Source organism: Kitasatospora sp. NPDC022785, from assembly GCF_055561295.1.
On record NZ_JBVHHB010000033.1, the window covers coordinates 55,914 to 106,521 of the forward strand.

At 74.5% G+C, this 50,608-nt stretch carries 43 protein-coding genes (1 of these 43 running past the window's edge); 21 read left to right on the forward strand and 22 right to left on the reverse strand.

Going from position 1 to position 50,608, the window contains the following annotated elements; all coding sequences use genetic code 11:
- The 3 genes from ACZ3YO_RS35335 to ACZ3YO_RS35345 form a co-directional block, all read left to right on the forward strand.
- Positions 1-401, forward strand: the 3' portion of a protein-coding gene (locus ACZ3YO_RS35335) for a NeuD/PglB/VioB family sugar acetyltransferase (protein WP_465577752.1). Its footprint begins 250 nt before the window's first position; the window shows 401 of its 651 coding nt (coding positions 251-651); the start codon falls outside the window, past its left edge; its stop codon occupies positions 399-401.
- Positions 402-574: 173 nt separating this feature from the next.
- Positions 575-1,063, forward strand: coding sequence for an NUDIX hydrolase (locus ACZ3YO_RS35340; protein WP_465577754.1), 489 nt, complete (start codon positions 575-577; stop codon positions 1,061-1,063).
- Positions 1,060-2,259, forward strand: a complete 1,200-nt coding sequence (locus ACZ3YO_RS35345) for a GDSL-type esterase/lipase family protein (RefSeq protein WP_465577756.1) — start codon at positions 1,060-1,062, stop codon at positions 2,257-2,259. Before ACZ3YO_RS35340 ends, ACZ3YO_RS35345 begins: the two co-directional genes overlap by 4 nt.
- Before the next feature lie 48 nt (positions 2,260-2,307).
- On the opposite strand, the gene ACZ3YO_RS35350 is transcribed toward ACZ3YO_RS35345, so the two are convergent.
- Both ACZ3YO_RS35350 and ACZ3YO_RS35355 read right to left on the reverse strand, forming a co-directional pair.
- Positions 2,308-3,237, reverse strand: coding sequence for an NAD-dependent epimerase/dehydratase family protein (locus ACZ3YO_RS35350; protein WP_465577758.1), 930 nt, complete (start codon positions 3,235-3,237; stop codon positions 2,308-2,310).
- Positions 3,238-3,365: 128 nt separating this feature from the next.
- On the reverse strand, positions 3,366-3,905 hold the full coding sequence (locus ACZ3YO_RS35355) for a PTS-dependent dihydroxyacetone kinase phosphotransferase subunit DhaM (protein WP_465577760.1): 540 nt from the start codon (positions 3,903-3,905) through the stop codon (positions 3,366-3,368).
- A 393-nt stretch (positions 3,906-4,298) separates the two neighbouring features.
- On the opposite strand from ACZ3YO_RS35355, the gene ACZ3YO_RS35360 reads away from it, so the two are divergent.
- From ACZ3YO_RS35360 to ACZ3YO_RS35370, 3 genes are all read left to right on the forward strand, one after another.
- On the forward strand, positions 4,299-4,598 hold the full coding sequence (locus tag ACZ3YO_RS35360; RefSeq protein ID WP_465577762.1) for a DUF397 domain-containing protein: 300 nt from the start codon (positions 4,299-4,301) through the stop codon (positions 4,596-4,598).
- A 742-nt stretch (positions 4,599-5,340) separates the two neighbouring features.
- Positions 5,341-5,835 carry a hypothetical protein gene (locus ACZ3YO_RS35365; protein ID WP_396324859.1) on the forward strand — a complete coding sequence of 165 codons (495 nt, stop codon included), beginning with the start codon at positions 5,341-5,343 and terminating at the stop codon, positions 5,833-5,835.
- A 401-nt stretch (positions 5,836-6,236) separates the two neighbouring features.
- A complete protein-coding gene (locus ACZ3YO_RS35370; RefSeq protein ID WP_465577764.1) occupies positions 6,237-7,589 on the forward strand; it encodes an acyl-CoA dehydrogenase family protein in 1,353 nt (450 codons plus the stop codon).
- A 53-nt stretch (positions 7,590-7,642) separates the two neighbouring features.
- Here ACZ3YO_RS35370 and ACZ3YO_RS35375 read toward each other — a convergent pair whose 3' ends face one another.
- On the reverse strand, positions 7,643-8,857 hold the full coding sequence (locus tag ACZ3YO_RS35375) for an aminoglycoside phosphotransferase family protein (protein WP_396324861.1): 1,215 nt from the start codon (positions 8,855-8,857) through the stop codon (positions 7,643-7,645).
- A 470-nt stretch (positions 8,858-9,327) separates the two neighbouring features.
- On the opposite strand from ACZ3YO_RS35375, the gene ACZ3YO_RS35380 reads away from it, so the two are divergent.
- Positions 9,328-10,812, forward strand: a complete 1,485-nt coding sequence (locus ACZ3YO_RS35380) for a DNA-binding protein NsdB (RefSeq protein ID WP_465577767.1) — start codon at positions 9,328-9,330, stop codon at positions 10,810-10,812.
- A gap of 178 nt (positions 10,813-10,990) precedes the next feature.
- On the opposite strand, the gene ACZ3YO_RS35385 is transcribed toward ACZ3YO_RS35380, so the two are convergent.
- On the reverse strand, positions 10,991-11,527 hold the full coding sequence (locus tag ACZ3YO_RS35385; RefSeq protein ID WP_465577769.1) for a PAS domain-containing protein: 537 nt from the start codon (positions 11,525-11,527) through the stop codon (positions 10,991-10,993).
- Between the two features lie 287 nt (positions 11,528-11,814).
- Between ACZ3YO_RS35385 and ACZ3YO_RS35390 the strand changes: the two genes are divergently transcribed.
- Positions 11,815-13,329 (forward strand): HEAT repeat domain-containing protein, encoded by a 1,515-nt coding sequence (locus ACZ3YO_RS35390; protein WP_465551205.1) that lies wholly within the window; start codon positions 11,815-11,817, stop codon positions 13,327-13,329.
- A 258-nt stretch (positions 13,330-13,587) separates the two neighbouring features.
- On the opposite strand, the gene ACZ3YO_RS35395 is transcribed toward ACZ3YO_RS35390, so the two are convergent.
- Together ACZ3YO_RS35395 and ACZ3YO_RS35400 are read right to left on the reverse strand one after the other, a co-directional pair.
- Positions 13,588-14,430, reverse strand: coding sequence for an undecaprenyl-diphosphate phosphatase (locus ACZ3YO_RS35395; protein ID WP_396324897.1), 843 nt, complete (start codon positions 14,428-14,430; stop codon positions 13,588-13,590).
- A 250-nt stretch (positions 14,431-14,680) separates the two neighbouring features.
- Entirely contained in the window at positions 14,681-15,376 is a 696-nt protein-coding gene (locus ACZ3YO_RS35400) for a class I SAM-dependent methyltransferase (protein WP_465551207.1), read from the reverse strand.
- 226 nt (positions 15,377-15,602) lie between these two features.
- Here ACZ3YO_RS35400 and ACZ3YO_RS35405 point away from each other — a divergent pair, with 226 nt between their 5' ends.
- Positions 15,603-16,175: a DUF4396 domain-containing protein gene (locus tag ACZ3YO_RS35405; RefSeq protein ID WP_465577821.1), complete on the forward strand. Its 573-nt coding sequence runs from the start codon at positions 15,603-15,605 to the stop codon at positions 16,173-16,175.
- 97 nt (positions 16,176-16,272) lie between these two features.
- Here the strand turns inward: ACZ3YO_RS35405 and ACZ3YO_RS35410 are convergent, their stop codons facing one another.
- Positions 16,273-16,830, reverse strand: coding sequence for a PadR family transcriptional regulator (locus ACZ3YO_RS35410; RefSeq protein WP_465577771.1), 558 nt, complete (start codon positions 16,828-16,830; stop codon positions 16,273-16,275).
- 222 nt (positions 16,831-17,052) lie between these two features.
- On the opposite strand from ACZ3YO_RS35410, the gene ACZ3YO_RS35415 reads away from it, so the two are divergent.
- On the forward strand, positions 17,053-17,832 hold the full coding sequence (locus ACZ3YO_RS35415; protein ID WP_465577773.1) for an alpha/beta fold hydrolase: 780 nt from the start codon (positions 17,053-17,055) through the stop codon (positions 17,830-17,832).
- Positions 17,833-17,996: 164 nt separating this feature from the next.
- Positions 17,997-18,944 (forward strand): aminoglycoside phosphotransferase family protein, encoded by a 948-nt coding sequence (locus ACZ3YO_RS35420; protein ID WP_465577775.1) that lies wholly within the window; start codon positions 17,997-17,999, stop codon positions 18,942-18,944.
- A 182-nt stretch (positions 18,945-19,126) separates the two neighbouring features.
- Here ACZ3YO_RS35420 and ACZ3YO_RS35425 read toward each other — a convergent pair whose 3' ends face one another.
- From ACZ3YO_RS35425 to ACZ3YO_RS35445, 5 genes are all read right to left on the reverse strand, one after another.
- Entirely contained in the window at positions 19,127-20,020 is an 894-nt protein-coding gene (locus ACZ3YO_RS35425; RefSeq protein WP_465577777.1) for a 5-oxoprolinase subunit C family protein, read from the reverse strand.
- Complete coding sequence (gene pxpB / locus ACZ3YO_RS35430) at positions 20,013-20,669, reverse strand: 5-oxoprolinase subunit PxpB (protein ID WP_465577823.1); 657 nt, start codon at positions 20,667-20,669, stop codon at positions 20,013-20,015. Before pxpB ends, ACZ3YO_RS35425 begins: the two co-directional genes overlap by 8 nt.
- Positions 20,670-20,815: 146 nt before the next feature.
- Positions 20,816-21,592 (reverse strand): LamB/YcsF family protein, encoded by a 777-nt coding sequence (locus ACZ3YO_RS35435; RefSeq protein ID WP_396324872.1) that lies wholly within the window; start codon positions 21,590-21,592, stop codon positions 20,816-20,818.
- Between the two features lie 124 nt (positions 21,593-21,716).
- Positions 21,717-22,253 (reverse strand): hypothetical protein, encoded by a 537-nt coding sequence (locus tag ACZ3YO_RS35440; RefSeq protein ID WP_465577779.1) that lies wholly within the window; start codon positions 22,251-22,253, stop codon positions 21,717-21,719.
- 263 nt (positions 22,254-22,516) lie between these two features.
- Positions 22,517-23,551: an IPT/TIG domain-containing protein gene (locus ACZ3YO_RS35445; protein ID WP_465577781.1), complete on the reverse strand. Its 1,035-nt coding sequence runs from the start codon at positions 23,549-23,551 to the stop codon at positions 22,517-22,519.
- 163 nt (positions 23,552-23,714) lie between these two features.
- On the opposite strand from ACZ3YO_RS35445, the gene ACZ3YO_RS35450 reads away from it, so the two are divergent.
- The 4 genes from ACZ3YO_RS35450 to ACZ3YO_RS35465 all read left to right on the forward strand — a co-directional run bounded on the left by ACZ3YO_RS35450 (position 23,715) and on the right by ACZ3YO_RS35465 (position 31,688).
- The gene (locus ACZ3YO_RS35450; RefSeq protein WP_465577825.1) at positions 23,715-25,265 is read left to right on the forward strand and encodes a hypothetical protein; all 1,551 of its coding nucleotides are present in this window, start codon (positions 23,715-23,717) and stop codon (positions 25,263-25,265) included.
- Between the two features lie 106 nt (positions 25,266-25,371).
- Positions 25,372-26,247, forward strand: coding sequence for a hypothetical protein (locus ACZ3YO_RS35455; RefSeq protein WP_465551227.1), 876 nt, complete (start codon positions 25,372-25,374; stop codon positions 26,245-26,247).
- 58 nt (positions 26,248-26,305) lie between these two features.
- Positions 26,306-30,880 carry a hypothetical protein gene (locus tag ACZ3YO_RS35460; RefSeq protein ID WP_465577783.1) on the forward strand — a complete coding sequence of 1,525 codons (4,575 nt, stop codon included), beginning with the start codon at positions 26,306-26,308 and terminating at the stop codon, positions 30,878-30,880.
- A gap of 46 nt (positions 30,881-30,926) precedes the next feature.
- Positions 30,927-31,688: a metallophosphoesterase gene (locus ACZ3YO_RS35465; protein WP_465577785.1), complete on the forward strand. Its 762-nt coding sequence runs from the start codon at positions 30,927-30,929 to the stop codon at positions 31,686-31,688.
- Between the two features lie 142 nt (positions 31,689-31,830).
- Here the strand turns inward: ACZ3YO_RS35465 and ACZ3YO_RS35470 are convergent, their stop codons facing one another.
- Both ACZ3YO_RS35470 and ACZ3YO_RS35475 read right to left on the reverse strand, forming a co-directional pair.
- Positions 31,831-32,268: a hypothetical protein gene (locus tag ACZ3YO_RS35470; RefSeq protein WP_465577787.1), complete on the reverse strand. Its 438-nt coding sequence runs from the start codon at positions 32,266-32,268 to the stop codon at positions 31,831-31,833.
- A gap of 122 nt (positions 32,269-32,390) precedes the next feature.
- Complete coding sequence (locus ACZ3YO_RS35475) at positions 32,391-33,131, reverse strand: FadR/GntR family transcriptional regulator (protein ID WP_465577789.1); 741 nt, start codon at positions 33,129-33,131, stop codon at positions 32,391-32,393.
- A 209-nt stretch (positions 33,132-33,340) separates the two neighbouring features.
- On the opposite strand from ACZ3YO_RS35475, the gene ACZ3YO_RS35480 reads away from it, so the two are divergent.
- Positions 33,341-33,907, forward strand: coding sequence for a gluconokinase (locus tag ACZ3YO_RS35480; RefSeq protein WP_465577791.1), 567 nt, complete (start codon positions 33,341-33,343; stop codon positions 33,905-33,907).
- Entirely contained in the window at positions 33,904-35,295 is a 1,392-nt protein-coding gene (locus ACZ3YO_RS35485) for a GntT/GntP/DsdX family permease (protein ID WP_465577793.1), read from the forward strand. Before ACZ3YO_RS35480 ends, ACZ3YO_RS35485 begins: the two co-directional genes overlap by 4 nt.
- A 171-nt stretch (positions 35,296-35,466) precedes the next feature.
- Here ACZ3YO_RS35485 and ACZ3YO_RS35490 read toward each other — a convergent pair whose 3' ends face one another.
- Complete coding sequence (locus tag ACZ3YO_RS35490; RefSeq protein WP_405362597.1) at positions 35,467-36,087, reverse strand: TetR/AcrR family transcriptional regulator; 621 nt, start codon at positions 36,085-36,087, stop codon at positions 35,467-35,469.
- Positions 36,088-36,169: 82 nt separating this feature from the next.
- On the opposite strand from ACZ3YO_RS35490, the gene ACZ3YO_RS35495 reads away from it, so the two are divergent.
- Positions 36,170-37,390 carry a metal-dependent hydrolase family protein gene (locus tag ACZ3YO_RS35495; protein WP_465577795.1) on the forward strand — a complete coding sequence of 407 codons (1,221 nt, stop codon included), beginning with the start codon at positions 36,170-36,172 and terminating at the stop codon, positions 37,388-37,390.
- A 186-nt stretch (positions 37,391-37,576) separates the two neighbouring features.
- Here the strand turns inward: ACZ3YO_RS35495 and ACZ3YO_RS35500 are convergent, their stop codons facing one another.
- The 5 genes from ACZ3YO_RS35500 to mmuM form a co-directional block, all read right to left on the reverse strand.
- Positions 37,577-39,172: a glycerol-3-phosphate dehydrogenase/oxidase gene (locus tag ACZ3YO_RS35500; protein WP_465577797.1), complete on the reverse strand. Its 1,596-nt coding sequence runs from the start codon at positions 39,170-39,172 to the stop codon at positions 37,577-37,579.
- A 152-nt stretch (positions 39,173-39,324) separates the two neighbouring features.
- Complete coding sequence (gene glpK / locus ACZ3YO_RS35505; protein ID WP_465577799.1) at positions 39,325-40,851, reverse strand: glycerol kinase GlpK; 1,527 nt, start codon at positions 40,849-40,851, stop codon at positions 39,325-39,327.
- Positions 40,852-40,959: 108 nt separating this feature from the next.
- Positions 40,960-41,679: an MIP/aquaporin family protein gene (locus tag ACZ3YO_RS35510; RefSeq protein WP_465577801.1), complete on the reverse strand. Its 720-nt coding sequence runs from the start codon at positions 41,677-41,679 to the stop codon at positions 40,960-40,962.
- 318 nt (positions 41,680-41,997) lie between these two features.
- A complete protein-coding gene (locus ACZ3YO_RS35515) occupies positions 41,998-42,762 on the reverse strand; it encodes an IclR family transcriptional regulator (RefSeq protein WP_396324888.1) in 765 nt (254 codons plus the stop codon).
- A gap of 104 nt (positions 42,763-42,866) precedes the next feature.
- Entirely contained in the window at positions 42,867-43,805 is a 939-nt protein-coding gene (gene mmuM / locus ACZ3YO_RS35520; RefSeq protein WP_465577804.1) for a homocysteine S-methyltransferase, read from the reverse strand.
- A 169-nt stretch (positions 43,806-43,974) separates the two neighbouring features.
- On the opposite strand from mmuM, the gene ACZ3YO_RS35525 reads away from it, so the two are divergent.
- The 3 genes from ACZ3YO_RS35525 (at position 43,975) to ACZ3YO_RS35535 (ending at position 47,789) form a co-directional block, all read left to right on the forward strand.
- A complete protein-coding gene (locus tag ACZ3YO_RS35525; protein ID WP_465577806.1) occupies positions 43,975-44,931 on the forward strand; it encodes an NUDIX hydrolase in 957 nt (318 codons plus the stop codon).
- Positions 44,932-45,067: 136 nt separating this feature from the next.
- Positions 45,068-45,616 (forward strand): NUDIX domain-containing protein, encoded by a 549-nt coding sequence (locus ACZ3YO_RS35530; protein WP_465577808.1) that lies wholly within the window; start codon positions 45,068-45,070, stop codon positions 45,614-45,616.
- Between the two features lie 154 nt (positions 45,617-45,770).
- Positions 45,771-47,789: an acetoacetate--CoA ligase gene (locus ACZ3YO_RS35535; protein WP_465577809.1), complete on the forward strand. Its 2,019-nt coding sequence runs from the start codon at positions 45,771-45,773 to the stop codon at positions 47,787-47,789.
- Between the two features lie 92 nt (positions 47,790-47,881).
- Here the strand turns inward: ACZ3YO_RS35535 and ptsP are convergent, their stop codons facing one another.
- Together ptsP and ACZ3YO_RS35545 are read right to left on the reverse strand one after the other, a co-directional pair.
- Positions 47,882-49,552: a phosphoenolpyruvate--protein phosphotransferase gene (gene ptsP, locus ACZ3YO_RS35540; protein WP_465577811.1), complete on the reverse strand. Its 1,671-nt coding sequence runs from the start codon at positions 49,550-49,552 to the stop codon at positions 47,882-47,884.
- 100 nt (positions 49,553-49,652) lie between these two features.
- Positions 49,653-50,102: a PTS sugar transporter subunit IIA gene (locus ACZ3YO_RS35545; RefSeq protein ID WP_465551266.1), complete on the reverse strand. Its 450-nt coding sequence runs from the start codon at positions 50,100-50,102 to the stop codon at positions 49,653-49,655.
- Between the last annotated feature and the right edge of the window lie 506 nt (positions 50,103-50,608).

The window sequence follows — 50,608 nt, forward strand, 5'->3', positions numbered from 1 at the left end:
CCCTGCTGGACGGCCGGGGCGCGGTGCCCGCCACCCTCGTCCACCCCCGGGCGCTGATCGCGCCGGACACCGTGCTCGGGCCGGGCTGCCTGGTGATGGGCGGCGCGTACGTGTCCAGCAGCGTGCGCCTCGGTGCGCACAGCCAGGTGCACTACAACGCGACCGTCGGCCATGACACCGTGTTCGGCGAGCGGGTGACGGTCTACCCGGGCGGCAACGTGTCCGGCGCGGTGCTGCTGGCCGACGGCGCCACCGTCGGCAGCAACGCCGTCGTCCTGCAGGGCCGCAAGATCGGCGCGGCTGCCTTCGTCGGCGCGGCCGCCGTGGTGACCAGGGACGTCCAGCCCGGTGAGGTGGTGGTCGGCTCGCCCGCCCGGCCGCTGCGGGCGTCCGGTTCCTGACCGCCGCAGACTCCCGACGACATCCTCCACCGGGGTTCCCGACACCGGGGTCCCCGACCGCGGCTTCCCGGCCACCGGTTCCGACCACCGCTTCCCGGCCGCTTCCCGACCCGTCGTTTCCGACGCGTCGTTCCCCGACCCGTCGTTCCCGGCCGCCGGATAGGGTGCGGGACATGGCCATTCCCGCGTTCCTCGCCGACCTCCGCGCCGTCGTCGGCATCCGCAAGCTCTGGCTCAGCGCCGCCATCGCCGTCGTCCTGGACGACCACGGCCGGGTGCTGCTCATCCAGCGGGCCGACGACGGCCGCTGGGCGCTGCCCGGCGGCATCCTCGACCCGGGCGAGCAGCCCGCCGACGGCGTGGTGCGCGAGTGCCTGGAGGAGACCGGCGTCGTCGCCGTCCCCGAGGTGCTCGCCGGCGTGCGCGTCACGGACGACATCACCTACCCCAACGGCGACGTGTCGCAGTACCTGGTGCTCGTCTTCCGCTGCCGGCCGGTCGGCGGCGAGGCCCGGGTGAACGACGACGAGGCGCTCGCCGTCGGCTGGTTCGACCTGGACGACCTGCCGCCGATGATCGACGAGGAGCACCAGTGCCTGCGCCAGGCCAGGGAGTCCCGGGGCGGGACCTTCTTCGAGTGGGAGGGCAAGGAGCGCCCGTGACCGGATCCCCGGCAGAGCTGACCGAAGTCCCGCTCCCGGCCGGGCCGGTGGAGTTCCGCGGTGCGCTGCACCTGGAGCGCACCGCGGCCGGTCTGCGGCCCTGGCGGCTGCCCGCCTGGACGGCCGCTCAGTTCCCGGGCGACGCGGTGCGCCGGGTGGCCATGATGCCGTCCGGCGTGCGGCTGGCCTTCCGGACGGCGGCGACGGTGCTCGAACTCGTCCTGCACGCGGCGCCGGAGCCGCCGCACCCGGGCGCGGTCGAGCTGGTGCTGGACGGCGTGCGGGCCGACCGGGCGCCACTGCCGTCGGCCGGCGGTCCGGCCGTCCTGCGCTTCCACCCCGGCGCCCCGGACGCCGAGCGCGAGGTGGAGCTGTGGCTGCCGCAGTGGACCTCCGTCGAGCTGGTCGCCCTGCGCGCCGACGCGGCGGTCCACCCGCCCCGGCCGACCGCGCGGCGGCGCTGGCTGCACCACGGCAGTTCGATCAGCCAGGCCCCGGAGGCCGACTCGGCCGCCGACGTCTGGCCGTGGATCGCCGCGGAGCGGGCCGGCGTCGACCTGCTCAACCTCTCGCTGGCCGGCAACGCCCATCTGGACCCGTTCACCGCCCGCACCATCCGCGACCAGCCGGCCGATCTGATCAGCCTCAAGATCGGCATCAACGTCATCACCGCGGCATCGTTCCGCCGGCGCGCCTTCGTCCCGGCCGTGCACGGCTTCCTGGACACCGTCCGCGAGGGGCACCCGGACACCCCGCTCCTGGTGGTCTCCCCGCTGCTCAGCCCACCGTTCGAACGGACCCCGGGTCCGGCGGCGTACGAGCAGACGGCGGACGGGCCCCGGTTCGCGGCGCTCGGCGACCCGGCCGACATCGCGGCCGGTGCGCTCACCCTGGAGGCGGTCCGCGCCGAGCTGGCCGAGATCACCGCGGCCCGGGCGGCCCGCGACCCGCACCTGCACCACCTGGACGGGCTCGCGCTGCTGGGCCCGGAGGACGCCGAGGGTCTGGCCGACCTGCTGCACCCGAACCCGGCCGGGCACCGGCTGATCGGCGAACGGTTCGCCGCGCTGGTCTTCGGGCCGGGCGGACCGTTCGGCGACGAGGCCCGGGACGGGGACGACAAGGGTGACGAGGGCCGGGACGGCGAGGGTCAGGGCGGGGACGTCCGGGACGGCGACGGCCAACGCTCGCCGTGACGCGGCGCGCGGGCCGCCACCCTCACGGCATGCCCTCCCGGCAGGCCCTCAGAGCGTCCGGAACCACTCCGTCGTACGCTCCAGCCCCTCGCGCAGCGGCACCGGGCGGACGTCCGGGAAGAGCCCGCGCAGCCGGGAGTTGTCGGCCTGGGAGTCCCGGACGTCGCCGGGCCGCGGGTCGGTGTGGGTGACCTCGACGGGGTGGCCGAGCACCGACTCCAGCTCGCCGACCAGCTCCAGCAGTGACGTGCGGGTGCCGAAGGCCAGGTTGACCGGGTCGGCGTGCACCACCCGGCGGACCACCGCCTCGCTGATCACCTGGGTCACCGTGCCGACGTAGGTGAAGTCCCGGCTCTGGCCGCCGTCCCCGTGCACGGTCAGCGGCCGCCCGGCCAGCGCGGCGTCCAGGAAGGCGGGCACCACCGCGGCGTACGCGTGCCCGGCCGGCTGGAGCGGGCCGAACACGTTGAAGAAGCGCAGCGGGAGCACCCCCAGCCCGTAGCAGTGGTAGTAGGCCGCCAGGTACGACTCGGTGGCCAGCTTGCTCACCGCGTAGGGGCTCATCGGCGCGGTGCGCATGGTCTCGCGCTTGGGCAGCTCGCGGTTGGCGCCGTAGACCGAGGACGAGGAGGCGGCGGCCACGTACAGTCCGCCGGCCCGCCGCGCAGCCTCCAGGACCTCCAGGGTGCCGGTGGCGTTGGCGTGGTGGCTGGCCAGCGGGTCCTTGACCGAGCGCGGGACGGAGGGCAGCGCGGCCAGGTGCACCACCGCGTCGGCGCCCGTGAACGCCTCGTCCAGCAGCGCCGGTTCGAGGATGCTGCCCTCGTGGAGCACGGCGCCGGTGCCGGCCAGGTTGGCCTTGCTGCCGGTGGACAGGTCGTCCACGACCCGGACCTGGTCCACCTCGGGGCGGGCCAGCAGGGCCCGGACCAGGTTGGCTCCGATGAATCCGGCCCCGCCGGTGACGACCACGCGCATGGCTGAGGTTCCCCCCTCCGACCGACCGGCCCGCCCGGCAGGTCCTGCGCCGATGGTAGCCGCGCGGTCACCCGCCGCGGGGTGGAACGCCGAGAAGCGCTCCCGGGAACCGAGGCGGTGACGGCGGCTCAGTCCTTGTGCTGGCGGTACGCCTCCTCGGCGGCGTCCAGCACCGCGGAGAGGTCGCCCCCCGCGGTGGCGGTGGCGACGGCCGCCACCGCGCCCTCCACGAACGGGGCATTGGCGAAGCGGACCGGGAACGGCAGGCCGTGCTCGTCCGCGGCGGCGAGCAGCGCGCGGACGGTGGAGACCGCGCCGCCCAGGTCGGCCAGGATCACCACGCCGTGGCCCTGGTCGACCCGGCGGGTGGCGGCGGCGACCAGGACGGCGCTGATGCCGGGGCCGGAGACCAGGTCGCCGCCGGTCGCGGCGACCGGGGCGGGGGAGTCGGAGCCGGCGAGCGCGAGCGTCAGGGCGCGGACCGCGGCGGCCAGCTCCTGGCTGTGCGAGACCAGGACGACCCCGACCCGGCCGTGCGTGGGGGGCCGGCCCGGGGTCGGCCGGGGCAGCGGGGTGCGCGAGGGCGGGGTGCGGGGCGCCGGGGGGTGGGCCGAGGGGGCGTCGGAGATGGGGATGACATCGGCGCGGGTGCCGTCCCGGCGGCTCATCGGCTGCTCCTGGGGGCGCGGGGTGGGGTGCTCGGTGAGGGGTGCTCGGTGATGCTCGGTGAGGGGTGCTCGGTGGGGGCTTCCCACACTCTGGCAGCCGCCCGCCGCCCGCCCGGGCGGGACACGCTCAGCGCTTCCGGCGCACCGGCTCCGGTCCGGGGCTCCGGTCCGGGGCTCCGGTCCGGGGCTCCGGTCCACGGGTGAGGGCGGAGGGGCGAGCGGCGAGAGGGGGGCTCCGGTCCACCGGCGGGCGGCGAGGGGCGGGCGGGGCCGCTCGCCGGAGTACGGCCCGGGCGAGGAGTCCCACCGTCGGGGGAGTCCTCGGCAACCCCCTGACCGGGGCGGTGGCGATGGCTAGGCTGGCCCCGGAAGACCGTCGGGAGGAGAGCAGCAGTGGCAGCCAACATCGGGACTGACGTGGAATCGGCCGCCGGGGCGGCCGGAGGGTCCGCCGTCGAGGGGGCCGGAGGCGTCCGGGAGCTCGCGCCGAACGGGAAACCGAAGGTCGACTTCACCGGGGCCACCTGGCTGTGCAGCAGTCAGGGCGTCGGGGATGTCCAGATCGCGTTCGTGGACGGCTACATCGGCATGCGGGACGGGCGCCAGGACGACGGCCCGGTTCTGGTCTTCACCCCGGGCGAGTGGCGGGCCTTCGTGCTCGGCGCCCGGGACGGCGAGTTCGACCTCACCTGAGGCGCCGGCCGGGCCTCGCCCCGGACCCCCGAACGGGCCCCGACCAGGGGCCCGTTCCGCTGTGCACTCCCTGGGCATCGGGGTTGCATCGGTCCGATCTCATTTGAGCGTACCCGGTCATAATTTCTGTTGACTGTTAGACAAACGCAGCTCAGAGTATGAGCACAGGCAGACGCCGTGCCCACCGCCCCCACGCGGCCAGACACGGCGCCTGCTGTGTAGCCCGGCAGTACTGCCAGGCCTGCCTCCCAGTCGTCCCCTGCGCACCGGGGGTGCGTCGGCCGGTCCCGGCCCCACGAGGGGGCCGGCAGTCGCCGGGAGGCTGGCACCGGAACCGAGAGCGACTCGGAGCCGGTACCGGGTGCTCGGGACCCGCACGCCCCCACGCGGCGGCGTCCCGAGCAGATCCGCGGGAGCGACGGGCCGGGGCCCCGCGGACCTTGCTTGTGTGGCATGGAACTGTTGGCTTCTGTGTTGTGCTCGCTGTGCAGTGCTGTGTGCGACGACGAAGCTGGGTGCTCGACGGTTCGGCACGACAAATGTGCACAGTGAGGGATACGCGTGTAGGGCCGCGTTGCGACATGCCGTCCCCCCGGAGGGTGAAACCCAGAACGGCTGTCGTGCTGAACCGAACGTAGCCCGGACGGTTGCTCAGAGTCAACATTGGTCTCTGAGCGTGGATCTCCGTCCGGCGCCCCACCCACCCCGTGAGCGCGGTGTGCCGGGCACGTACGATGTTCCCATGTCTTTTCTCCGCCGTCGCTCCGGACAGCCCACCGGCCCGGACTTCGACGTGCTCGCGATGGACCCGGGCGACTGGCCCGGCGACTTCGGTGCGGCCATGATGACCGGTCCGGACGGCTCCTGCCAGGGGATTTTCCTGCGCTATGACCTGTTCGGCGGCAGAGGCCCGGCGATGTTCATCGGCAACCTCCCCGAGGGTTCGCCGGCCCGCGACACCGGGGACGACGTGCCCTTCGAGGTCCGGCAGCTGCTCGCCGCCCTGGAGAACGAGGAACCGGTCGAGTTCGTCTCGGCCGAGGACTTCCCGGTGATGCTCGGGGACGACCTGCTGATCGTGAAGAAGGTCAAGGTCAGCGAGGGTCGGCTGTTCTGCTCCCAGTTCGGGCGCAGCGACGGCGTGCAGGTCACCATCGCCTCCTGGGACCGACCGATTTCGGACGACCTCTACCAGCTGCTCAAGCCGCTCCCGGCGGACATGTTCCAGCAGGGCTGACCGGTACCCGCCCCGTACCCGGTCGGATTCCGGCCAGGAGAACGGTAGGCGGACGGCCAGGAGGACGGTCGGGGCAGGCCGGGAGCGAAGGGGCCGTCCCGCGGCCCGGTCGCTGCTTGACGGTTTCGATCACCGGTTCGTACAGTCGCGAACATGTCGTGCCGTCTCCCGCTGCTGACCCGCCGCAGCTATCTGGACCTGCGGCGCACCGCCAGCGCGGCGTGTCCGGGCCACTGAGGGGGATTCGTCCCCGAGGCGGCGTGCGGCCGGCCGGAGGGCCGGCGCCGATCCGGGGGCGGGCGATCCGCTGACTTCCGGGGCCGCCGAACCGGTACCGCGCGCCCGTCGGCGTGCCGCCCGCAGTTGCCGAGCCCACGCTGCCGCCCGGAGGCACCAGTACCATGACCAGCACCGCGACCACCTTCGCCGCCGACCAGTCGCCCGTCGCCACCGCCCTCGCGGGACTGCCCCGGGTCGTCGACCTGCTGGCCGCCCGGGCCGAGGAGCACGACCGCGACGCCACCTTCCCGTACCAGGGCATCGAGGCGGTGCACGAGGCCGGACTGCTCACCCTCACCGTCGACCGGCGGTACGGCGGGCCGGGCGGGACGCTCGCCGACACCGTCCGGGTGCTCGCCCAACTCGGGCGCGGAGACGCCTCGGTGGCCGTGGTCACCGCGTTCACCCTGCTCCGGCACGCCGAGCAGGCCCGGGTGGCGAGCTGGCCCGCGGCCGGCTACCGGCGGCTGCTCACCGAGTCCCGGCGCGGGCCGGCGCTGGTCAACACCCTGCACGCGGAGCCCGGCGGCCAGAGCGGCGGGCCGGGAGGTGCGATTCCGGCCACGACGGCCCGCCGGGACGGCGACGGATGGCTGCTCACCGGCCGGAAGACGTACTGCGCCGGCGCCGAGGCGCTCGCCTGGATGGCGGTCACCGCGCGGACCGACGAGCCGGTGCCGCGGGTCGGGACGTTCCTGGTCCGCGGCGAGAGCGAGGGCCTCGAGGTCGACCCGACCTGGGACCAGCTCGGCCTGCGGGCCAGTGCCGGCCATGACGTACTGCTGGACGCCGTCCGGGTGCCGGCCGAACTGGCCCTCGGGCTCGCCGTGCCGAGGACCGTGGCCGGAACCGTTCCCTCGGGATCCGCCGCCCCTTCGGGAGCCGCCCCCGCCGGAACCGTCCTGTCGGGAGCGGCGCGTTCGGGAAGCGGATCCTCCCCTTCGGGAAGCGCGCCGGCAGGAACCGGAACCGCCCCTTCGGGAACCGGAGTCGGGGAGTCCGCCGTGCCGGCCGCCGAACTCACCCGGGCCTGGCACGACCTGGCCCTCTCCGCGGTCGCCCTCGGGGTGGCCCGCTCCGCCGAGGACTGGCTGGTGCGCTTCCTGCACCAGCGCACCCCGGCCAACCTGACCGAGCCGCTCGGCCGCCTGCCCCGGTACCGCTGCGCGCTGGGCGAGATCGAGGCGCAGCTGATCGGCGCCGAGGAGCTGGTCAACGGCCTTGCCCGGCGCGTCGACCGGGGTGATCCGGACGCCGTCGCCCGGACCGGGCCCGCCCACCTGCTGGTCACCCGCGCCGCGACGACGGCCGTCCAGCAGGCCGTCTCGCTCACCGGCAATCCCGGCCTGAGCCGGCGTCACCCGCTCGAACGCTACCTGCGCGACGTGCTCAGCAGCCGGGTGTACTTCGCCCCGGACGAGGCCGTCCTGGACGCCGCCGGCCGTGCCGCCCTGGACCGCGGGGCCCGGTCCTGAGGACCGGGCCCCGCGGTCGGGCCTGACGCGCAGCCGGCTTCCGCCGACCCTGCTCAGCGTGTGCCGACGGCGGCGCGGACGGCACGGCGGGCCAGTGCGGCGTCGTCGTACAGCCGGCGGATCATGATCCGCTGCTCCTCGCCGGCGCCCGGCACGTCGTACAGCCGGATCTCGCGCATCAGTACCAGCACCAGGTTGACCAGGAACGCGTCCCGGGCCAGTGTGCCGCCGCTCTGGGCGAGTTGGCTGATCTGGCGGCGGGCCGCGGTGTCCCCGGAGAGGACGCTCCAGAGCACCGCCAGGTCGTAGCCGGGCAGGTACCAGCCGGCCTGCTCCCAGTCGACCAGCACCGGCCCGGACGGCGCCAGCAGCATGTTGCTGAGCAGGGCGTCGCCGTGGCAGAGCTGGAGCGGGGTGTGGCTCAGCCCGTGCAGCAGTCCGCGCAGGTCGCCGGCGTCCCGGTCGGTGAGCTGGCCCACCGAGTGGTAGCGGGCGATCTCCAACTGGTAGTCCAGCCGCGGCTGGAACACGTCGGTCGGCGGCCGCCACAGGTTGAGCGTGCGGACGGCGCCGAGCAGCGCCCGCACCTCGCCCGGGGTGGGCGCGTTGACCGGGTGGCGTTCCCGGGCGGCCGGCCGCCCGGGAACGCGCTCCATGACGAGCACGCAGCGGTCGTGGTCGGCCGCGACCAGCCGGGGCAGCCGCACCGGCGGACGGTGCCGGACGAAGGCCCGGTAGACCGCGACCTCGTGGTGGAAGTCGGCCACCAGCTGCTCGAAGTACTCACTCCGCACCGCCTGCGGCGCCAGGCACTTAGCGACCACCGGCGCCCGCCCGATGGTGCCCGCCACCAGGATGTGGCGGCTCCCCTCGCGCAGCACCTGGCGCGGGGTGAAGGCGGGACATATCCGCGCGACTCCGGCCAGCGCGGCCCGGACCGCGGGTGTCTGCAGCGCCGACGGGTCGATCCGCTCGGCGGTGCCGGGCTGGCCCGGCCGCATCGGCGGGCGCAGCATCCGGCCGTCGCCCGGGCGGGCGGCCGGGACGCGGGCGCCGCCCGGCAGGACGGAGTCGGGGGCGCGCAGCCCCAGTGCCGTGCGCGCGGCCTGGCCCCGGGCGTCCGCGGACCGGCCGTCGGTGCCGCGCGGTGCCGCGGGGCGGCTCGGCGGCGGGACCTGCTTGGGGCCGGGACGGCCGGTGGCTGCGGTGGGGGGGCGCAGCGCGGTGCGGGTCGCGGTCGGCGAGGGGGAGGTCGCTGAGGAGTACATGGGGTGAGGGTGGTCCCTTCCTGTCCGTCGGCGGGTACGCCCCGCGGTGCGGGGAGGGCCGGTGCCGCGTGCTTCCTGGCGTGACGGCGGCCCTGGTGCGGTGGGTGGAGCGCGGGCGCCGGGCACGGACGCGGGGGCCGAAGCCCCTTGCTGCGGCGGTGTTCCGGCCGCCCGCACCCTGGGGAATGCGGTCGGCCGGTACTGCCGTGGCCGTGCCCGGCGCCCCCGCGCCACCCGGCCGCGCCACCCCCTCGGGTGAGGACCGGGGACGCCCCCTGACACGGGCGGGGGAGTCCCCGGTCCGGCCTGGGGCGCCGCCCGACCCGAGGGGCGAGGTGGCGCACCTCTACATCACACCCGGATGGCACTGGTTGGTAATGTGGCGGACCCTGGCGAAGCCTGGCGAATGCTCGCCTGGCACATGACGGAGCCTCTAGCCTCGAACCAGCCGAGGAACCTGGGGGCTTCACGTGAGCAGGGGACCCAACACCCGACTCGCCGATCTGTTCGTCTTGACCGGGTGGTCGAAGGGCGAGCTGGCACGGCTGGTCAACCGGCGTGGTGCCGCGATGGGACAGCAGCAGCTGTCCACCGACACCTCACGGGTCCGGCGGTGGATCGAGCAGGGGGAGATCCCGCGCGATCCGGTGCCGAGGGTGCTGGCAACCGTGTTCACGGAGCGGCTCGGCCGTGTCGTCACCACTGAGGACCTCGGTCTGGAACGACACCGGCCCACCAGGACCGGAGCGGCGCAGCCCGCAGCACATCCATGGGAGCCGGATCGTACGGCCGCGGTCCTCACCGAGTTCACGGGAATGGACCTCATGCTGAACCGACGTGGATTGGTGGGCGCGGGTGCCGCGCTCACGGCCGGGGCGGTCGTCGCCGACTCCCTGAAAGGCTGGCTGGGCGGGGACGCGGTCGCGTACGCGGCCTCCGTGCCCGGCCCGCGACCGGTGGTCACCGGGCAGGGCGGTGGCCGCCCGGTGGTGGACGTGTACGACGCGGGCCCGGTCGGGCTCGACGAGGTGGAGGCGCTGGAGCGCTCGGTGCAGGTGTTCCGCGCCTGGGACGCCGCGCGCGGCGGGGGCCTCCAGCGCAAGGCGGTGGTGGGTCAGCTCAACGAGGTGGGCGGTCTGTTGACGAGCCGCCACAACCCGGCGGTGGAGCGGCGGTTGTGGCTGGTCGCCGCCAACCTCGCGGTGCTGGCGGGCTGGATGTCGCACGACGTCGGCCTGGAGCCGACCGCGCAGAAGTACTTCGTGATCGCCGCCGAGGCGGCCAAGGAGGCCGGCGACCGCCCGAGGGCCGGCGAGGCGATCTCGCGCGCCGCCCGTCAGATGGTCCACCTCGGCCGGGCCGACGACGCGCTCGACCTGATGTCGGCCGCGAAGGCCGGCGGCGGCCGGGCGCTGCCGAGAACGCGCGCGATGCTCAACACCGTGGAGGCCTGGGCGCACGCCTCGATCGGGCACTCCCAGGACACCTGGCGGCTGCTGGGCGAGGCCGAGGACCTCTTCGCCGAGGACGTCCCCGAGCCGCCGCCGTCCTGGATGCAGGTCTTCGACGAGGCCGAGCTGCGCGGCATGCAGGCGCTGGTGCTGCGCACCCTCGCGGAGCACGACCCGTCGGCGGCCCCGCAGGCCCGGAAGCAGGCCGAGCGGGTGATCAAGCTCCGCGAGGGCACCGGGCAGCTGCGCTCGGCGCTCTTCGACCGGATCACCCTCGCCTCGGTGCACTGGCTCACCGGCGAGCCGGACGCGGCGGAGCTCCAGGCCAAGATGGCGATGAACCTGATCGGCCAGAACTCCTCCCACCGCACCTGGGACCGGCTGCGCGAGATGTACCGGCTGACCGCCCGCTACCGGGGGGTGCCGGTGGTGGACGAGCTCCGTGCGGAGCTGGGGCGGGAGTTGCGGCAGGCGGACGCCAAGAACCGGCCGAAGCTCGCCTGAGCCCGGGGGTCGTCGACTTCGGTCCGACCGTGATCCGGTCTCGGCGCGGGGCAGGCCGGCACCGGCGGCGTTCGTGCGGGACCTCGCGTGCGGGAGCTCGTGCGGAACCTCGTGCGCGACCTTGCGTGGGATCTCGCGTAGGACCTTGCGCGGAACCTCGTGCGGGACGGGAGGAGGCTCAGGCCCGGTCGGCCGGGCGGATCAGCAGGCGCAGCGCGGTGACGGTGCCGTCGGTGCCGAGCACGGGCTCGCCCGTGCACTCGATCGCGCCGTGTCCGCCGCAGGGGCGGCGTACCTGAAGGGTGCCGTAGGCGTGGCGTCCGTGCACCAGGGTTTCGGTCATCATGCGGCGCAGTTGTGGCCGGTCCGCCTCGTCGAGGCGGTCGGGCAGCCGGTCGAGGCTGAGCGGGCCGTGCCCGGGGTCGCACCCGAGCAGCCGGAACACCTCGGCGGACCACCGGACGTCGTCGGTGAGCAGATCCCACTCGGCCGAGCCGACTCCGGGGCCGGACGGCGCCTGCGCCGTGCCGTCCACTCTGCCGTCCACCGCGTCGTCGGCCGCCCCGGCTCCGGGCCCGGCGCCCGTTCCGCTGCCGGCCCGGTGGCCCGTGGAACCGTCCGCTCCGCTCCGGGAGCCGCCGTCCGCCTGGCTGCCCGCCGGCCCGTCCGCCGCGGCGGTGCCCGGCGGACGGCCGGCGGTTCTGGGCATGCTCATGGCGGTTCCATCGGTCGGAGGTGGCGGCCTCGAGGGGCCTGTCCGGGTGGTGAAAAGACTGTTGCACAGCGGCCTGACCCCCGTGGGGGATTCGGGCAGATCCCCGGCAAAATTCCTCCGGCATATGCCAACCGGACAGTAGGGTCGGTCGCCCTGTGTGCGGCGGGGTGCCCGAGGCGGTAACCTTCGGTGATTCCGGCGCCCGGGCGCCCACCGCAGTACCGACCAGTGACCCCGGCGACGGAAATCCCGTTGCCACTACGACCGCCGCAACGGATGCTGACCTCATGTTCGAGCCAGTGATAGCACCCAGTGCCAGCCTCCTCGGCCTCCTTCAGCGAGGTCGCGGTGACGGGCAGCTCCATGCGCTGGCCGCCGACCGCACCGAAGCCATCGCCGCGCTGGAGGAGTGCGTCACCAGGGACCCGCGGGCCGACTGGCAGGTCGAGAACCGCTCCCTCTACTACGCACGCCTCTACATGGAGTTGGAGGCGCCCCTCGGCGGCATCGAGGACCACCTCCACGATCCGGAGGACCTCCTCGACGACGACGAGGGCCGCACGGGCCTCGCGCTCTCCGTCCTCGGCCACCTCGCCGCCTACGGCCGGCGCGACGCGCTGCTGATGCTGCGCGAGTACGCCGCCACCGGCACCAACTGGGCCTGGGCCCTGGACGAGCTGGCCCTGCGGGACGACGACCGCGGCCTGCTGCTGCTCGGCACCGCCGTGCTGGACCGCTTCCCGCCGGGCCCCGAGGGCGATGCCGAGCTGCGCGACTTCATCCGCGCCGCGTACGAGCCCCGGCCCTGGCGGCTCTGGGCGGCCTACCACCCGCGGGTCGCCGCGGCGAGCGAGCAGTCCCCCTTCGACCTCTGGCAACGCCAGCTGAACCGCAGCGGCGTCACCCCCGGCTGGTCCACCGCCGACGTGCTGGCCTGGGCCGACCAGGGCGAGCTGGGCGGCCTGAGCGCCGGCGCCTTCGCCGGCCAGCCCGACCGCCCCGAGCCCGCCCGCGACGCCGGTGACCCGGCCGGCCCCGACGCCGTGGACCGGCGCGCGGCCGCGGCCGCGCGCTGCCTGGCCGCGGTGGTGCGCCCCGAGGACCGCCCCGCGGTGCTGGAGGCGGCCCGCAGCGGCCTGCCCGGCGCCCGCCGGGCAGCCCTCCGGTACCTGGTCGACCGGCGCGATCCGGCCGCGGCCGGCCTGATCGAGGCCGCCGCCGCCGACGTGGACGACCGGATGGTGCGCGCCGCCCTGGAACTGCTCGGCCGGATGCGCGGCCCCGAGGTGCTGGCGCACGCCCGCCGCTGGGCCGACCCGGCCACCGGCGGCGCCGACAGCGCCCTCGGCGAGGCCGCAGTCCAGCTGCTCGCCGACGCCGGCGAGCCCTGCGACGCGCCCCTGGTGGTCGCCGGGCTGCGTCGCTGGATCTCGGTGCGCGGCGTGACCGGCACCGGTACCGGCCTCGGGACGCTGGTCGACGGTGCGGGGCGGCTTGCCGCCGCCGAAGCCGTCCCCGTCCTGCGCCACATCTACGGCGAGGCCGCCTCGTCCGAACTGCGCGGCCGCGCCGCCCGGGCGCTCGCCGTGACCGACGTGCACTTCCCCGAGGGGCCGGCCGTCGAGTGCCTCTGGGACTGCGAGGAGTCCACCCGGGAGCTCGCCGCGAGGCACGTCGCCACCACCGGCGACGCCCGCGTGCTGGAGCGCCTGCGCCGCCTCGCCGCCGACCCGGCCGAGGAGGCCGAGGTCCACGCCGCCGTGCGGGGCCGGCTGACCGCCGCCCGCGAGCGAAGCCGCTAGGGCGCGGGGGACTGTCTGACGAGCGCGGCCGTGAGCCGCTTCCGGGACGACGAAACGGGCCGGGGCACCTGGTGAGGGGCCCCGGCCCGCCGCTGTCGGTGGAGCGGTGGAACCGCGTTCTACTCGGGAAGGCCACTGCTCCGGAGGGGCACGGCTTCCGCAGCCGCTGCTCTCGGATCCACTGCTTCGCGGCCCGGAGGCTTCTGAAGGGCTGCTCGGGGCCGGAGGCTTCTGGACCGGCTGCTTCTGGGACGCCGCCTACTTCACGACGCCGGCGTCGGGCGCCAGGGTGCCGACGCTCACCAGCGCGATGATCAGAATGCCGAGCGCCACCCGGTACACCACGAACGGCATGAAGCTGTTGTGCGAGATGTACTTCAGGAACCAGGCGATCGCCGCGTAGCCGACGACGAAGGCGATCAGAGTGGCCAGGACGGTCGGGCCCCAGGCCGGGGCCGGGCCCTCGCCGATCTTGAACAGCTCCAGCAGGCCGGAGGCGAGCACCGCCGGGATGGCCAGCAGGAACGAGTACCGGGCGGCCGCCTCGCGGCTGTAGCCGAGCAGCAGGCCCGCGCTGATGGTGCCACCCGAGCGCGAGACGCCGGGGATGAGCGCCAGCGCCTGCGCCATGCCGTAGACGGCGGCGTGCGGCAGGGTCAGGTCGGTGATCGGCTTGGCGTGCCGGACCGCCCGGGTGCGGTCGGCCACGGCCAGGATCAGGCCGAAGACGATCAGCGTGGTGCCGATGATCCGCAGGTCGCGGAGGTTGGTCTCGATGGTGTCCTGGAACAGCTTGCCCAGGATGCCGATCGGCAGAGTGCCGATGATCACGAACCAGCCCATCCGGGCGTCCTGGTGCGAGCGCAGCGCGGGCCGGAACAGTGAGAGCGTCCAGGTCTTCACGATCGAGGCGATGTCGCGCCGGAAGTAGATCAGCACAGCGGACTCGGTGCCGAGCTGGGTCACGGCGGTGAACGCCGCGCCCGGGTCGTCCCAGCCCAGCAGGGCCGAGAAGACCCGCAGGTGAGCGCTGGAGGAGATCGGCAGGAACTCGGTGAGCCCTTGGATCAGGCCGAGGACGGCTCCGTGGAACCATTCGATCACCGGACACCCGCCCGGGGTATCCGTCGCTCGATGCGCATCAGCGGTCCTTGTCGGTCGTCGGTGCGGGAGCATGCCCGACGGCATGCTCGGGGCACATGCCGGTGGCATGCGAACGGCCGGTTCCGCCCGACGCTCGGGTCGCGCGAGGGCCCGGCGCGCGCCTGATGGTACGCGGTGAAGGTGACGGGTTTTCGTTCACCCCTGCCCCGGTCCCGCTCCACCGGCGCGGCCGGTGTTCGAGCCCTGTTCAGGCGGTGTCCGGCCGCGCCCTGACCCAGGTCCGGTCGTCGGTCAGGTAGCGGTCCACGGCCAGGCCGGCGTCGGCCAGCGCCTGCTCGAACTCGGCGGCGCCGAGCGGGCGGGAGAGGAAGGTCTGGGTCCAGCGCGCGTCCGGGAACTCGTACTCGGCGACCACCGAGTTCACCCCCTCGCCGACCGGCGTGGACGAGGCGATCCGGACCAGTCCGTCCCGGCCCAGCGGGCGTTCGCGCGGCACCTCGCGGTGCCAGTCCTCGCCCTCCCGCTGGATCAGGACGCAGCCGTCCGCGGCGACGTGCCGCCGGCAGGTGGCGAGCAGCCGGCGCCGGACCTCCAGGTCACCCGCGTGTACCAGGAAGGAGGCCAGCATGACGACGTCGAAGTGCTCGCCGAGGTCCAGCCCTTCGATCGGGCTGCGGACCGTCCGGGCCCCGCGCACCCGGGCCAGCATCTCGGCGGACTCGTCCACGGCCGTCACCGTGAAGCCTCGTTCGAGCAGCGGGTGTGTCACCCGGCCCACGCCGCAGCCCAGTTCGAGGATGCGCGCGCCGGCCGGCACCGCCTGTTCGATCACCTCCGGCTCGCCGTGCACCGGCAGCCGTGTGTACAGCTCGACGGCGCAGCCGTCCGGTGTGATCGCGCCCGGCCCCGTGCCGTCGTAGCCCCTGCGTCGCTCATCAGTCATCGTCCCATCGGAACACGGGTCCGCGGAGGTGGGGAAGAGGGCGTCGGAGACATGGTTGCGGCATACCCCCAGGGGGTATATGTTCATCACCGACGGAGCGAGGAACGAAGCGCCAGGGCAAGCGGAGGACGACATGGCACACCCCGCACAGCACGAGCACGAGCAGCACACCGGCCACGGCCACCACGAGCAGCACGGCCACCCGGCCGGGCACGAGGGGCACGACCTGCACGCGGGCCACGCGGGCCATGCCGGCCACGCGGGCCACGCGGGCCACGCCGGCCACGCCGGCCACGCCGGCCATGCGGGCCATGCCGGTCATGCCGGTCATGCCGGTCACGGTGCCGCGCACGGTGGCGGGGCGAGCTGGCGGACCGCCGCGCAGGCGACCCTGCACTGCCTCACCGGCTGCGCCATCGGCGAGATCCTCGGCATGGTGCTCGGCACCGCCTTCGGCCTGCACAACGGCGCGACCGTGGTGCTCTCGGTGCTGCTGGCCTTCGTCTTCGGCTACGCCCTCACCATGCGCGGCGTGCTCAAGGCGGGCTTGGACGTCCGGGCCGCGGTGAAGGTGGCGCTGGCCGCCGACACCGTCTCGATCCTGGTCATGGAGCTGATCGACAACACTGTGATGGTCACCGTCCCGGGGGCGATGGACGCGGGCCTCGGCGACCTCCTGTTCTGGATCGCGCTGGCGGGCTCGCTCACCCTCGCCTTCGCCCTGACCGTGCCGGTCAACAAGTGGATGATCGGGCGCGGCCGCGGCCATGCGGTCGTCCACGCCCACCACCAGCACTGAGCGCCCGCCCCGAAGGCGCCGGGGGCTCGCCTGCGGCCCGCACCGACCCGCTCGACGGTCGGTGCGGGCCGCGGCGTTTTTCGCGGTGCGTCCGGGGCTACTGCCCGGTGCGTCCGGGCTGCTGCTCGTTGTGGTCCAGCTCCACGAGGGTGTCGTGCAGCCAGGTCAGCTCGGCCTCGGTGGTGGCGCGGGCGATCAGCAGCATCCCGCGGCGGAACGGGTCCGTCGCCTCCTCGGCGCCCACCGGGTGTGCCCCGTCGTAGAAGAAGCTGGCCGGCTCGCTCAGGAAGGCCAGGCGGCGGCGGAGTACGGCGGCCTGGGCGGCCGGCTCGCCGTCGAGGTGGCGGAGGAAGGCCAGCACGGTGAACCAGCGGTTCTCGTCGCTGATGTCCAGCTCGTCCGGAGTGCGCAGCCGGTCGAGCAGCGCGGCCCGCCCGGCCTCGGTGAGGTGGAGGGTGTGGCGCGGGGCGGCCGCCGTCCCCGGCTCGGTCTCGCGCACCAGCAGGCCACCGGACTCCAGTCGCTTGATCGCCGGGTAGAGCGTGCCGTCACTGATCGGCCGGACGTGCCCGGTGAGCGCTGCGAGGTGGTGGCGCAGCTCGTAGCCGTGCAGGGGCCGGTCGTGGAGGAACCCGAGGATCGCGAGCTTCAGCATGGGACCACTCTCTCAGAGGGTCGCCCCCGGGCTCCGAGGGTCGTTGTCGGGTTCAGGGGTTCGCGGGGCCGGCCCGGGCGTCCGGAGTCGTTTCCGAGTTCGCATGGTCGTCGGCCGGCGCTCGTGCACTATATCGCTACCGCTATACCTCGATCTCGATGTATGGTTCCTGCGACTGGACAGCGAACGTTGCGATACCCCGACCCGAGGAGGAGAACGACCGTGCATCACGCAACCGTCACCCCGAACGGCGACCGGATCCGCTGGGTGGAGCTGCCGGGTGCCGAACCGGCCCGGCTCTACCTGCATGGTCTCGGCGCCAGCTCGCCCGTCTACTTCGCCGCAGCCGCGGCCCACCCGCTGATCGCCGGGCGCCGCTCGCTCCTGCTCGACCTGCTGGGCTTCGGCATCAGCGACCGGCCCGCCGATTTCTCCTACACGCTGGAGGCCCACGCCGACGCGGTGGCGGCGGCGCTGGACGCGGCCGGGCTGGCCGAGGTCGAGGTGGTCGGGCACAGCATGGGCGGCGCGGTGGCGATCGTGCTCGCCCACCGGCATCCACGGCTGGTCGCCAACCTCCTCCTGGTCGACTCCAACCTCGACCCGATCACGCCCACCCGCCGCCCGGGCAGCAGTGGGATCGCCACGTTCACCGAGGAGGAGTTCCTGGCCGGCGGCCGGGAGGAGGTCGGCCGGTGGGTCGGCCCGCTCTGGTGGTCCACCATGCGGCTGGCCGGCCCCGAGGCCCTCCACCGCAGTGCCGTGAACCTCGCCCGCGGCACCGTTCCGACCATGCGGGAGCTCCTGCTCGACCTGGACGTCCCGCGCACCTTCCTCCACCCGCAGGCCGACGGTGCACCGGAGGGCGCGGACCGGCTGCGCGAGGCGGGCGTGGCGGTGGTGGCCGTCCCGGACTGCGGGCACAACATCATGTTCGACAATCCGGAGGGCTTCGCCGAGGCCGCCGCCGTGGCCCTGGCACGTCGCGCCGTGGTGGCATGACACGCTGATGCGGCAGGGCGTGTCATGGTGGCCTGCCCTGCCTCAGCGGCACGACGTGTCACTTCGGCGCGGTGCGCCACACTGGCCTGACACGCGTCCGCCCGTACGACACGCGCCTGCCCCGTCCGCCACGCGTCCGCTCCGCCGCCCAGGAGCCGCCTGCCATGCCGGCCACCTTCGAACCACCGGTCCGCGTCCCGGACGCGCTGACCGCCTCCCTCGCCGAGTGCCTCGGCGACCGGGGCCGCGACTGGGCCGCCTGCCTCCCCGCGCTCGCCGCCGAGCTGTTGGAGAGGTGGTCGCTGCGCCCCGACGGCGCACCCGCCCACGGCGTGGTCGGCCTCGTCCTCCCGGTGCTGCGCGCGGACGGCACATCTGCCGCGCTCAAGCTCCAGCCGGTGGACGAGGAGACGGCCGGCGAGCCCGTCGCCCTGCGCGCCTGGGGCGGCAACGGAGCCGTCCGGTTGCTCGCCCACGAGCCGGAAACCGGCTCGATGCTGCTGGAACGCCTGGACCCGGACCGTTCCCTGCTCACCGTGCCGGACGACCTCACCGCCGTGCGCGTCGTCGCCGACCTGCTGGCCCGGCTGACGGCGCACCGGGCCCCGCCCGGCCTGCGGAGCCTGGCCGAGGTCGCCGACAGGACGCTGACCCGCGTGCCGGAGGCGCTCGCCGAACTGACCGGCCCGGCCGACCGGCGCCTGCTCGCCGACTGCGCCGCCGCCCTCCGCGAGGTCCGGCACGAACCGGGTGACCGTCTGCTCCACTGGGACCTGCACTACGCCAACGTGCTCGCCCCCTCCGGACAGGCCGGCCGGGCGCCCTGGCTCGCCATCGACCCCAAACCGTTGGCGGGCGACCCGGGCTTCGAGCTCCTCCCAGCCCTGTGGAACCGCTGGGGCGACCTCACCGCCACCGGCGACGTCCCGCGTGCCCTCCGCCGCCGCTTCGACCTGCTGACCGACACCCTCGCCCTCGACCGCGACCGCGCCACCTGCTGGACGCTGGCCCGCGTCCTGCAGAACACCCTCTGGGGCATCGAGAGCGGTGAGACCGTCGTCGACCCGGCCCAACGCGCCATCGCGGAGGCCCTGTTGGGGCGGTCCCGCTGACTGCTACGCCCCGACTGCTACGCCCGACCCCGACTGCTGCGCCCGACTGCCACGCCCGACCCCGACAGCTACACCCGACTGCTCCACCCCGACCGCGTCGCCCGGACGGGTCGTCGCCGGCCACGGGTGCGCGCAGCGGCGGCCCTTCCTCGCGCGGCTCACCATGCTGCCGCGGGAACGCGCTACCGCCCCCGCAGCAGCACGAACCTGACCGGCGTCCCCGGGCGGGCCTGGGCGGCTGCCGCGAGGTCGGCGCGCGGGACGACACCGAGGACGGGATAGCCGCCGGTGGTGGGGTGGTCGGCGAGGAAGACCACCGGCAGCCCGTCCGGGGGGATCTGGACGGCGCCCAGCACCATGCCCTCGCTCGGCAGTTCGCCGCCGCGCGCCCGGCTGACCGACGGGCCCGCCGTCCGCAGGGCGATCCGGTTGCTGGCCGGGGCCACCCGGTAGCGCTCGCGGGCCAGCCAGACCACCGACTGCGGTTCGAACCAGTCGGCGCGCGGCCCGAGCCGCAGCCGCAGCACCAGTTCGGCCGGGGGCGCGGGCAGCGGCACGAGGTCGGGGGCAGGCCGGTACGGCGGGGGCGGCCCGACCGGCAGCCGGTCGCCGGCGGCCAGCGGGGCCGGGCCGAGGCCGGAGAGCAGGTCGGCCGAGCGACTGCCGAGCACGGGCGGGACGGCGACCCCGCCCGCCACCGCCAGGTAGCCGCGCACGCCGTGGGTGGCGGCACCGACCTCGATCAGCCCGCCGGCCGGCACGGCGACGGTCGCGCCCCACGCGGCGGGCCGCCCGTCCACCCGGACCGGGGAGGGCGCACCGGTGACGGCCACGACCACCGGCCGGTCCGCGCGCAGCGCGACCCCGCCGAGGGTGGTCTCCAGGGCGGCCGCGCCGGGCTCGTTGCCGACCAGCCGGTTGGCCGCACGCAGCGCCGGCTCGTCCAGCGCACCCGCCCGGGGCACACCGAGGTGGGCGACACCCCGGCGCCCGAGGTCCTGCACGGTGGTCAGCGGGCCGGGCCGGACGACCTCCAGTTCGGCCCCGGCCTCGGCCCCGGGCTCCCGCTCAGCCATGGTCACCCCGCGTCGTCGCGGCCCCGTCCTCCGTGCCTCCGTTCGCCGCGGCCCCGTCCGCCGTGGACCGCGCCGCCGTGAACCGGACCCGCACACCCGGTGCGAGCAGCGCGGCCGGTTCGCGGGCGGCGTCCCAGAGCGGCAGGCCGGTGCGGCCGAGGAGCTGCCAGCCGCCGGGGGATGAGCGCGGGTAGACGCCGGTGTAGGGGCCCGCCAGGGCGACCGAGCCGGCCGGGACGGCGCTGCGCGGGGTGGCACGCCGAGGCACCGCGTACTGCTCCGGCAGGCCGGTGAGGTAACCGAAGCCGGGGGCGAAGCCGCAGAAGGCGACCACGTACTCGGGCTCGGTGTGGATCCGTACGGCCGCCTCGGGGGAGACCCCCCAGAGCGCGGCCACCTCGGCGAGGTCGGCGCCGTCGTACACGGTCGGCACCTCCAGCAGCGGGCCGGGCGTCGCGTCCGCCGCCGTCGGGCGGGCCGTCCGCAGCAGGGCGGTGAGGGCGGGGATGTCGGTGACGCCGTCCAGCAGGACGGTCCGGGCGGCGGGGACGATCTCCTCGACGGCGGGCAGCTCGCCCGCGCCCTGCCGCTCGCGCAGCCAGGCGTACAGGGCGCCCACCTCGGCCGTCCCGGCGACCTCGACCAGCAGCGCGTGCTCCCCGGCCGGCCGGAGCTCCGGCTCGCGGCCCCCCGCCGCCGTGACGCCCGAGCCCTCGGCGCCCGAGCCTGCCGCCCCGGCGCCCGGACCCGTTCGGCCCGCACCGTCCCCCCGGCCCTCGCCGCCCCCCGCCGCCGTCACGCGAAGGCCTCCACCCGCACGCCCGCCGAGGCGAGCGCGCCCCGGATGCGCCAGGCGAGCTGGGCGGCGCCGGGCGTGTCGCCGTGGACGCAGAGCGACCGCGCCTCGACCGCGATCGGCTCGCCGCCGACGGCCTCCACCGTGCCGTCCCGGGCGATGCCGACCGCGCGGGTGATCACCGTCTCGGGGTCGTGCACCACGGCGTCCGGCTCGCGACGCGGTACCAGGGTGCCGGCCCAGGTGTACGCGCGGTCGGCGAACGCCTCGGTGACCACCGGGAGTCCGACGCCCTCGGCGACCGCCAGGAAGCGGGAGCCGGGCAGGCCGAGCACGGGCAGCGGGCCGTCGCAGACCGCCCCGGCCCGCAGGACGCCCGCGACCACCGCCTCGGCCTGCTCGGAGTCGCCCACCACCCGGTTGTAGAGGGCGCCGTGCGGTTTGACGTACGAGACCCGGGAGCCGGCCGCACGGGCGAAGACCTGGAGGGCGCCGATCTGGTAGGCGATCTCGTCGGCCAACTCCTCCGGCGGGACGTCCATCGCGCGCCGGCCGAAGCCGGCGAGGTCGCGGTAGGAGACCTGGGCACCGATCCGGACGCCGCGCTCGGCGGCCAGCGCGCAGACCCGGCGCATGGTCGACGGATCCCCGGCATGGAAGCCGCAGGCGACGTTGGCGCTGGTCACCACGGAGAGCAGTGCCTCGTCGTCGGTCAGCGTCCACCGCCCGAACCCCTCACCGAGGTCCGCATTGAGATCGATCACCGCATCGGTCACGCCCGTCCGCCTCCCACAGCTGTTGAGCCAGATGGTAGGGCCTGCGTGTGAAGCCCGGCGCCGTCCGCCCGGGCACCGGCCCGCCCCGCCGGCGGCCCACTGCCCGGGCGTTCCCCCGGACGGCTCACCCGGTGGCGGCGGTGCCGCGGGCAGCCGCGTCGGCGGCCCGTTCCAGGGGCCGCAGCGCGCGCAGCACGATCAGCAGCGGGACGACGCCGACGACGCCGAACGACATGTCGATGAATCGCCAGTACATCGGGATGCCCCGAAGCGGACCGCAGATCAGGGCCAACGGGATGATGCCCGCACAGGCGAGGACGGCCCAGCGGACCACCCAGATGTTGCGGACCGGGTCCTTGAGCGGCCCCCGGAAGGCGGCGGCGATCACCAGGTGTGCGAAGGCGAGCCAGTCGGTGCCGTAGGCGAGGAAGGGGTAGCGGGCGTTGGTCTCGGCGAGGCCGTCGCGGACCCGTTCGAGCCACTCGACCAGGGCCGGCAGGTGGTCGGTGACGGGGGCGGCCGGGCCGGTGGCGAATCCGGCCAGCCACCTGGTCTCGGTCTCCAGCGGGAAGGCGGTCAGGCCGCTCAGCACCAGGCAGACCACGAAGGTCCACAGCCACCGGCGTACCCGCCGCAGGATCGCCTCGGAATCAGTGCCCATCGTGCCAACCTCCATGCCGAAGGACAGGCGGGGCCTTGTCCCACCTGCGCAGCACGACTCTAGACCCACGAATTGAACGCGTTCAACTTTTGGCTGCGGGTGCGCCCGCAGCGCGAGCCCGGGTGCTCCTGGGTCGAGCTCGGGCTCGCCTGCGGTCCGCCCGGGGCGGATCCGGGGCACAGCCGGCACCCGCCCGTGGTCCGCCCGGAAACGGCCGGTGGCCGGACGCGAACCCCGCGCCCGGCCACTCCCTGCGAAACCCGCTACGCGGTGTACGTGAACCGGTCCGCCGCGCCGATCGCGCTCGTCCCGCCGGGCGTGGTCACCGTGACGTCGACCACGCCCGTCCCCGCCGGGGCGGTCGCCGAGCAGAGCGACACGCCGCAGGAGTAACGGGTGGCCGGGACGCCGCCGAAGCGCACGGTGCCCTGGGCCAGGTTGCCGCCCTGGACGTAGATCTGGGTGCCGCCGGCGGCCGGGCCGGAGCCGGTGGTCAGGCCGGTGACCACCGGGGCGGGCGGCGCCGGGGGAGCCGCGCCGGTGTAGTCGAACGGGGTGGAGGTGGCCGCGGAACCCCCCGGGGTGACCACGGTGACCGGCGTGCTGCCCGCGCCGCCGGGGGTGGTCACGGTGCAGGTGGTGCCGGTGCAGCCGCCGGCCGCGACCGAGTCGCCGAACAGCACGAAGCCGTTGTCCAGGTCGGTGCCGGTCAGCGTGACGGTGGTGCCGCCCGTGCCCGCGCCGGACGAGGTGTCGATACCGGTCACCACGGGCGCCGCCTGGGTGGCCGGGGCCTGCGGGCCGCTGCCGAGCACGTAGGTCGAGACGTTGTCGGACGGGTCCGCGTCGTTCCGGTTCGCGGCCGTCACCTTGATCGTCCCGGCGGGCCTGGTGCCGTGGGACTGCACGAAGACCTTCATGAACTCGCTGCGCCCCGGAGCCCGGTTGCCGGTGAAGTAGGCGTCCAGGCGGCGGGCGTCGGGTGAGATCGTCTCGGTGAAGGTGTAGTCCTGGAACGAGGTGATCGTCGCGCCGCTCGTGGTCAGACCGGGCGGCAGTTCGACGGTGAGGTGGGTGACGCCGGTGAGGTCGGTGGTGCCGGAGGACTTCCAGGTCACCGAGAAGTTGGTGTTGTCGACCGGGAAGATCGGGTAGTTCCCGGCCTGGGTGACGCCGACGTTCGGGCCGGTGACCGCCGTCCGGGCGGGGGTCGCGGCGGCGGAGACGGCGGCGCCCGCGGCGAGGGTGGTCGCGGCCAGTGCGGCGGCCAGGCCGCCTCGAACCAGTCTGGTGATCATAGGACGCATGATGGCCGGGCCGGGCGCGCCGCGAAGCCGTTTTCTCGAAATCCAGTTCTAGTGCCGCGCGTTCGGCTCGGCCCCGGCCCGGCCCCAGCCCGCCCGTAAGGTCCGTTTCGGTCGAAGTCGGTGCCTACCTCTAATCTTGTCCACCGTGACCGCCATCGCTGACCCGTCCACCGAGCACGGGCTCCGGCCGCCCGCCGGGCCCGCCACCGCCGCCGTGCGGCCCGCGCCCGGCCCCGCAGCCGACGAGGGCCTCGCCCGCCGGCTCAAGGCGCTGGCCTGCACCGCCCCGCTCCACGACCTGGACAGCCGCAAGGGGATGCTGGCCGGCGAGTACGGCGGCTACGCGATGGCCGAGGTCGGCCTCGCCGCGATCGACCTGGTCACCCTGCACATGGACTTCGACACCGGGGCCGACCGCGACATAGTGCTCGCCCGGCTGCTGCCCCGCGTCGCCGCCCAGGCCGCGGGCCGGCCCACCGCCGAGCACGAGCGGGTCGCCCGCTGGGTGCTGGAGTCGCTGATCAACGTCGGCAGCGTCGACCGCGGCTTCCGCGCCGTCTACGGCACCTTCGGCGCGGACGGCGCGTACGTCCGCCGCGACTACGACTTCAAGCTGATCGAGGAGGTGCCCGGCCCCGACGGCGGCGTCTACCTGCGCACCACCGACGAGGCGGTCAACGTCCTGGTCGGCGCACTCGACACCGACGTCACCTCGGCCCAGATCGCCGCCGAGGTCAAGCTGGAGGTGCTGATCCGCCGGGGCCGCCTGGCGGACGCCCAGCTCGCCGCCGAGCAGGCCCGCTACCGGACCGTCCAGTACGCCGAGACGCTGCGCCGCGCCCTCGACGCCACCCGGCGCAACGTGCGTGCCGTCGACTGGATGCAGGCCATCCCCGACCTCATCGACGAGGCGCTCGACCACATCGCCGACCGCTACCGGCACGAGAACGCGATTCTCACCAACATCCGCAAGGCCCGGGACGAGGCCGAGCCCCACACTCCCGAGGGGGCGGAGCACAAGCGCCGCGCCGCCGAGCTGCTCGACATCGTCAAGGACTGCATCCGCCGCCACACGAAACTGCAGACCCGTCTGCTGGAGGCCGGCCCGCTGTTCCGCGCCGAGCAGGACCGCCAGGCCTTCGCCACGCCCGGCGCCCGCAGCGGCATCGACCTCTACGGGCAGCTGCTCGCGCCCGTGCTGCGGCTGCCGGTGGAGCAGGCCGTCCGGCCCACCGGCGCCTTCTTCGCCCGCGGCACCGGCCTGCGCACGCCCGTCTCGGTCCGCGTCGCCGACCTGGTGGACCTGCTGCTCACCCCGCCGGTCGAGCGCGAGCACCTGGGTGCCGAGCTGCCCGACCCGGACCTCGTCGCCACCCCCGACGACAGCCGGTTCTCCGAGGCGCAGCTGGAGTCCGCGCTGGAGCTGCTCGACCTGCCCGCCGACGCGCCCCGCCGGCTGTCCGGCCTGCTCGCAGACGCCCGCAAGCAGGACCCTGAGCTTCCGTACCTGGTCGCCCTGCTGGCCGTGCACGCGGCCAGCCCGCCGGTCGGCACCGCCTACCGGCAGGGCGAGGAGCGGCTGCTCTTCGCGGTCGACGACGGCACCCGGCTGCACGACCCGGAGTTCGGCGGCGCCGACCTCATCGTCGGCAGCGCCCTGCTGGACGCGGCCGGCATGGCGGCCGACCGCAAGGACGCCAGTTGACGCACCGCCAGACCGTCCGGACCGTACAGGCCATCCGGGCCAACCGGACCGCCCGGACCACGCAGACCACCCGCACCGGTGGCAACACCCCCGAGGAGTACCGCCCGTGACGACCCACCACGACACGTCCTGGGCGCCCGAGACCGAGCCGGCCGCCCCCGCCGCGATCACCCCGGCCGATGTCGCCGACGCGGCCCGGCTGGTCTCCTTCGGCCTCCAGGCCAAGCTGCTCCCCGCCCGTGACGCCGAGTACGCCGAGCTGGTCCGCCGCCACCGCGAGGACCCGCCGTTCGCCCGCCTCGCCGACGCCGTCGCCACCGGCATGGGCCTGGTGGTGCTGGAGGTCTCGCCGCGCGCCGGCATGGCCGTGGCCGCCGCCGAGGACTCCGTCTTCGCCGTCCGGATGGGCGACTACTCGCGCCGCGCCGCCTCCGAGTCCACCGACCGCTTCCTGCACGGTCTGGCCCACCTGGCCGTCGCCGCGATGGCCTTCCCCCGCCCCGAGGACCTCGCCGACGACGGCTACCTCGGCCGGATCACCGTCAACGGCGTCGACTCCTTCGTCCGCCAGGCCTGCCGCCGGCTGGAGGAGCAGGCCGAGGCCGACGGCGCCAACACCGACCCGCAGAGCGACGCGCCCGGCCTGGAGGCCGCCTGGCGGGTCTGGGCCCGGCGCACCGCCACCGGCGCCACCAAGGACGCCCGCCGGCTCTCCGGCTCGACCATCGGCATCGTCGCCAAGGCCGTGATGTTCCTGGTCGACTCGGGCTTCCTGCAGAAGACCTCGGACGACGCCGGCGGCACCTACCGCACCACCGCCCGCTACCAGCTCCAGGTGCGCGACCTGGCCGGCAGCGCCGCCATGGCCGAACTGCTCGACCTCGGCGTCGTCCCCGTCTCCGACGGCACCGCCAGCCTGCTCCCGCCGGACACCGCCGACGAGCTGGTCGCCGACGCGGGCCTGCCGTTCCACTCCCTCTGACCGAACCTCCCGCACCGCCCGTCTCCTCCCGCACCGCCCATCTGGAGAACCGCCGCACATGTACGAGCTCAACCGGGTCCGCCTCTACTCGATCGGGCCGGCCGGCGCCCGGTACGCCGACACGGTGCTCGACCTGCGCGGCGTCGGCGAGCCCGTCGCCGACCCGGCCCCGCAGCAGATCGGCCTCTTCGGCGAGGAGGCCGAGGGCCCGGTGCGCCGGCCCGCCCCGGCCGGCGTGCTGTTCCTGGAGAACGGCGGCGGCAAGTCCGTCCTGCTCAAGCTGATCTTCTCGGTGATGCTCCCCGGCCACCGCAACACCCTCGGCGGCGCCAGCTCCGGCGTGCTGCGCAAGTTCCTGCTCGCCGACGACTGCGGCCACGTCGCCCTGGAGTGGCAGCACACCGTCACCGGCGAGCTGATCGTGGTCGGCAAGGTCAGCGAGTGGCGCGGCCGCCAGGTCTCCTCCGACCCGCGCAAGTTCGCCGAGACCTGGTACTCCTTCCGCCCCGGCCCCGGCCTCACCCTGGACTCGCTGCCCGTCGCCGAGCGGGTCAGCCTGGCCGGCGACCAGAAGGCCCGCGGCCGCCGCCGCACCATGAAGGGCTTCCGCGACGCCCTCACCGAGGCCGGCAAGGCCCACCCGCACCTCGACCTGGTCTTCGAGGACGGCCACGACCGCTGGACGGAGCACCTCGGCGACCTCGGCCTCGACCCCGAACTCTTCCGCTACCAGCGCGAGATGAACGCCGACGAGGGCGAGGCGGCAGGCCTCTTCGCGGTCAAGCACGACAGCGACTTCACCGACCTGCTGCTGCGCGCCGTCACCGACACCCGCGACACCGACGGCCTCGCCGACCTCGTCCACGGCTTCGCCGCCAAGCTCGGCCGCCGCGCCGAACTCACCGCCGAACGCGACTTCACGGCCGGCTCGCTCGACCTGCTGGAGCGGATCGCCGAGGCCACCACCGCCCGCGAGACCGTCCGCGAGGCCCACCGCACCGCCGAGCGCCGCACCCGCCGGCTCGCGCACGCCCTCACCTCCCGGGCCGCCGCCGAACGCGACCGCGCCCAGGACCTCGCCATCGAGGTCGCCGCCGCGGCGAGCGCGGTCACCGCCGCCGAGGCCGACCGCACCCGGCACACCCTGATCACCGCCGAACTCACCCACCGGCACGCCACCCTGGGCCTGGCCGCCGCCACCACCGAGGCCGCCGCGCTGCGCCGCGAGCTGACCGAGGCCCGCACCCTGCACGCCGCCTGGCAGGCCGCCGAGGCCGTGCTGCGCCAGCGCGCCGCCGCCGACCGGGTGGCCCGGGTCGCCGCCGCCATCCGCGAGGCCGAGCTGGACGCCGCCCCCGCGCTGGCCGCCCGCGCCCGCGCCGCCACCGCCCTGGCCCGCGCCCTCGAAGCCGCCGCCGCGGCCGCCGAGGACCGCGCCGACACCGAGGAGCAGCGGGCGGGCGAGCTGCAGGCCGACGGCTCCAAGGCCCAGAGCGACGCCACCGAGGCCGCCACCGCCGCCCAGAAGGCCCGCAGCGAGGCCGACCACCTGCGCCAGCGCCTCGCCGAGGTCGAGCAGGAGACCGCCGCCGCCGTCGAGGCCGGCTTCATCGACGCCGACGGCGACGTCGACCCGGCCCGCGCGGCCCTGCACGCCGCCGACGTGGAGAAGGCCGCCGGCGCCGCGCTCGCCCAGGCCCGCACGGCCGCCGAGTCCGCCGCCGCCCGGCTGCGGGAGGCCGCCGCCGCCACCGGCCGCGCCGAACTCGCCGCCGAACGCGCCGGCGACGCCCGCAAGGCCGCCGCCCGGGCCCTCGCCACCGAGCAGCGCACCGCCGCCCTGCTCGCCACCGAGCAGCGCCTCGCCGACCTGCTCTCCCTGACCCCCTACCAGGACGGCGCGGAGGAGGAGGCCGGCTTCCTCACCCCGGCCGTGCTGGACCGCTCCGCCGAGGCGCTGCGCGAGCAGCTCGACGAGGCCATCGCCACCGCCGAACGCACCCTGTTCGACCTGCGCACCGCCGCCGCCGACGACTCCCGCATCCTCGCCGCGCTCGGCGACGGCGGCCTGCTGCCGCCCGGCCCGGACGTCCTCGCCACCGTCGAGTACCTCGCCGAGCACGGCATCCCCGCCCTGCCCGGCTGGCGCTACCTCGCCCAGTCCGTCGACCCGGTGGACCACGAGGCGATCCTCGCCGCCCGGCCCGAACTGGTCGACGGCGTGGTCATCACCGACACCGACTCGCTGGAGCGGGCCCGTGAGGCGCTCCAGGCCGCCGCCCTGCTGCCGCGCTCCACCGTGGCCGTCGGCGCCGCCGCCTCGCTGATCGCCCCGCTCACGGCAGACGAGGGGCCCGCCTTCTGCCCCTTCTTCGTCGTGCCGCCGAACCCGGCCATGCACGACGAGTCCGCCGCCGACGACGAGCGCCGCGAACTGCGCACCCGCGCCACCGCCCGTGAGGAGCACATCCGCGAACTCGCCGCCCGGCTCGGCGGCGACCGCGCCCTCGCCGCCCGCCTCGCCTCCTGGCACGCCAGCTGCCCGCCCGGCACCCTCGCCGAGCTCGCCGCCGCCGCCGAGGCCGCCCGCGAGCACGCCGAGCAGGCCGCCGCCGCCCTCGGCACCCTGCGCGCCGACCACGACGAGGCCGAGACCGACCACGCCGCAGCCGCCTTCGCCCACGAGGAGCACCGCGAGGCCGCCCAGCGCGCCCGCCGCCGCGCCGACGCCCTCTCCGGCCTCGCCTTCCGGCTGCGCGAACGCGCCGGCTGGACGCGCTCCCTGCGCGAACTCGCCGAGGACGCCACCGAGTGCGACCGCCGCCAGGCCCAGTGCGCCGAGCGCGCCCGCACCTGCGACGAGGACCGCCGGGCCGCCCAGCGCGCCGCCGACGACGCCCGCCGCACCGCACGGACCCTGCGCGCCGAACGCGCCGAGATCCCCGCCGCCGAGCAGGACGACGAGCCCGACACCGGCATCCCCGCCGCCCTGCCCGCCCTGCGCGAGGCCTACCGCGCCGCCTCCCAGCTCTACGAGAAGGTCGGCGTCGGCGCCGACCTGCGTGCCGAACAGGCCCGTGCCGAGGGCGACGAGGCCGCCGCCGCGACCGAACTCGACCGCCTCACCAACAAGGTCCGCACCCGCGCCGAGGAACTGCTCGGCAGCCCCGACGGCGCCGACGGCCCCGCCCGTCAGGCCGCCGCCGCCCGCGCCGAGGAACTGGTCGCCACCATCGAGGCCCGCTCCGCCGCCGCCAGCGAGCAGCTCGGCCGACTGCGCGGCGAGGCCGAGCGCTCCGCACCCGCCGACGGCGAGGCCCACACCGAGCTGCCCGAGGACCTCGTCCCCGCCGACCCCGAGCACGCCCAGGTCCTGCTGCGCACCGCCACCAGCCGGCTCGCCGAGCGCCGCGAGACGGTCGAGACCGCCCGCACCGCACACGCCGACCTGCAGCGCACCTTCGACGCCGCCCAGTCCGCCGCCGCCGACTTCGACGAGCACGCCGGCCAGCTCCGCGACGGCCTGCGCGAGCACCAGGACGACGACGGCCGGCCGGCCGAGCCCTACCTCGGCGCACTCGCCGACGCCCGCACCGCCGCCGCCGACGCCCGCCGGGCCCTGCGCACCGCCGCCGGCGAGCTCTCCTCCGCCGAACTCGCCGTCCGCGACGCCTCCGACGCGCTCGTCCGGCACGCCAACGCCGTCCGCTACGAGGCCGTCCGCACCCCCGCCCGCCAGCAGATCCGCGAACTGCCCGCCTCCGCCCTGCCCGACCACGCCGCCGCCTGGGCCACTGCCTTCGCCCCCCGGCTGCGCGTGCTCACCGACGAACTCGCCCAACTGGAGCGCAACCGCGGCTCGATCGTCGACCGCCTGCGCGGCCTGGTGGAGTCCTCGCTCACCACCCTGCGCGCCGCCCAGCGGCTCTCCCGCCTGCCCGAGGGCCTGGGGGAGTGGTCCGGCCAGGAGTTCCTCCGGATCCGCTTCGAGGACCCGGACCACGCCACCCTGGTCGAACGCCTCGGCGAGGTCATCGACGAGGCCACCCGCGCCGCCGTCAAGAAGAACAGCGACCTGCGCCGCGACGGCATGTCCCTGCTGCTGCGCGGCGTGGCCGCCGCGATCGGCCCGCGCGGCGTCTCCGTCGAGATCCTCAAGCCGGACGCCGTGCTGCGCGCCGAGCGGGTCGGCGTCGGCCAGATGTCCGACGTCTTCTCCGGCGGCCAGCTGCTCACCGCCGCCATCGCGCTCTACTGCACGATGGCCGCGCTGCGCGCCAACGACCGCGGCCAGTCCCAGCTGCGGCACGCCGGCACGCTCTTCCTGGACAATCCGATCGGCCGCGCCAACGCCACCTACCTGCTGGAGCTCCAGCGGGCCGTGGCCGACGCCCTCGGTGTCCAGCTGATCTACACCACCGGCCTCTTCGACACCACCGCGCTGGCCGAGTTCCCGCTGGTCATCCGGTTGCGCAACGACGCGGACCTGCGGGCCGGGCTCAAGTACATCTCCGTGGAGGAGCACCTGCGCCCGGGCCTGCCGGCCGCGCCGGACCCGGACGGCCCGGCCATCCACGGTGAGATCACCGCCACCCGGATGTTCAAGCGCCCCGCGGAGGCCCCGATCGCGTGACAGGTTGTCAGGTGACGCCGTCCGGTGGTCGTACTAGCGTGTCCGCATGTTGACGATCGCTCACTTCAGTGACATCCACATCGGCCAGGACCAGGACGGCGACGCCGGCGCCCGCGCGTACCGGCGGGCCGAGCAGGTGATGGCCCACCTCAACGCCCTGCCCGGCCCGCTGGACGCCGTGCTGGTCACCGGCGACCTCGCCGACCACGGCCTGCCGGGGGAGTACGAGCGGGTCGCCAAGGTGCTGAGCTCCCGTCACCAGGTGTTCACCTGCCCCGGCAACCACGACCGGCGCGCGCCGTACCGCGAGGTGCTGCTCGGCGAGGTGCCCGCGGAGGGGCCGGTCAACCGGCGGCACGAGCTGCCCGGTGCCGACCTCCTGATGATCGACTCCTCCATCCCCGGCCGCGACGACGGCCTCCTGGACGACGAGACGCTGGCCTGGCTGGACGCCCGGCTCGCCGACGGCCGCCCGGAGCTGCCCGCGCTGGTGGCCTTCCACCACCCGCCGGCCGACCTCCAGCTGTCGTACGTCGACCCGATCCGCCAGTTCGGCGAGGAGCGCCTCGCCGAGGTGCTGGCCCGCCACCCCCGCGTGGCCGCCCTGCTCTGTGGCCACGCCCACACCGGCGCGGCCACCACCTTCGCCGGGCTGCCCGTCCTGGTCGCGCCCGGCGTCGTCTCCACCGTCACGCTGGCCTGCGAGGGCGAGGGCGACGTCACCTTCGACCAGCCGCCGATGCTCGTCTTCCACGTGCTGGACGACACCGGCCGGATCACCTCGCACTACCGGGCCGTCCCGGCCTGACCGTCTGCGAGGAGCCGCGGCGGGCGCCGTCCTGTTCGGGCCGCGAACCGCTCCGCCACCCGTACCGGCCGCTGCGCGACGTCCGCGAGCTGCGCGCTGCCCGCGAGCCGGGCGCCGCGTGCGACCGGCCAGAGCCGTACGGCTACGCGGCGGGCATCCGCGGCTGACGCGGCGGACCGCCCGGCGGCGGACGCCCGCCCGGCGCGGCTCCGTAGGGCGTGCCCGTTCCCGGGCTGCCTCCGTAGGGTGTGCTTCGGTGGGCCGGTGGGCCGGCCGGGCGGGGGAGCGGCCGGGGGCCGGAGGGGGCCCGGCTGCCCGCCATCGGCGACGCCGAGTTCGGACCGCGCATCCGCTGCGCGGCGACCTGGCGCGAGATCAGGATCTCCAGCAGGCACCACGCCGAGCCGAAGACCCCGAGCCCCATCGCCATCAGCGCGGGCGTCATCAGCCAACTGCCCGCGTACGAGGCCAGCGTGGCGATCAACAGGCCGACCAGGGTGAACGCCAGGCAGAGCACCGCCCGGACGGCGGCGACCCGCACCTCGTCGGGCAGACGGCGGCGACGGCGTGCGACGGACATCGGGCGACCCCCAGCGCGGTCGACGGTGGCAGGCGTGCGGGACGGGCGCGCGAAACGCGCCCCCCGGGGAACACTCTGCCCTGCCGTACCCGGACTATGCGCCCGAATTCACCGAACTGCCGTCAAATCGTCTGATCTGTACCGGAAAGCCCCGGCTCGGCCGCGGGCCGGTCCAACTGCTGGTTGAGCTCCTCCAGCGCGCCCGCCACGATCGTCCGCATCGCCTGCTCCGCATGCCCGGCATCCCCCGCGCAGATCGCCTCCGCGACCTCGCGGTGCAGCCGGATCGCGTACGGCTCCGGCTGATGGGGCATCAGATCGTACTCGGTCCGGCCGGTCAGCACCGCCCCGACGGTCTCCCCGAGGTGGGCGAACATCTCGTTCCCGGACGCCCGCAGCACGGTGGCGTGGAAGGCGATGTCGTGCCGGAGGAAGGTCTCCAGATCGGCGGCGCGCGCCGTCATCGTCAACTCGACTGCCAGTGCGCTGAGTTGGCGACGGTCGTCGTCGCTGGCGTGCTGTGCGGCGAGGGCCGCCGCAGCCGGCTCCACCGCGACCCGCAGTGAGCCGAGCGAACGCAGCTGCGCCGGCCGGTCGCTGCCCGCCAGCCGCCAGCGGATCACCAGCGGATCGAAGACGTCCCAGTCGGACTTCGGCTGGACGGTGATGCCGACCCGGCGCCGGGACGCCACCAGGCCCATCCCCTCCAGGATCCGCACCGCCTCGCGGACCACCGTCCGCGACACCCCGAACCGCCCCTCCAGCTCCTCGCTGCGCAGCACCGCGCCCTCGGGAATCTCCCCGGACGCGATGGCCGGTCCGAGCTCGGCAAGCAGTCGGCCGGGCAGCCCCTGGATCTCCATCCGCCCAGCCTAGACGTCACCCGCCGCCGCGTGCCGCGCGGCCCTCGTCCCCGCTGCCCGCTGCCCGCTGCCCGTCGCCCGTCGTGCCCGTCGCCCTCGGAGTCCCTTCCAGCCCCGTCATCAAAAGTATGACGATTTGGTTTCCATCACTTGAATACGTCATATCTTTGGGGCGATAGTGGCGGCCTGGCAACGAAGGAGCACCACCCATGGCTCTCAGCGTCGAGAACCACGACACCCCCGCGCCCACCACCCCCGGCCCCCTCACGGTCGTGGTGATGGGCGTCTCCGGTGTCGGCAAGACCACCCTGGCCCGCCTCCTGGCCGACCGCCTCGGCCTCCCCTACGCCGAGGCGGACGACTTCCACCCGCCCGCCAACATCGCCAAGATGTCGGCCGGGATCCCGCTGGACGACGAGGACCGCGCCCCCTGGCTGCGCGCCCTCGGCGGCTGGCTCGGAGAGCGGAGCGAGGCCCGCACCGGCGGCGTGGTCACCTGCTCGGCGCTGAAGCACCGCTACCGCGACACCCTGCGCGCGGCCTGCCCGGGCGCCTTCTTCCTGCACCTCAGCGGCGGTCACGAGCTGGTCGAGGACCGGCTCGCCCACCGCAGCGGCCACTTCATGCCGCCGTCGCTGCTCGACTCGCAGTACGCCGCCCTGGAACCCCTCGGGGCGGACGAGCGCGGCGCCGTCCTGGACGTCGGCCCGTCCCCAGAAGAACTCGTCGAGATGGCCGTGGCTCTGCTGCGGCCCGTCAATGGAGACCTCGCGTGACCCCCACCCTCGTGCTCGCGGCCGCCCCACCGGCCCTGCCGCACACCGGCAGCGACTCCCAGCTGCTGATCGCGGTGCTGATCAGCATCGGCGCCATTGTGCTGCTGATCACCAAACTGAAGCTGCACCCGTTTCTCGCCCTGACCCTCGGTTCGGGCCTGCTGGCCGCCGTCGCGGGCGCTCCGTTCGACAAGCTGCTGTCCAGCTTCTCGACGGGCTTCGGCGCCACGGTCGCCGGCGTCGGTCTGCTGATCGGCCTGGGCGCGATGCTCGGCAAGCTGCTCGCCGACTCCGGCGGGGCGAACATCATCGCGGACACCGTGCTGTCCCGCTCGGGTCCCAGGATGCTTCCGTGGGCGATGGCGCTGATCGCGGCCGTCCTCGGCCTGCCGCTGTTCTTCGAGGTCGGCGTCGTCCTGCTGATCCCGATCGTGCTGCTGGTCGCCCGCCGGGGGAACGTCCCGCTGATGCGGATCGGGATACCCGCGCTGGCCGGCCTCTCGGTGCTGCACGGGCTCGTCCCGCCGCACCCGGGCCCGCTGGTGGCCGTCGACGCGCTGAAGGCCGACCTCGGCGTCACCCTGGCGCTCGGCCTGCTGATCGCCGTCCCGACCCTGATCATCGCCGGGCCGCTGTTCGCCCGCGTGGCCGAGCGGTGGGTCGGCCCGCTGGAGATCCCGCAGGCCACCGCCCCGGCGGAGACGGACAAGCCCGAGCGGACCCCGTCCTTCGGCGCGGTGCTGGCGACCATCCTGCTGCCGGTCGTCCTGATGCTCGGCAAGGCGCTGGCCGACGTCGTGATCGACGACCCGAAGGCGATGGTCCAGCGGGTGTTCGACTTCATCGGCTCCCCGCTGATCGCCCTGCTGGCCGCGACCCTGCTGGGCATGCTGACCCTCGGCCGGGCCGCGGGCTTCTCCAAGCAGCGGATCTCCGACACCGTCGGCAGGTCGCTGGGACCGATCGCCGGCATCGTCTTCATCGTCGGTGCGGGCGGCGGCTTCAAGCAGACCCTGATCGACGTCGGCGTGGGCAACGCGGTCAGCGAGTGGTCGAGCAAGTGGCACGTCTCGGCCCTGCTGCTCGGCTGGCTGATCGCCGTCCTGATCCGGCTGGCGACCGGATCGGCCACCGTCGCCACCATCACCGCCGCGGGCATCGTGGCCCCGCTGGCCGCCGACATGTCGTCGACCCATGCGGCCCTGCTGGTGCTGGCGATCGGCGCCGGGTCGCTGTTCTTCTCGCACGTCAACGACGCCGGCTTCTGGCTGGTGAAGGAGTACTTCGGGATGAGCGTCGGCCAGACCGTGAAGTCCTGGTCGATGATGGAGACGGTGATCTCGGTGGTCGCCATCGCCCTGATCATGCCGCTCAGCCTGATCATCTGACGCCGGCTCCACCGCACCGGCTCCACCGCACCGAGCTCTCCACCGCACCGGCTCCACTGCACCGGCTCCACTGCACCGAGCTCTCCACCGCGCGAGCGCGACCGCACGCCGAAGGGCGGCACCCGTACGCAACGGGTGCCGCCCTTCGGCGTGTTCGCCGCCGCGGAGGGCTCAGTCGAGCAGCCCGCCCAGCACAGCCGCCGACGCCGCCAGCAGTTCCTCCGCCGCCGGGCCGCCGGCCGCCGTCCGGGCCAGCAGGCCCTCCCGGGCGGCCAGGATCACCGCGGCGGCCTGCCCGGCCGTCGTGCCCGGCGGCACCAGCCCGGGCAGCGCCCGCTCCAGGACGGCCGCCAGCGCCGCGGACACCGCCCGGTCGTGCTCCGCGACCCGCTCGGCCAGCCCGGGTGTCCGGGCGGCCAGCAGCCGGAACTCCAGGAAGAGCAGGATCCAGCCGGTCTCGGCCGGCTCGACCCGCAGCAGTGCCTCGACCAGCCGCCGTGCCCGTTCCTGCGGCGCCAGCGCCCCGGCGGCCGCCGCCAGCCGCTCCAGCTCGTCGATCCGGCCCGCCGCCTGCTCGTCGAAGAGGGCCAGCAGCAGGTCCTCCTTGCCCGCGAAGTTCGAGTAGAACGCGCCGCGGGTGTAGCCGGCGGCGGCGCAGATGTCCTCGATGCTCGTCCGCCCGTACCCGGCGGAGAGGAACAGTTCGCCGGCGGCCGCGAGGATCCGCGCCCGGGTGTGGACGCGCCGCCGCGGAGGTCTGGGGGCATCGGGTTCGACCGTGGGTGGGTTCACAGGATCACGATACATGGTGTATTCAATACAGGTCGTATTGAAATCTTCGCCCCGAACTCTGCCCGCCAGGAGAACCGCCTTCATGAGCCGACTGCTGATCACCCATGCCCACCTGCTCCACCCCGAGACCGGGACCCGTACCGACACCGGCTGGATCGAGATCGCCGACGGCCGGATCGCCGCCACCGGCACCGGCCGCCCGCCCGCGCCCGGCGACGGCGTCCGGGTGATCGACGCCCAGGGCGCCACCGCACTGCCCGGCCTGATCGACGCCCACGTCCACCTGCTGGTCACCACGCTCGACCTGGGGGCGGTCGCGAACTGGACCCCGGGCTACCTCACCGTGCGGGCCCTGGCCGAGGCCGGGCGGATGCTGCGCCGCGGCTTCACCACCGTCCGGGACGTCGGCGGCGCCGACCACGGCATGGCCCGCGCGCTGGACGAGGGCCTGGCGCTCGGCCCCCGGCTGGTCCACGGCGGCAAGGCGCTCTCCCAGACCGGCGGCCACGGCGACCTGCGCCCGCTCGGCGAGGACACGCTGCCCTGCTGCGAGTCCCGCCCGAACTTCGCCCGGATCGCCGACGGTGTGGACGCCGTCCGCGCCGCCGCCCGCGACGAGTTCCGCAAGGGCGCGGCCCACCTCAAGGTGCTGCTCTCCGGTGGTGTCGCCTCGCCGCACGACGAGATAGCCGCCGTCCAGTACAGCGAGGAGGAGATCCGGGCCGCCGTCGAGGAGGCGGAGAACCACAACCGCTACGTCACCGTGCACGCCTACCACCCGCGCGCCGTCGACCGGGCGCTGCGGGCCGGCGTGCGCTGCGTCGAGCACGGCAACCTGATCGACGACGAGACGCTCGCGCTGCTGGTGGAGAAGGACGCCTTCCTGGTGCCGACCCTGATCGCGTACGAGCAGACGGCGAAGCTCGGAGCCCGGTCCGGCCTGCCCGAGTCCTCGCAGCGCAAGCTGGCCGAGGTGCGCGACGCCGGGCTGGCGGCGCTGGAGCGCGCCCACCGCGCGGGCGCCAACCTGGTCTACGGCAGCGACCTGCTCGGGCCGCTGCACCCGGCGCAGCTGGAGGAGTTCCGGCTCCGCGCCGAGGTGCAGCCGGCCGCCGACGTGATCCGTTCGGCCACCAGCACGGCGGCGCGGCTGCTCGGGATGGAGGGGCAGGTCGGCACCCTCGCGCCGGGGGCGCACGCCGACCTGCTGCTCGTCGACGGCGACCCGCTGGCCGACCTCGGGGTGCTGACGGCCCCGGAGCGCCACCTGAAGCACGTGGTCAAGGCCGGGGCGGTGGTCTGACCCCGGCACCGGCCACCGAACACCGGACCGCGCCCCGGCATCGGCCACCGACCGCCCAACGCCGACCGCGCCCCCGGACCGCCGGCACGACGGAGGGCGGGCGCCCCCAGCCCTGGGGTGCCCGCCCTCCGAGTCGGTCGCAGAGCCCTGCGCTGCTACGCGCGGCCCCGCGTCACCTGGTCCCGCCTACTTCGTACCGCGCTTCGCGAGGAAGGCCTCGACCTCGTCGCGGATCTCCGGCGTGTCCAGGCCGCGCACGGTCATGGTGGTGCGGCGGCGCAGCACGTCGTCCGCGGTGTACGCCCACTCGCTGTCGGCGGCGTAGGCGACCTGCGCCCAGACGTCCGGCCCGTCCTCGTGGATCGGCCGGCCCAGCTCCGGGTTCTCGTCGATCATGCGGGCGATCTCGAAGGAGAGCGTGCCGTAGTGGCTGGCCAGGTGCTTGGCGACCAGCGGCTCCATCCGGTTGCCGGGCTCGCGGTCGATCAGCAGACGGTGCGCGACGGCGTTCGGCGCGCCCACGCCCGGCAGCGGCACGGTCGGGGCGATCGGCGACATGTCCTCGCCGAGGCTGGTGCCGGGCACGTGGGCGAGCTTCTCCAGCACGGTGCGGCCGATGTGCCGGTAGGTGGTCCACTTGCCGCCGGCGACGGACAGCATGCCGCCCCGGCCTTCGGTGACGACGGTCTCGCGCTTGGCGGCGGCGGTGTCGCCGGGGCCGCCGGGCAGCACCCGCAGGCCGGCGAAGGCGTAGGTGATCAGGTCGCGGTCGATGTGCTCGTCGCGGATGGCGTGCGCGGCCTCGCCCATGATCTGGTCGATGTCCGCCTCGGTGGCCCGGACGTCCTGCGGGTCGCCGGTGTACTCCTCGTCGGTGGTGCCGAGCAGGACGTGGTCCTCCCACGGGATGGCGAAGGAGACGCGGTACTTGTCGATCGGGATGGTCAGGGCCGCACGCCACGGGGAGCGCCGCTTGACGACGACGTGCGCGCCCTTCGACAGCCGGATGGACGGGGCCGCGCCGGCGTCCTCCATCTTGCGCAGGTGGTCGACCCAGGGGCCGGTGGCGTTGAGCACCAGGCGGGCGTCGACGCCGAACTCGGTGCCGTCCAGGCGGTCCTTCAGGTCGGCGCCGGTGACCCGGCTGCCGGTGAACCGCAGGCCGGTGACCTCGGCGTGGTTGAGCACCACGGCGCCGGCGTCGACGGCGGCGCGCACCGTCATCACGGCGACGCGCGAGTCGTTCATCTGGTGGTCGCCGTAGACGGCCACCGAGCGCAGGCCCTCGGTGCGCAGCGCGGGCACCTGCTGGGCGGCGTGCGCGGCGGTGGAGACCCGGCCCATGCCGTCGCGGAAGGCGGAGAGCGCCGAGTAGAGGAAGACGCCGGCACCGAGCTTGGGCGCGCTGTGCGGGCCGCCCTTGTAGACCGGCACGAAGAAGGTCAGCGGGTTGACCAGGTGCGGGGCGACGTCGGTGGCGAGCGCGCGGCGCTCCTTGTGGTTCTCGGCGACCAGCTTGACGGCGCCGGTCTGCAGGTAGCGCAGACCGCCGTGGACCAGCTTGGAGGAGGCGCTGGAGGTGGCACCGGCGAAGTCGCCGGCGTCGACCATGGCGACCTTGAGGCCCGCCTGGGAGGCGGTCCAGGCGACGGCCGTGCCGAGAATGCCGCCGCCGATCACCAGCAGGTCGTAGGTGGCCTTGCCCAGCAGCTCGCGGGTCTCGGCGCGGGAGGCGGTGCGGCCGGCGGTGCGCTCGGCGCCCAGGGTCGGGATGGTAGCCATGGTGTGTGTACGGCGGCGCGGGTCGGGCGGCGCCGTTACTCCTCTCGGTGTGCGGTGCGGCCCCTGCTGAGAGGCCGGTCGGCCCGGTGCGGCGGGCCGGTGAAACGGGGGCAAGCCGGCCGGGGCCGCGGGGCCCCGACCGGCTTGGCGGGTCAGCTCTGCTCGTCCTCCTCCACCCAGCCCATGGTGCGCTCGACGGCCTTGAGCCACTTCTTGTACTCGCGCTCCCGGGTGGCCTCGTCCATGCGCGGGGTCCACTCGGCGGCGCGGTGCCAGTTGGCCCGCAGGGTGTCCAGGTCGCTCCAGAACCCGACGGCCAGGCCGGCCGCGTAGGCGGCGCCCAGCGCGGTGGTCTCGGCCACGTACGGGCGCTCGACCGGTGCGTCGAGCACGTCGGCGATGTTCTGCATGAGCAGGTTGTTGCTGGTCATGCCGCCGTCGACCTTCAGGGCGGTCAGCTTGACCTTGGAGTCCTTCTCCATGGCGTCGACGACCTCGCGGGTCTGCCAGGCGGTGGCCTCCAGCACGGCCCGGGCCAGGTGGCCCTTGGTGACGTACCGGGTGAGGCCGGCGATAACACCGCGGGCGTCGGAGCGCCAGTACGGGGCGAACAGGCCGGAGAAGGCCGGGACGAAGTAGGCGCCGCCGTTGTCCTCGACGGTGTTGGCGAGGGTCTCGATCTCGGCGGCGGTGGAGATGATGCCGAGCTGGTCACGCAGCCACTGGACCAGCGAGCCGGTGACGGCGATCGACCCCTCCAGGGCGTAGACCGGCTTCTGGTCGCCGATCCGGTAGCCGACGGTGGTCAGCAGGCCGTGGTAGGAGTTGACGATGTCCTCGCCGGTGTTCAGCAGCAGGAAGGTGCCGGTGCCGTACGTGGACTTGGCCTCGCCCTTGTCGAAGCAGGTCTGGCCGAACAGCGCGGCCTGCTGGTCGCCCAGCGCGGAGGCGACGGGCACGCCCTCGAGGTCGCCGACGGCGTGGCCGTAGACCTCGGCGGAGGAGCGGATCTCCGGCAGGACGGTCAGCGGCACGCCCATGGACTCGGCGATCTTCTCGTCCCAGGCCAGGGTCTGCAGGTTCATCAGCATGGTGCGGCTGGCGTTGGTGACGTCGGTGACGTGCTTGCCGCCGTTGGCACCGCCGGTGAGGTTCCAGATCACCCAGGTGTCCATGGTGCCGAACAGGATGTCGCCGGCCTCGGCACGCGCACGCAGGCCCTCGACGTTGTCCAGCAGCCACCGGATCTTCGGGCCGGCGAAGTAGCTGGCCAGCGGGAGGCCGGTCTCGCGGCGGAAGCGGTCCTGGCCGACGTTGCGGCCCAGCTCGCGGCAGAGCGCCTCGGTGCGGGTGTCCTGCCAGACCAGCGCGTTGTGCACCGGCTCGCCGGTGTGCCTGTCCCACAGGACGGTGGTCTCGCGCTGGTTGGTGATGCCGATCGCGCGGATGTCGTCCCTGGTCAGGCCGGCCTTCTCCAGCGCGCCGCGGACGACCGACTGGACGCGGGTCCAGATCTCGGCGGCGTCGTGCTCGACGTAGCCGGGCTGGGGGAAGATCTGCCGGTGCTCCTGCTGGTCGACGGCGACGATCCGTCCGTCCGCACCGAAGATGATGCAGCGGCTGGAGGTCGTGCCCTGGTCGATCGCGGCGATGTAGTTGCCCGTGCCAGTGGAGGTCATGAGGGTCCTCGGCTCAAGAATGGGGGTTCGGGTGGGTGGGTCTGACTGTCCGGTCAGTCCCCGTGCTCGGGTGGCGCGAAGCCTGGCTGCGGATATTCGGCCGTGGCTTTAGAAGATGGCGTTGTACAGGCCACCGGCCAGCAGACCGCCGACGACCGGGCCGGCCACCGGGATCCAGGCGTAGGACCAGTCCGAGTCGCCCTTGTTGGGGATCGGCAGCAGCGCGTGCACGATGCGCGGGCCGAGGTCACGGACCGGGTTGATGGCGTAGCCGGTCGGGCCGCCGAGCGAGAGGCCGATGCCGACGACGGTGAAGGCGACGATCAGGATGCCGAGGCCCGAGTCGGCGAGGCTGGTGTTGACGCCCTGGGTGAGGATGCCGAAGCAGAGCACGAAGGTGCCGATGATCTCGGTGAGCAGGTTCTGGACGGGGTTCCGGATCTCGGGACCGGTCGCGAAGATGCCCAGGGTCGGCTCCTTGTTCTCCTGGAACTGGCCGAGGTAGGTGGCCCAGACGAGAACGGCGCCGATCATCGCGCCGAGCAGCTGCGAGCCGAGGTAGACGGGGACGTCGCTCCATTCGCCGGACTTGACGGCGAGGGCCAGGGTCACGGCCGGGTTGAGGTGCGCGCCGGACTTGGGGGCCGACATGTAGGCGGCGATCATCACGGCGAAGCCCCAGCCGAAGGTGATCGCCAGCCAGCCGGCGTTGATGGCCTTCGACTTCTTGAGAGTCACAGCGGCACAGACGCCGCCGCCGAGAAGTATCAGGGCGGCGGTGCCGAGGGTTTCGCCGACGAAGATGTCGCCGGTGGAGAACGCGGACACAAAGACTCCCTTGTCCATATGGCCCGGAGGTGCGGGGGTGGGGGCAGGAGGCCGAGCGATCACTGTGCGGGTGAGCGCTTTGTGGGAGAGGTTCGCTCGGCCATCGTTCGACAATGTCGACCGTCATGCGGAAGCTTCCTCCCCGGGTCGCCTTCACGTCAAGGCCGGGTTACGCAGCTGTGACCCTTCACTCCTGGTGACCGATCGGTTAGCACCACATACGGACAAAACGCTAAGGCGCGGACAGGCATCGCGCCTGTCCGCGCCTCAGCGTGAACGTCGGATCTCCGGCACAGACTCGCCGGACCTACGGCGGCGTCAGAACCGCCCGGCCCCCAGGTCCCGCGAGATCGCCCGGGCGGCGCTGCGCACGGAGGCGACCAGCGAGGGCTTGACGAAGCCGTCCTCGCAGACCCGTTCCACCGCGCCGCTGATGCAGACCGCGCCCACCGGGTTGCGCCGCCGGTCCTGGATCAGCGCGCCGATCGAGGCCACGCCGTCCCAGGTCTCCTCGACGGAGTCCGCCCAGCCGCGCTCGCGGATCAGCGCCGCCTCCGCGTCCACGTCGGCCGCCTCGGTCAGGGTCCGCGGGGTGTACCCCTCGAACGGCCCGTCGCCCAGCTCGCCGCGAGCCACCGGGTCGTACGCCAGCAGCACCTTGCCCAGCGCGGTGGAGTGCAGCGGCTGCATCGAGCCGACCTCCAGCACTTGCCGGGTGTCGTCCGGCCGGAAGACGTGGTGCACGATCAGGACGCCCTGCTGGTGGAGCACCCCGAGATAGACGGTCTCGCCGGACGCCCTGGCCAGGTCGTCCGCCCAGACCAGGGCCCGGGCGCGCAGCTCGTGGACGTCCAGGTAGCTCTGGCCCAGCCGCAGCAGCTCCGCGCCCAGCTGGTACTTGCCGCTCTCCGGGTCCTGCTCCACGAACCCCTCCTGCTGGAGGGTCCGCAGGATGCCGTGCGCGGTGCCCTTGGCCAGGTCCAGCGCCGTCGCGACCTCGGACAGGCCCAGGCGGCGCTCACCGCCGGCCAGCAGGCGCATGATCGCGGCGGCCCGGGAGAGCGACTGGATCGGGCCGGGCATTCGGTACCTCCGGGCTGACAGGCGGTCGACAATGTCGACCGCAGTGGTAACGGGATGAGTCTGCCAGGCCGCCCCCCGTCCGTGCACCTTCCCCCTCGGTAATCTCAGCGCCGGCCGCGCGTCACCTCGGCGGTCAGTGCGGAGATCTCGGACGGGCCGACGCGGCAGCAGCCGCCCACCAGCCGGGCGCCGGCGGCCAGCCAGCCGCCCACCCGGTCGGCACGGAACGTCGCACCGCCGCGCCAGTCCCGGGCCCCGGCGTCCCAGGACTCGCCACTGTTCGGGTAGACCACCACCGGCTTGCCGGTCACCCGCGCGGCCAGCGCCACCACCCGGTCCGCGTCCTGCGGTGTGCAGCAGTTCACCCCCACCGCCACCACCTCGTCCGCCTCCGCGGCCAGGGCGAACGCCTCCGCCAGAGGCTGCCCGGCCCTGGTCCGCCCGCCCGCCACGCTGTACGACAGCCAGGCCGGCACCCCCAGCCCGCGCACCGCGTGCAGCAGCGCCCGCGCCTCGTCCGCGTCCGGGACCGTCTCCAGCGCCAGCACGTCCGGCCCGGCCGCCGCCAGCACCTCCAGCCGCGGCCGGTGGAACGCCTCCAGCTCGCCCACCGTCAGCCCGTACCGCCCCCGGTACTCCGACCCGTCCGCCAGTACCGCCCCGTACGGGCCCACCGACGCCGCCACCCAGAGCGGCCGGCCCGCCCCGTCCCGCCGTGCCCCCTCCTGCCGTGCCGCCTCCCGCGCCAGCTCCACGCTGCGCGCCAGCAGCCCCGCCGCCTCCGCCCGGCCCAGCCCGCGCCGCGCGAAACCCTCGAAACTCGCCTGGTAGCTCGCGGTGATCGCGACCTCCGCCCCCGCCGCGAAGTACGCCCGGTGCGCGGCCACCACGGCCTCCGGAGCGTCCGCCAGCAGGCGCGCCGACCACAGCGCGTCCGACAGGTCGTGCCCGGCCGCCGCCAACTGGTTCGACATCCCGCCGTCCAGCACCAGCGGACCGGCGGCCACCGCCGCGGCGAAGTCAGGCGGGGGAGTGGCGGGCATGACGGCCTCCAAGACCTGTCCTCGGGCAAAGCTCCTGGCCACAGCCTAGAAGACGGCCCGAACGGGCCTCCCGGAAATCCATTTGCCGCAGAGTCAACGGCTCGCTACGTTGTGCTCATCCCGAGAACGACGACGCCGTACCGGGCGCCACCCCGGAAAGGAGCCGGCCATGGCCGTGGAGCAGCCCCCCGTCACCGCCGGCATGGACGAGCGCGCGTGGCTCGCCGCCTACGACCCACGCGCCTACACCCCGGTGGCCGTCACCGTCGACGTCGTCGCACTGACGCTGCGCCACGGCAGCCTCCACGTCCTGCTGGTCGAGCGCGCGGGCCCGCCCTTCCAGGGCTCCTGGGCGTTGCCCGGCGGCTTCCTGCGGGCCGGCGAGGAGGGCCTCGACGAGGCCGCCGCCCGTGAGCTCGCCGAGGAGACCGGACTGCACGGCAGCTCCGACGCCGAAGCCGCCCTCAGCCGCATCCACCTCGAACAGCTCGGCACCTACGGCGCGCCCGACCGGGACCCACGCATGCACGTCGTCTCGGTCGCCTACCTGGCCTTCGCCCCCGACCTGCCGGATCCTCAGGCCGGCTCGGACGCGGCGACGGCCGCCTGGCACCCCGTCACCGCCCTCGACCTCCGGCCGCCCACCGGCCGGTCACCAGCCGCCGGCGGGCCCGTCGACACCCACGGGGGTGGCGTCGACGGGCCCGCCGGCCCCTCCGCCGAGGCCGGGCAGCCCGACACCGGGCAGCCCCACACCGAGGAGCCCGACGACGGCCGGCCCGCCCCCATCGCGCTGGCCTTCGACCACGCCCGCATCCTCGCCGACGGCCTCGACCGGGCCCGGGCCAAGATCGAGTACAGCCCGCTGGCCACCGCCTTCCTCCGGCACGACTTCACCATCCCCGAGCTGCGCGCCGTCTACGAGGCCGTCTGGGACGAGAAGCTCCACCCCGGCAACTTCCACCGCAAGGTCCTCTCCGTCCCCGGTTTCGTCGAGAGCACCGGCACCACCACCGAGCGCGGCGGCGCCCGCGGCGGCCCCCGCGCCCGCAACTACTGCGCCGGCGACGCCCAACTCCTCCACCCGGCCCTCCTCCGCCCCACCCGCGAGGACGAGATCCGCTGACCGGCGCCACCGGCCCCGTTCCCTGCGCCCTCCGACAGGCCCCAGTACCGGCCCGCCGGCGAACGCCGCCCGGGACGATCCGACCAAGATCGGCGGAGCGCTGCCGCCGGCCACCCGGCGGCACTACCATCCGGCCATGACCACTCAAGAGGTGAGCAGGACGAGCAACCGGCCCAACTCCCACTGCCACTGGTGCGGCGCGCCCTACCCGCCCGGGACCGAGGCCTGGCCCCGCACCTGCCCGGGCTGCTCCGAGATCAGCTACCGCAACCCGCTGCCCGTCGTCGTCACCCTCCTCCCGGTCACCCAGGAGAGCGCCGAGCCCAGCCTCGTCGTCATCCGCCGCACCATCGAGCCCGGATACGGCGAACTCGCCCTGCCCGGCGGCTACATCGACTACGGCGAGAGCTGGCAGCAGGCCTGCGTCCGCGAACTCCGCGAGGAGACCGGCATCCCGGCCGACGCCGCCGACGTCACGCTGGTCGCCACCGACTCCGACACCCACGGCGGCTTCCTCTGCCTCTTCGGCCTGCTCCCCGCCCGCCCGCTGGCCGAACTCCCGCCGTCCAAGCCCACCGACGAGACCGACGGCTGGCAGCTCGCCACCCCGGAGACCCCACTCGTCTTCGCCTTCCACACCCGGGTCTCCCGAGCCTGGTTCAACGGCGAGTTCCCGCCGCGCTGACCGGCCACCGGCACCGGGCTGACCAGGCCCGCACCCCCGGGGCAGACCCTGGCGCACCGGGCGATCACATGGCAGGGTCTGCACCGACAGCCCCAACCGGACGGGCCCTGCCACAAGCACCCCCGTCCCATCCACCGGCCGGGAGACCACCACCGTGAGCACCCCACCCCAGGACCAGCCGCTCTGGCGCCCCACCCCCGCTCGCGCCGCCGCCACCACGCTCGTGGCCTTCCAGGCCTGGGCCGCCGAACACCACGGCGCCCCGGCCGCACCGCTCGCCCCCGCCGACGACGACCAGCAGGCCGCCCGGCGCTACGCCGACCTGCACGCCTGGTCCACCGAAGACCTCGACCGCTTCTGGACCGCCGTCACCCAGTGGTTCGACGTCCGCTTCACCCAGGCCCCCGACGCCGTCCTCGCCGACCCGGCCATGCCCGGCGCCCGCTGGTTCCCCGGCGCCCGCCTCAACTACGCCGAGCACGCCCTGCGCACCGCCGAGGACCGGGCCAACGCCGACAAGCCCGCCATCCTCCACCTCGACGAGACCACCGACCACCCGGTCGCGCTCACCTGGGGCGAGCTGCGCCGCCAGGTCGGCTCCCTCGCCGCCGCCCTGCGCGCCCGCGGCATCGGCCCCGGCGACCGCGTCAGCGCCTACCTGCCCAACATCCCCCAGGCCGCCGTCGCCCTCCTCGCCACCGCCGCCGTCGGCGCCGTCTGGACCAGCTGCGCTCCCGACTTCGGTGCCCGAAGCGTCCTCGACCGCCTCCAGCAGATCGAACCCGCCGTCCTCTTCGCCGTCGACGGCTACCACTACGGCGGCAAGGACCACGACCGCACCGAGGTCGTCGCCGAACTCCGCCGAGAGCTCCCCACCCTGCACACCGTCGTCCACGTCCCCCTGCTCGGCGGCCCCGCCCCCGAGGGCGCCCTGCACTGGGACGACCTGGTGGCCGACGAGGTCGAGCCGGTCTTCGAACCCCTCCCCTTCGAGCACCCGCTCTGGGTCCTCTACTCCTCCGGCACCACCGGCCTGCCCAAGGCCATCGTCCAGAGCCAGGGCGGCATCCTGCTGGAACACCTCAAGCAGGCAGGCCTCCACCTCGACCTCGGCCCCGACGACCGCTTCCTCTGGTACACCTCCACCGGCTGGATGATGTGGAACTTCCTCCTCGCCGGCCTCCTCACCGGGTCCACGATCGTCACCTACGACGGCAGCCCCGGCCACCCCGACACCGGCGCCCTCTGGTCGGTCGCCGCCCGCACCGGTGCCACCGTCCTCGGCACCTCCGCGGCCTACGTCATCGCCAGCCGCAAGGCCGACCTCCACCCCGGCCGCGACCTCGACCTCTCCGCCGTCCGCTGCATCGGCACCACGGGCTCCCCGCTCCCGCCCGACGGCTTCCGCTGGATCTACGACGAGGTGAAGGACGACGTCTGGCTCGCCTCCGTCAGCGGCGGCACCGACGTCTGCTCCTGTTTCGTCGGCGGCGTCCCCACCCTCCCCGTCCACCTCGGCGAGATCCAGGCCCCCTGCCTCGGCGCCGCCGTCGAGTCCTGGGACGTCCAGGGCCGCCCGCTCACCGACGCCGTCGGCGAACTCGTCGTCACCAAGCCGATCCCGTCCATGCCCACCGGCTTCTGGAACGACCCCGACGGCGCCCGGTACCACGACAGCTACTTCGACATGTACCCCGGAGTCTGGCGCCACGGCGACTGGATCACCGTCACCTCGCGCGGCACCGTCGTCATCCACGGCCGGTCCGACTCCACCCTCAACCGCCAGGGCGTCCGGATGGGCTCCTCCGACATCTACGAGGTCGTCGAACGCCTCCCCGAGATCGCCGAATCCCTGGTCATCGGCCTGGAGGAGCCCGACGGCGGGTACTGGATGCCGCTCTTCGTCGTCCTCGCCCCCGGCGCCACCCTCGACGACGACCTGACCGGCCGCATCCGCACCTCGCTGCGCACCGAACTCTCCCCGCGCCACGTCCCCGACGAGGTCATCGCCGTCCGCGGCCTTCCGCACACCCTCACCGGCAAGCGCATCGAGGTCCCGGTGAAGCGCCTGCTCTCCGGCACCCCGCTGGAGCAGGCCGTCAACCCCGGATCCGTCGACAACCTCGACCATCTGCGGTTCTTCGAGCAGCTCCGCCGCGACCGCCAGGCCTGATCCGGGTACGACGAAGGGGCGCCCCCGGACGGCGGGGGCGCCCCTTCGACATCTCCGGCTGCCGCCGCTCGCGCGGAGGGCGACTCGTGCTGCTACTCGCCGGACAGCACCTGCTGCGCCGCGGCCCGTGCCCCCTCGGCACTGTCCGCGGCCCGCGCCGCCTCCGCCGCCCGGCGGCACTGCGCCAGCGTGTACTTGGCCAGCGCGGTCCGCACGTACGGGATCGACGCCGCGCCCATGGAGAGGCTGGTGACACCGAGACCGGTCAGGACGACGGCCAGCAGCGGGTCGGAGGCGGCTTCGCCACAGACACCGCAGCTCTTGCCGGTGATCTGCGCGGCCTCGGCCGAGAACGCGACCAGGTCCAGCAGCGCGGGCTGCCAAGGGTCCTGCAGCCGGGCCAGCGCACCCACCTGGCGGTCGGCGGCGAAGGTGTACTGGGCGAGGTCGTTGGTCCCCAGCGAGAGGAACTCCACCTCCTGGAGGATCGACCGCGCCCGCAGCGCCGCCGACGGAATCTCCACCATCGCGCCGTACTTGGCGCTCAGCCCGGCCTCACGACACGCGTCCGCGAAGTCCCTGGCGTCCTTGCGGTCGGCCACCATCGGGGCCATCACCTCAAGGTGCACCGGCAGGCCCTCGGCGGCCTTGGCCAGCGCGCGCAGCTGGGTCCGCAAGACCTCGGGGTGCTCCAGCAGCGTGCGCAGACCGCGCACACCGAGCGCCGGGTTCGGCTCGTCCGCCGGGGTCAGGAAGTCCAGCGGCTTGTCCGCGCCCGCGTCCAGGGCCCGGACGACGACCCGGCCCTCCGGGAACGCCTCAAGCACCTTGCGGTACGCCTCGACCTGCTTCTCCTCACTGGGCGCCTTCGCCGAGTCGTCCAGGAAGAGGAACTCGGTCCGGAACAGCCCGACGCCCTCGGCCCCGGCCTCCAGCGCGGCCGGCAGGTCGGCCGGGCCGCCCACGTTGGCCAGCAGCGGCACCCGGTGCCCGTCCGAGGTCTGCCCCGGACCGGAGGACGCGGCAAGCGCGGCCTTGCGCTCGGCGGCGATCCGGCGCAGCTCGTCCTGCTTCTCCTGCGACGGCTCCACCAGCACGTCGCCCGAGCTGCCGTCCACCGCGACGACGGTGCCCTCGGGGACATCGGTCGCCCCCGGCAGCGCCACCACGGCCGGCACGCCCATGGCCCGGGCCAGGATGGCGCTGTGGCTGGTCGGCCCGCCCTCCTCGGTCACGAAGCCGAGCACCAGCGTCGGGTCCAGCAGCGCCGTGTCGGCCGGCGCCAGGTCCCGGGCGAACAGCACGTAGGGCTCGTCGCTGTCCGGCACACCCGGCATCGGCACGCCCAACAGCCGCGCCACGATGCGGTTGCGGACGTCGTCCAGGTCGGCGACGCGGCCGGCCAGGTAGTCCCCGGCCGACGCCAGCAGCGCACGGTAGGCGGCGAAGGCGTCGTAGACGCCGCGCTCGGCGCTGCTGCCGACGGCGATCCGGCGCGCGACGTCGGCCATCAGCTCCGGGTCCTGCGCCATCAGCGCCTGAGCCTCCAGCACGGCCTGGGCCTCGCCGCCGGCCAGGTTGCCGCGAGCGGTGAGGTCCGCGGCCACCGCCTCGACGGCCGCCTGGGCGCGGGCCTGCTCACGGGGGGCGTCCTCGGTCGGGATCTGGGTGGCCGGCGGCTCCAGCACCGCCGTCCCCATGTGCCGCACCTGGCCGATCGCGACCCCGTGGCTCACACCCACGCCGCGCAGCGTCTTCTCCATAGTCACTGTCTCCGCTGAGAGAAGCGGCCCCGCCGGGTACCGCTGTGTGCCGGGCCGCCCCGTCGAGTGCGGCGGGGCGGGTGTGTCGCAAAGAAAGAGGTCAGCTCCAGCTGAACAGGGCGTCGCCCAGGGCGACCTCCCCGTCCTCGCGGAGTCCGCCGAGCGAGTCGGCCGCAGCCTCCAGCGCGACGATCGGCGAGATCGGAGACTTCCCGGCGGCCTCGACGGCGGCCGGGTCCCACTTGATGACGGCCTGGCCGCGGGTCACCGTGTCGCCCTTGTTGACGAGCAGCTCGAACCCCTCGCCGTTCAGCTGGACGGTGTCGATCCCGAGGTGCGTCAGCACACCGTGCCCGTCCGCGTCCACCACGACGAACGCGTGCGGGTGCATGGAGACGACGACACCGTCCACCGGGGCCACGGCCTCGGTCGGCCGGCGAACCGGGTCGATCGCGGTGCCGGGTCCGACCATGGCGCCCGAGAAGACCGGATCGGGCACGCCGGCGAGCCCGACGACACGGCCGGTCAGCGGCGACGTCACAGTGGTCATGGTTGAGCCTCCCAAGTGCGCAGTACAGCGAGCGGCCGCGAGCTGCGGCAGGACATCGGCTGAAGCCTAAATCATGTCAACTTCGGACATCTGCTGACATTCCCGGGCGAAGAAGCACGCCCCGTCCACCCAACTCGGCCGACATCTCAGCGACCGACAGTGGTCTAGTCCTCTTCACCGATGCGCCGCACTCTACAGGCATCTTGGCGAATCGGGACCATTGCTGTATATGCTCGCGAGAGCAACAAATCATGCCTCCGACCGGGTGATGCCAGGCGCGGTCCGGTTCGCGATCCAGCGCGGGACCCGCTATGGTTGGTCGAGTCGCCGCAAGTCGACGGTTAACAGCAGATTTCAGATGCGAAAAGCGCCGGAAAACGGAGCGGAAAACATCTGCTAGGCTGGAAACACGAACGAAGCGCCCGGAGGGCCCGCTGGAAGGCGGTCCGAAGGAAGTGTCCGTTCCTTGAGAACTCAACAGCGTGCCAAAAGTCAACGCCAGATAT

Coding starts and splice junctions, on each gene's coding strand:
- ACZ3YO_RS35440 (WP_465577779.1), bottom strand. CDS start 22,253: ATGGGCACTGATTCCGAGGCGATCCTGCGGCGGGTACGCCGGTGGCTG.
- ACZ3YO_RS35365 (WP_396324859.1), top strand. CDS start 5,341: ATGTCTTTTCTCCGCCGTCGCTCCGGACAGCCCACCGGCCCGGACTTC.
- ACZ3YO_RS35370 (WP_465577764.1), top strand. CDS start 6,237: ATGACCAGCACCGCGACCACCTTCGCCGCCGACCAGTCGCCCGTCGCC.
- ACZ3YO_RS35355 (WP_465577760.1), bottom strand. CDS start 3,905: ATGAGCCGCCGGGACGGCACCCGCGCCGATGTCATCCCCATCTCCGAC.
- ACZ3YO_RS35515 (WP_396324888.1), bottom strand. CDS start 42,762: ATGCCCGGCCCGATCCAGTCGCTCTCCCGGGCCGCCGCGATCATGCGC.
- ACZ3YO_RS35500 (WP_465577797.1), bottom strand. CDS start 39,172: ATGGCTACCATCCCGACCCTGGGCGCCGAGCGCACCGCCGGCCGCACC.
- ACZ3YO_RS35480 (WP_465577791.1), top strand. CDS start 33,341: ATGGCTCTCAGCGTCGAGAACCACGACACCCCCGCGCCCACCACCCCC.
- ptsP (WP_465577811.1), bottom strand. CDS start 49,552: ATGGAGAAGACGCTGCGCGGCGTGGGTGTGAGCCACGGGGTCGCGATC.
- ACZ3YO_RS35410 (WP_465577771.1), bottom strand. CDS start 16,830: ATGCTGAAGCTCGCGATCCTCGGGTTCCTCCACGACCGGCCCCTGCAC.
- ACZ3YO_RS35445 (WP_465577781.1), bottom strand. CDS start 23,551: ATGATCACCAGACTGGTTCGAGGCGGCCTGGCCGCCGCACTGGCCGCG.
- ACZ3YO_RS35340 (WP_465577754.1), top strand. CDS start 575: ATGGCCATTCCCGCGTTCCTCGCCGACCTCCGCGCCGTCGTCGGCATC.
- ACZ3YO_RS35545 (WP_465551266.1), bottom strand. CDS start 50,102: ATGACCACTGTGACGTCGCCGCTGACCGGCCGTGTCGTCGGGCTCGCC.
- ACZ3YO_RS35470 (WP_465577787.1), bottom strand. CDS start 32,268: ATGTCCGTCGCACGCCGTCGCCGCCGTCTGCCCGACGAGGTGCGGGTC.
- ACZ3YO_RS35475 (WP_465577789.1), bottom strand. CDS start 33,131: ATGGAGATCCAGGGGCTGCCCGGCCGACTGCTTGCCGAGCTCGGACCG.
- ACZ3YO_RS35350 (WP_465577758.1), bottom strand. CDS start 3,237: ATGCGCGTGGTCGTCACCGGCGGGGCCGGATTCATCGGAGCCAACCTG.
- glpK (WP_465577799.1), bottom strand. CDS start 40,851: ATGACCTCCACTGGCACGGGCAACTACATCGCCGCGATCGACCAGGGC.
- ACZ3YO_RS35420 (WP_465577775.1), top strand. CDS start 17,997: ATGCCGGCCACCTTCGAACCACCGGTCCGCGTCCCGGACGCGCTGACC.
- ACZ3YO_RS35525 (WP_465577806.1), top strand. CDS start 43,975: ATGGCCGTGGAGCAGCCCCCCGTCACCGCCGGCATGGACGAGCGCGCG.
- ACZ3YO_RS35495 (WP_465577795.1), top strand. CDS start 36,170: ATGAGCCGACTGCTGATCACCCATGCCCACCTGCTCCACCCCGAGACC.
- ACZ3YO_RS35375 (WP_396324861.1), bottom strand. CDS start 8,857: ATGTACTCCTCAGCGACCTCCCCCTCGCCGACCGCGACCCGCACCGCG.
- ACZ3YO_RS35390 (WP_465551205.1), top strand. CDS start 11,815: ATGTTCGAGCCAGTGATAGCACCCAGTGCCAGCCTCCTCGGCCTCCTT.
- ACZ3YO_RS35460 (WP_465577783.1), top strand. CDS start 26,306: ATGTACGAGCTCAACCGGGTCCGCCTCTACTCGATCGGGCCGGCCGGC.
- ACZ3YO_RS35385 (WP_465577769.1), bottom strand. CDS start 11,527: ATGAGCATGCCCAGAACCGCCGGCCGTCCGCCGGGCACCGCCGCGGCG.
- ACZ3YO_RS35530 (WP_465577808.1), top strand. CDS start 45,068: ATGACCACTCAAGAGGTGAGCAGGACGAGCAACCGGCCCAACTCCCAC.
- ACZ3YO_RS35465 (WP_465577785.1), top strand. CDS start 30,927: ATGTTGACGATCGCTCACTTCAGTGACATCCACATCGGCCAGGACCAG.
- ACZ3YO_RS35425 (WP_465577777.1), bottom strand. CDS start 20,020: ATGGCTGAGCGGGAGCCCGGGGCCGAGGCCGGGGCCGAACTGGAGGTC.
- ACZ3YO_RS35400 (WP_465551207.1), bottom strand. CDS start 15,376: ATGACTGATGAGCGACGCAGGGGCTACGACGGCACGGGGCCGGGCGCG.
- mmuM (WP_465577804.1), bottom strand. CDS start 43,805: ATGCCCGCCACTCCCCCGCCTGACTTCGCCGCGGCGGTGGCCGCCGGT.